This window comes from Sporosarcina sp. E16_3 (assembly GCF_017347125.1).
In the GTDB taxonomy this organism is placed as follows: domain Bacteria; phylum Bacillota; class Bacilli; order Bacillales_A; family Planococcaceae; genus Sporosarcina.
Map to the genome: position 1 here is coordinate 57,672 of NZ_JADPRX010000008.1, position 50,648 is coordinate 108,319.

47 protein-coding genes and 1 other annotated feature (1 of these 48 only partly in view) are annotated in these 50,648 nt (G+C 42.9%); of the genes, 13 read left to right on the plus strand and 34 right to left on the minus strand.

Annotated elements, in window-relative coordinates; genetic code table 11:
* Positions 1 to 256, plus strand: the 3' portion of a protein-coding gene (locus I2483_RS07340) for a CotY/CotZ family spore coat protein (protein ID WP_207174909.1). The gene continues 266 nt to the left of window position 1, outside the view; 256 of the gene's 522 nt are visible here — the last part of the coding sequence; the start codon falls outside the window, past its left edge; the stop codon is at positions 254 to 256.
* A 111-nt stretch (positions 257 to 367) separates the two neighbouring features.
* On the opposite strand, the gene I2483_RS07345 is transcribed toward I2483_RS07340, so the two are convergent.
* On the minus strand, positions 368 to 649 hold the full coding sequence (locus I2483_RS07345; protein ID WP_186669315.1) for a hypothetical protein: 282 nt from the start codon (positions 647 to 649) through the stop codon (positions 368 to 370).
* A 198-nt stretch (positions 650 to 847) separates the two neighbouring features.
* A complete protein-coding gene (gene mgtE, locus I2483_RS07350) occupies positions 848 to 2,215 on the minus strand; it encodes a magnesium transporter (RefSeq protein WP_186669646.1) in 1,368 nt (455 codons plus the stop codon).
* A 99-nt stretch (positions 2,216 to 2,314) separates the two neighbouring features.
* On the opposite strand from mgtE, the gene prpE reads away from it, so the two are divergent.
* Positions 2,315 to 3,055, plus strand: a complete 741-nt coding sequence (gene prpE / locus I2483_RS07355; RefSeq protein WP_207174911.1) for a bis(5'-nucleosyl)-tetraphosphatase PrpE — start codon at positions 2,315 to 2,317, stop codon at positions 3,053 to 3,055.
* On the opposite strand, the gene I2483_RS07360 is transcribed toward prpE, so the two are convergent.
* From I2483_RS07360 to I2483_RS07375, 4 genes are read right to left on the minus strand one after another with little or no spacing between them, the layout of a single operon-like run.
* On the minus strand, positions 3,039 to 3,995 hold the full coding sequence (locus I2483_RS07360; RefSeq protein ID WP_207174913.1) for an RluA family pseudouridine synthase: 957 nt from the start codon (positions 3,993 to 3,995) through the stop codon (positions 3,039 to 3,041). The two genes, prpE and I2483_RS07360, sit on opposite strands and share 17 nt — an antisense overlap.
* Complete coding sequence (locus I2483_RS07365; RefSeq protein ID WP_207174966.1) at positions 3,967 to 4,767, minus strand: NAD kinase; 801 nt, start codon at positions 4,765 to 4,767, stop codon at positions 3,967 to 3,969. Before I2483_RS07365 ends, I2483_RS07360 begins: the two co-directional genes overlap by 29 nt.
* Entirely contained in the window at positions 4,767 to 5,441 is a 675-nt protein-coding gene (yjbM, locus tag I2483_RS07370; protein ID WP_207174915.1) for a GTP diphosphokinase, read from the minus strand. The genes I2483_RS07365 and yjbM overlap by 1 nt, the downstream gene beginning before the upstream one ends.
* 19 nt (positions 5,442 to 5,460) lie before the next feature.
* Complete coding sequence (locus I2483_RS07375; protein WP_186669308.1) at positions 5,461 to 5,850, minus strand: UPF0738 family protein; 390 nt, start codon at positions 5,848 to 5,850, stop codon at positions 5,461 to 5,463.
* Between the two features lie 153 nt (positions 5,851 to 6,003).
* Between I2483_RS07375 and I2483_RS07380 the strand changes: the two genes are divergently transcribed.
* The 3 genes from I2483_RS07380 (at position 6,004) to I2483_RS07390 (ending at position 7,997) form a co-directional block, all read left to right on the plus strand.
* Entirely contained in the window at positions 6,004 to 6,696 is a 693-nt protein-coding gene (locus I2483_RS07380; protein ID WP_481886323.1) for a lytic transglycosylase domain-containing protein, read from the plus strand.
* Between the two features lie 105 nt (positions 6,697 to 6,801).
* On the plus strand, positions 6,802 to 7,194 hold the full coding sequence (locus I2483_RS07385) for a globin domain-containing protein (protein WP_067211850.1): 393 nt from the start codon (positions 6,802 to 6,804) through the stop codon (positions 7,192 to 7,194).
* A complete protein-coding gene (locus tag I2483_RS07390; protein ID WP_186669305.1) occupies positions 7,191 to 7,997 on the plus strand; it encodes a DsbA family protein in 807 nt (268 codons plus the stop codon). The genes I2483_RS07385 and I2483_RS07390 overlap by 4 nt, the downstream gene beginning before the upstream one ends.
* Positions 7,998 to 8,702: 705 nt before the next feature.
* Here I2483_RS07390 and I2483_RS07395 read toward each other — a convergent pair.
* The 10 genes from I2483_RS07395 to I2483_RS07440 all read right to left on the minus strand — a co-directional run bounded on the left by I2483_RS07395 (position 8,703) and on the right by I2483_RS07440 (position 21,046).
* Complete coding sequence (locus I2483_RS07395) at positions 8,703 to 9,620, minus strand: nuclease-related domain-containing protein (RefSeq protein ID WP_207174917.1); 918 nt, start codon at positions 9,618 to 9,620, stop codon at positions 8,703 to 8,705.
* Between the two features lie 527 nt (positions 9,621 to 10,147).
* Positions 10,148 to 11,965 carry an oligoendopeptidase F gene (gene pepF, locus I2483_RS07400; protein WP_207174970.1) on the minus strand — a complete coding sequence of 606 codons (1,818 nt, stop codon included), beginning with the start codon at positions 11,963 to 11,965 and terminating at the stop codon, positions 10,148 to 10,150.
* 54 nt (positions 11,966 to 12,019) lie between these two features.
* Positions 12,020 to 13,165 (minus strand): competence protein CoiA family protein, encoded by a 1,146-nt coding sequence (locus tag I2483_RS07405; protein WP_207174972.1) that lies wholly within the window; start codon positions 13,163 to 13,165, stop codon positions 12,020 to 12,022.
* Positions 13,166 to 13,262: 97 nt separating this feature from the next.
* Positions 13,263 to 13,925, minus strand: coding sequence for an adaptor protein MecA (mecA, locus tag I2483_RS07410; protein ID WP_207174919.1), 663 nt, complete (start codon positions 13,923 to 13,925; stop codon positions 13,263 to 13,265).
* A gap of 251 nt (positions 13,926 to 14,176) precedes the next feature.
* On the minus strand, positions 14,177 to 14,572 hold the full coding sequence (spxA, locus tag I2483_RS07415; protein ID WP_186669618.1) for a transcriptional regulator SpxA: 396 nt from the start codon (positions 14,570 to 14,572) through the stop codon (positions 14,177 to 14,179).
* A gap of 546 nt (positions 14,573 to 15,118) precedes the next feature.
* Positions 15,119 to 16,042, minus strand: coding sequence for an ABC transporter ATP-binding protein (locus tag I2483_RS07420; protein ID WP_207174921.1), 924 nt, complete (start codon positions 16,040 to 16,042; stop codon positions 15,119 to 15,121).
* Positions 16,042 to 17,106 (minus strand): ABC transporter ATP-binding protein, encoded by a 1,065-nt coding sequence (locus I2483_RS07425; RefSeq protein ID WP_207174923.1) that lies wholly within the window; start codon positions 17,104 to 17,106, stop codon positions 16,042 to 16,044. Before I2483_RS07425 ends, I2483_RS07420 begins: the two co-directional genes overlap by 1 nt.
* A 14-nt stretch (positions 17,107 to 17,120) precedes the next feature.
* Positions 17,121 to 18,140, minus strand: coding sequence for an oligopeptide ABC transporter permease (gene opp3C / locus I2483_RS07430; protein WP_275955992.1), 1,020 nt, complete (start codon positions 18,138 to 18,140; stop codon positions 17,121 to 17,123).
* Positions 18,140 to 19,069, minus strand: a complete 930-nt coding sequence (gene opp3b, locus I2483_RS07435; protein WP_207174925.1) for an oligopeptide ABC transporter permease — start codon at positions 19,067 to 19,069, stop codon at positions 18,140 to 18,142. The genes opp3C and opp3b overlap by 1 nt, the downstream gene beginning before the upstream one ends.
* Before the next feature lie 264 nt (positions 19,070 to 19,333).
* Positions 19,334 to 21,046, minus strand: coding sequence for a peptide ABC transporter substrate-binding protein (locus tag I2483_RS07440; RefSeq protein ID WP_186669295.1), 1,713 nt, complete (start codon positions 21,044 to 21,046; stop codon positions 19,334 to 19,336).
* 240 nt (positions 21,047 to 21,286) lie between these two features.
* On the opposite strand from I2483_RS07440, the gene I2483_RS07445 reads away from it, so the two are divergent.
* Entirely contained in the window at positions 21,287 to 21,631 is a 345-nt protein-coding gene (locus tag I2483_RS07445) for a DUF3899 domain-containing protein (protein WP_207174927.1), read from the plus strand.
* Positions 21,632 to 21,690: 59 nt separating this feature from the next.
* Positions 21,691 to 21,945 (plus strand) — a binding site (T-box leader).
* 242 nt (positions 21,946 to 22,187) lie between these two features.
* Positions 22,188 to 23,174: a tryptophan--tRNA ligase gene (gene trpS / locus I2483_RS07450; RefSeq protein ID WP_207174929.1), complete on the plus strand. Its 987-nt coding sequence runs from the start codon at positions 22,188 to 22,190 to the stop codon at positions 23,172 to 23,174.
* Here the strand turns inward: trpS and I2483_RS19740 are convergent.
* From I2483_RS19740 to I2483_RS07460, 3 genes are all read right to left on the minus strand, one after another.
* On the minus strand, positions 23,125 to 23,355 hold the full coding sequence (locus tag I2483_RS19740; RefSeq protein ID WP_481886324.1) for a YuzI family membrane protein: 231 nt from the start codon (positions 23,353 to 23,355) through the stop codon (positions 23,125 to 23,127). The genes trpS and I2483_RS19740 overlap by 50 nt on opposite strands.
* A gap of 581 nt (positions 23,356 to 23,936) precedes the next feature.
* Entirely contained in the window at positions 23,937 to 25,172 is a 1,236-nt protein-coding gene (gene fabF / locus I2483_RS07455; RefSeq protein ID WP_207174931.1) for a beta-ketoacyl-ACP synthase II, read from the minus strand.
* An 81-nt stretch (positions 25,173 to 25,253) separates the two neighbouring features.
* Positions 25,254 to 26,186 (minus strand): beta-ketoacyl-ACP synthase III, encoded by a 933-nt coding sequence (locus I2483_RS07460; protein WP_207174933.1) that lies wholly within the window; start codon positions 26,184 to 26,186, stop codon positions 25,254 to 25,256.
* 186 nt (positions 26,187 to 26,372) lie between these two features.
* On the opposite strand from I2483_RS07460, the gene I2483_RS07465 reads away from it, so the two are divergent.
* Positions 26,373 to 26,558 carry a YjzD family protein gene (locus I2483_RS07465; protein WP_186669272.1) on the plus strand — a complete coding sequence of 62 codons (186 nt, stop codon included), beginning with the start codon at positions 26,373 to 26,375 and terminating at the stop codon, positions 26,556 to 26,558.
* 807 nt (positions 26,559 to 27,365) lie between these two features.
* On the opposite strand, the gene I2483_RS07470 is transcribed toward I2483_RS07465, so the two are convergent.
* The 4 genes from I2483_RS07470 to I2483_RS07485 all read right to left on the minus strand — a co-directional run bounded on the left by I2483_RS07470 (position 27,366) and on the right by I2483_RS07485 (position 31,527).
* Positions 27,366 to 29,501, minus strand: a complete 2,136-nt coding sequence (locus I2483_RS07470) for an ATP-dependent Clp protease ATP-binding subunit (RefSeq protein ID WP_207174935.1) — start codon at positions 29,499 to 29,501, stop codon at positions 27,366 to 27,368.
* Positions 29,502 to 29,676: 175 nt separating this feature from the next.
* On the minus strand, positions 29,677 to 30,159 hold the full coding sequence (rraA, locus tag I2483_RS07475; protein WP_207174937.1) for a ribonuclease E activity regulator RraA: 483 nt from the start codon (positions 30,157 to 30,159) through the stop codon (positions 29,677 to 29,679).
* A 237-nt stretch (positions 30,160 to 30,396) separates the two neighbouring features.
* Complete coding sequence (locus tag I2483_RS07480) at positions 30,397 to 30,705, minus strand: metal-sulfur cluster assembly factor (protein ID WP_067211901.1); 309 nt, start codon at positions 30,703 to 30,705, stop codon at positions 30,397 to 30,399.
* A 54-nt stretch (positions 30,706 to 30,759) separates the two neighbouring features.
* A complete protein-coding gene (locus I2483_RS07485; protein WP_207174939.1) occupies positions 30,760 to 31,527 on the minus strand; it encodes a dienelactone hydrolase family protein in 768 nt (255 codons plus the stop codon).
* Between the two features lie 136 nt (positions 31,528 to 31,663).
* Between I2483_RS07485 and I2483_RS07490 the strand changes: the two genes are divergently transcribed.
* The 3 genes from I2483_RS07490 (at position 31,664) to I2483_RS07500 (ending at position 34,921) form a co-directional block, all read left to right on the plus strand.
* Positions 31,664 to 32,473 carry a Cof-type HAD-IIB family hydrolase gene (locus I2483_RS07490; protein WP_186669252.1) on the plus strand — a complete coding sequence of 270 codons (810 nt, stop codon included), beginning with the start codon at positions 31,664 to 31,666 and terminating at the stop codon, positions 32,471 to 32,473.
* A 27-nt stretch (positions 32,474 to 32,500) separates the two neighbouring features.
* The gene (locus tag I2483_RS07495) at positions 32,501 to 33,409 is read left to right on the plus strand and encodes a DegV family protein (RefSeq protein WP_207174941.1); all 909 of its coding nucleotides are present in this window, start codon (positions 32,501 to 32,503) and stop codon (positions 33,407 to 33,409) included.
* Positions 33,410 to 33,595: 186 nt separating this feature from the next.
* A complete protein-coding gene (locus tag I2483_RS07500; RefSeq protein ID WP_346267706.1) occupies positions 33,596 to 34,921 on the plus strand; it encodes a CoA-disulfide reductase in 1,326 nt (441 codons plus the stop codon).
* 36 nt (positions 34,922 to 34,957) lie between these two features.
* On the opposite strand, the gene I2483_RS07505 is transcribed toward I2483_RS07500, so the two are convergent.
* The 8 genes from I2483_RS07505 to I2483_RS07535 form a co-directional block, all read right to left on the minus strand.
* A complete protein-coding gene (locus I2483_RS07505; protein WP_207174945.1) occupies positions 34,958 to 36,418 on the minus strand; it encodes an alpha-amylase family glycosyl hydrolase in 1,461 nt (486 codons plus the stop codon).
* Between the two features lie 368 nt (positions 36,419 to 36,786).
* Positions 36,787 to 36,918 (minus strand): hypothetical protein, encoded by a 132-nt coding sequence (locus tag I2483_RS19365; RefSeq protein WP_255550328.1) that lies wholly within the window; start codon positions 36,916 to 36,918, stop codon positions 36,787 to 36,789.
* 22 nt (positions 36,919 to 36,940) lie between these two features.
* A complete protein-coding gene (locus I2483_RS07510; protein WP_207174947.1) occupies positions 36,941 to 37,315 on the minus strand; it encodes a YisL family protein in 375 nt (124 codons plus the stop codon).
* Between the two features lie 73 nt (positions 37,316 to 37,388).
* Complete coding sequence (locus I2483_RS07515) at positions 37,389 to 38,288, minus strand: fumarylacetoacetate hydrolase family protein (RefSeq protein ID WP_207174949.1); 900 nt, start codon at positions 38,286 to 38,288, stop codon at positions 37,389 to 37,391.
* Positions 38,289 to 38,330: 42 nt separating this feature from the next.
* Complete coding sequence (locus I2483_RS07520; protein WP_255550329.1) at positions 38,331 to 39,527, minus strand: DUF418 domain-containing protein; 1,197 nt, start codon at positions 39,525 to 39,527, stop codon at positions 38,331 to 38,333.
* The gene (gene addA, locus I2483_RS07525; protein ID WP_207174978.1) at positions 39,524 to 43,237 is read right to left on the minus strand and encodes a helicase-exonuclease AddAB subunit AddA; all 3,714 of its coding nucleotides are present in this window, start codon (positions 43,235 to 43,237) and stop codon (positions 39,524 to 39,526) included. The genes I2483_RS07520 and addA overlap by 4 nt, the downstream gene beginning before the upstream one ends.
* Entirely contained in the window at positions 43,215 to 46,712 is a 3,498-nt protein-coding gene (gene addB, locus I2483_RS07530; protein ID WP_207174950.1) for a helicase-exonuclease AddAB subunit AddB, read from the minus strand. Before addB ends, addA begins: the two co-directional genes overlap by 23 nt.
* A gap of 125 nt (positions 46,713 to 46,837) precedes the next feature.
* Positions 46,838 to 47,461 carry a TVP38/TMEM64 family protein gene (locus I2483_RS07535; protein ID WP_207174952.1) on the minus strand — a complete coding sequence of 208 codons (624 nt, stop codon included), beginning with the start codon at positions 47,459 to 47,461 and terminating at the stop codon, positions 46,838 to 46,840.
* A 155-nt stretch (positions 47,462 to 47,616) separates the two neighbouring features.
* On the opposite strand from I2483_RS07535, the gene I2483_RS07540 reads away from it, so the two are divergent.
* Both I2483_RS07540 and I2483_RS07545 read left to right on the plus strand, forming a co-directional pair.
* Complete coding sequence (locus I2483_RS07540; RefSeq protein ID WP_207174954.1) at positions 47,617 to 48,342, plus strand: AzlC family ABC transporter permease; 726 nt, start codon at positions 47,617 to 47,619, stop codon at positions 48,340 to 48,342.
* Positions 48,342 to 48,650, plus strand: coding sequence for an AzlD domain-containing protein (locus tag I2483_RS07545; RefSeq protein ID WP_186669235.1), 309 nt, complete (start codon positions 48,342 to 48,344; stop codon positions 48,648 to 48,650). Before I2483_RS07540 ends, I2483_RS07545 begins: the two co-directional genes overlap by 1 nt.
* A 236-nt stretch (positions 48,651 to 48,886) precedes the next feature.
* Here the strand turns inward: I2483_RS07545 and I2483_RS07550 are convergent, their stop codons facing one another.
* The 3 genes from I2483_RS07550 to I2483_RS07560 form a co-directional block, all read right to left on the minus strand.
* The gene (locus I2483_RS07550; RefSeq protein WP_207174956.1) at positions 48,887 to 49,138 is read right to left on the minus strand and encodes a CsbA family protein; all 252 of its coding nucleotides are present in this window, start codon (positions 49,136 to 49,138) and stop codon (positions 48,887 to 48,889) included.
* 38 nt (positions 49,139 to 49,176) lie between these two features.
* On the minus strand, positions 49,177 to 50,346 hold the full coding sequence (locus I2483_RS19655) for a PDZ domain-containing protein (protein ID WP_207174958.1): 1,170 nt from the start codon (positions 50,344 to 50,346) through the stop codon (positions 49,177 to 49,179).
* Positions 50,347 to 50,386: 40 nt separating this feature from the next.
* Positions 50,387 to 50,648, minus strand: a 262-nt coding sequence (locus tag I2483_RS07560) for a hypothetical protein (RefSeq protein WP_207174960.1), incomplete at its 5' end; no start/stop codon positions are given.

Sequence of the window (50,648 nt, forward strand, 5' to 3'; positions counted from 1 at the left end):
TCACAATTGCTTCTCTACTTTTTTCAGAGTCCAAAACGTCTTTGACGGCTGCTGCGCAACATTGCAAGTACTAGCGCCATTAGACATTCACAATAATCCGGTGGACATAATTAAACATGGTAAGTTGGATCTTGAAGAACTCTGTAAAGTTGAAAAATTTGGTGCGACAGATTCATGTATCACAGTCGACTTGACTTGTTTCTGTGGAATCCAATGTATTAAAGATACGTATATCGATTTTTGTGACGTAGATTAATTAATGCCCTGCAATGCCCAAACAACCCAACCGATTTAGATCGGTTGGGTTGTTTTAACTTTTCACTATCATTGTAAAAAGGCAGGACGGAGAGGTTCCCGTCCTGCCTTTTCATTTAGTTTCATCAAATGGCTTACCGCGCCATAACACTTCTTCAATTTTGCCCATTTCTACAGCAATTATTTCGTGATTGGCACCTTCCAGATCAATCCACACTGTTTCTTCTTCAACTTTCTCAATCGTTCCTGATAGTGTTTCTTCCTCTAGAATAAATTGAAGTGGCTGATAAGCTTGGCGGCGGAATGAATTGCTCAAATAAATAATTTTACGTTGTATATCTGGATTCACCGGCAAGGCTTCGGTAGCAATTACCTCTTCTTCATTTTCTAACATAGACTGCTCCTCGTTGTTCAGTAAAAATACTGACGTGCTTTCCTCCACAATAATCGCAACTTTTATAAAGACAGGTGGCCCGTCAACGAACAATAATGGTTTATTTCGAAAAATGGTAAGCACATCCTTTTTAATACAGTATATGCGCCCACTTTTCGGACGTTACCCCTGTTATAAAAAACGGTTCACACCAATGATCTAAAGATCACTGATGAAAACCGTTGCAAGGCCAAGATAAATAATAACACTAATAACGTCATTTAATGTTGTGATAAAAGGACCGGATGCAACTGCAGGATCGATTTTCAACTTATGCATAAGCAAAGGAATGAATGATCCTGAAATCGTTGCGACAAAAATCGAGACAAAAATCGCTGCCCCCACTAAAAGTCCAATAATAAATTCATTTTTCCAAACGTAAATAAGCCCAACTACAAATAGTGCACAGATAAATCCTGTCATCAATCCTGTTCCAGCTTCCCGGATAAGCAACTTAAATTTACTTTCGTCCTCTACATCACCTGTCGCAATACCGCGCACCGCGACCGCAAGCGCTTGCGTTCCGCTATTCCCTGCAGTACCCGCAATTAGGGGAATGAACGCGGCTAGAAGTGCCACTTTTGAAATTGTTTCTGTGAACAAATCTATCAAATTAGCAGTAAGCATTCCGAGCACTAATAGAATAAGCAACCAGGGAAGTCTTTTTTTCATAGCTGAGAAAGAGTTTTTATCAAATGTATCCATACTGGAAACCCCGGCAAGTTTGGAGTAGTCATCTGATGCTTCTTCATCGAGTACATCGATAATATCGTCGACTGTAATAATACCAAGTATATGCTGTTGGAAGTCGACGACCGGGACGGCAAGGAAATTATAGTCCTTGATCATTTTTGCAACGTCTTCTTGATCTTCTGAAACGAGAACGCTTACGACTCGTTCACTCATAATTGAACTAATCAACGTATCTTCATGTGCAATGATCAAATCGCGTAGCGATATAACGCCTGTTAGACGATTATTGTCGTCAACGACAAATATATAATAAATTGTTTCTGCTTTCGGTGCTTCATTGCGCAAAATTGTCATGGCAGAACGAACTGTCGAATTCTGTGGAATTGTAACATATTCCGTTGTCATGATTGACCCTGCCGTATACTCCTCATAATGAAGTAAGGCTTTGATCTCAGCAGCGGCTTCTTTATTCATGAGTGTCAAATAGCTGACAACTTGTGATTTGTCAAGTTCATTCAGGACATCTACCGCGTTATCGACAAACATAAACGATATCATGTCTGCTGCATACGTCGTGTCCATCTCCTGAAGGAACTGTTTATATTCATCATCGCTGATTTCACTAGTCTCAAATATTTCCGCAAGTTCTTTTGGCGATAAGTATTGGTAGATAATCCCACGAAGCTCCGGTTCTATTTTCTCGTAAAATATCGCTCGGTCATATGGATGAAGGCGTAGATATTCATCTCGGAAGGATTTTATGTCGTGCTGGATTAAAGTCTCTTTCAGCTTCTCTTCATCGAAAACAACTTCTTCTTTATGCTCATCTATTATGCTCACAGCTACACCTTCCTTTCTATTTCTACCGTGGATTATTAATGTGATTAAGGGTATTCTATACGAATACATATTGTGAAAAAGGGTGATGAAAATATGAAGTTCGATATTGTCGGTGATATTCACGGTTGTTACGATGAATTCATGCATTTGATTGACAAATTAGGATACCTGATGGATACAGGTATTCCCTTACATCCTGATGGCAGAAATCTTGTATTTGTCGGTGATACGATGGATAGAGGGCCCCATTCGATTAAGATGTTAAATCTACTTTTCAACGTCCAAGATGAGCACTTACTCTATTATTCCCCGGGAAATCATTGCAATAAATTATATCGATTTGCTAAGGGTAACCAGGTTCAGCCCACACATGGTCTTGAAACGACAATAGCTGAACTTGATGCATTATCAAGTGATGCGCGTAAACGCTTCTTGGCCAGATACCGTCAGTTTTACGAAGCGCTACCGTTATACCATACCCTTAATGATGGTAATCTCATCATTGCACACGCTGGTATCCGTGAAGAAATGATTGCTGCACCCTATTCTGAAAAGATACGGGTATTCGTTCTCTATGGTGATATCACGGGTAAAAAATTACCCGATGGCAGACCCCTAAGGCGTGATTGGGCTAAACACTATAAAGGGGCTCCCTTCATAGTCTATGGTCATACGCCTGTAAAGGAAGCACGTTTTGTAAATAACACCGCAAATATTGATACAGGATGCGTATTCGGCGGTAAACTTACAGCGCTACGCTACCCTGAAATGGAAATTGTATCAGTACCTTCCCAACAGCCATTTGTACCAGAGAAATTTACTGCGTTTGATTGATTTCCGTGTTGGTTAGGCGCTTCATATCTAGCGGAATAGCGCATCTAAATTCAACTTTCCCACCTGTAAGCGGATGCGTAAACCCAATCATCTCACAGTGTAAAGCCTGCCGACCAATCAGCCCATGGGAACCGCCATATAAATCATCACCATGTAACGGATGGCCTGCCCACCTCATATGGACACGTATTTGATGCGTCCTGCCTGTATAAAGGGTTAGTGCAATTTTTGTTAACGGATGACCTTTTATATCCGTACGGCCCAGTACTTCTACCTCAGTTCGAGCGAATTGGCCGTCTTCACGCACGATTCGCTCGATAATGCTACCGTCTTTTCTGCCAATTGGTTGCACAATACTGATTTGGTCCTTTTCCACATGTCCTTCAACCAGTGCGACATACTGTCGATTGAAACCGGAATTTGTCATCTGTTCACTAAGCAGGTGATGAATATGCCGGTTTTTTGCAATACAAATCAAACCCGATGTATCCTTATCGAGGCGTGTGACGACGTGAACTGTTGCCGGAAGTCGTTCCTTAGCAAATTTTCCGGCAACGGCATTCGCTATCGTGCCGACAGGATGGTCGCGCGACGGTATCGTACTTTGTCCAGCAGGTTTATTAACAATGATTAGCGCCTCATCCTCATAAACGATTGTTAAATCACCAATCTCTGGAAGTAAACCTGGGCTTGGTTCTTCCGGTGGGAAAATAATGAGTACTTCGTCGCCAACTTGTAATGGATATCGTACATTACGTTCAAAGCCATTCACACGGATATCTCCACCATCGTATTTAGTTGCAGTTAGCGTTCTTTTCGATATCCCTTTTGCGTGCAAGTATTCGCGTAGCAGTATGCCACCTTCATCCACTTTAAATACGAGACGAAATCTGCGATCCAACTGATCCCCCTTAGACATCGCTGTCAATGAATGAATCATGCACACGTCTCCAAAACGGAAACGGCCTGAACCTTCCGAAACGTACTTTCTCCTTTGACACTTGGTATTCAATTGACTTCACATCTTTATGAAGAAGTTGCAAATGGTCGACTGTTACCATGAAATCTGGTCCTTTTACAGGTGTTAGTACACATTTATGATGCGCGGGTAGCACTAGCGGCGCACCAACTGTACGGAATACCCTGTTGTTAATAGACGCCATTTCTGTCAATTGCATGGATGGTAAAGAAGGATGGATAATTGCTCCGCCCAGTGCCTTATTGTATGCAGTTGACCCGGAAGGCGTTGACATACACAACCCATCGCCACGGAAACGTTCAAAATGATTACCATTTAGCTCAACATCCATGACGAGTGTCACATCAGGAGATTTCACCGTCGACTCGTTCAGTGCAAGGTATAGGGCACTATCCTTCTCATTTCGGTAGTTAATCTTGACATCAAGAAGCGGGTATTCGAAAACTTCGAATTCTTTCCGAGCAATAGAAATGACAAGCTTCTCAATTTCAGCCGGCTTCCAGTCTGCGTAGAATCCTAGATGGCCTGTATGGATTCCAACAAATGCGGTGTCTTTCAAGCGGTATTTATATTTATGAAAGGCGTGGAGTAATGTACCATCTCCCCCAATTGACAAAACAATATCGGGTTCTTCTTCATCGAAAACAAGCCCGAAATCTGTCAAATATTCTTTCGCTTCATCCATAAGCTTATTCGACAACGCATCGTTTCTTGTCTGGATTGCAAATTTCATCATTTCTCTCCTCCTTTCCCATTCGTCTCACCATAGCGTCTTGTCGCTGTTTCCTTGAATGCACTGAAATATTGTTGCGCATCCTGAATTTCATTACGAATCTGCGACATTTCTTCATCTAGCTGGAAGGCGGCTTCTGCTGCACGTTCTAAACGATGCCTGATTTCATCTGGCATTTCGCCATCATATTTATAATTCAATGAGTGTTCAATTGACGCCCAGAAATTCATTGCTAACGTACGGATTTGAATCTCAGCGAAAATTGTCTTCTCCCCATGAATCGTCTGAACAGGGTATTTGATAATTAAATGGTAAGACCTGTATCCACTTGGTTTATTATGTGCAATATAATCGCGCTCTTCAATCACTTCGAGGTCCTTCCGCTGCCGTAATGTTTCTACGACAGTACTAATATCATCGACAAACTGGCACATCAGACGAAGACCCGCAATATCAGGCAGTTCGGCAGCAAGTTCAGCCGACGGTTCGAACGGAATCCCCTTTTCAAGTGTCTTGTCATAGATACTGGCGAGCGGCTTAACCCTGCCTGTCACAAATTCAACAGGCGTATGTACATCTTCCAATTCATACTGGGCTCGCAAGCCTTTCAATTTCACTTTCAGTTCATCTACCGCTTGTTTATAAGGTTCAAGAAATTGACTCCACTGCCTCATTCGGACCCCTCCCAGCTAGTTATTCCATATGTTGAAGTATCGAGCTGAATGCTTGCTCCACCGCCGAGGAGAATGCTTCCCCATAATTATCATTACCCTCAATATTATAAATAAGCATTGTCAGCTCATCTTTGAATCCAGGAAGCGAAATTAGTTCATCCTTCCACGAAAGAACCGGATCTAAATTCGTTGCTAATACATCGACCATAAGCGGCCATACTGCCTGTGTTAAATGAAGGTGCTCGTACCCTTCATCTACTTCTAAAAGATAGACAAACGACAAGTTGTCTGAATCTGTAATCATCTTTCCAGATGGGATACCACGAGGCTTTTCTGCTTGTTCTGCTACTAAAAAGAGGATTTGTTCATCATTTCGAAATCCACTATCAATTCGATTTTTAATGTTCACAATTTCTTCTTCCCTTCATGCGTCATTACGTTTATTCTATCATATGCTGCGCGGCCTTGCAGTCTAGAAAATGCGTTTACACACAATAATTGGTATACTAAAGTTAAGTTATTATTTCGCAAGCCCGCAGCTTAACGTTAGAAGGGATAGATCATGATGGATACGCGCACAATTCGTACATTAATGGAAATAAATACACTGCAGACTCTCGGAGCTGTTCAAACACAAACTGAACAAAATAGCACATCTCCATCCGTTTTTAACACACTGTTAGAGGAGATGTTAGGTAGTACATCCGTAACAGATTCCTTATCTTCCGATTCATCTACACTACTCGATAATCTAACTAATGTAGAGACCTTGCGCTATGACGGAAAAAACAGTGTATTTGAACCTTCTTCTCTCAGTGGGATCCTTTCCGCGACGCAACAAAATTCAGCTGTTCCCATCAAAAATACATCCATTGGCAAGGACAGCTATCGCGATATTATCAACCAAGCTGCAAACAAATATAACTTGCCCGATAAACTGATTTCAGCCGTTATCAAACAAGAATCGAACTTCAACAATCGCGTTGTTAGCCACGCAGGTGCACAAGGTCTTATGCAGCTGATGCCCGGAACAGCGAAGTTCCTAGGCGTCAAAGATAGTTTCGACCCAGTCCAGAACGTGATGGGCGGAGCCAAATACTTAAGACAAATGCTAAATCAATTTGGCGGTAATATTGAACTTGCACTGGCTGCCTATAATGCCGGTCCCGGAAACGTAAAAAAACATGACGGGGTTCCACCTTTCAAAGAGACACAGCAATACGTAAAAAAAGTGCTCGGCTATTTCAATGCATAAGATTGATAATCTAGACTTCCGCTTCACTAACAATGCGATTTATTTGTGAAAAGAGTGTAGGGTTGATAGAATATTAATACAGTCAGAGCAAAGGAGAATGAGATAATGATGCGAAAACCTTTGATCCCTTATGAGGAGATCGGTGCAACAAAGTTGTCGGAACTCATCGACCTATTTTACGCAAAAGTGGCCGTACATCCGGACCTATACCCGATTTTCCCGGATGACCTGACAGAAACAGTACGCAAACAAAAGCAATTTCAAACACAATATTTAGGCGGTCCCAATTTATATACTGAAGAACATGGTCATCCGATGATGAAAGCTCGTCATATGCCATTCCCGATTACTCCAGTTCAAGCGGAAGCATGGCTAGCATGCATGGCAGAAGCAATGGACGAAGTCGAACTTGAAGGAAATATACGTGATATCTATTATAAGCGCCTCGTCTTGACCGCCAATCATATGGTGAACAGGGCTGGGGAGGAAAAGACGTGAATCGACAAACATTACTGGAGAACCCAGTCATTCCTTCTACATGCATAAGGCCAATCGAACTATATGTTTTCATCGATCCCTTATGCGGAGATTGTTTGTCGCTCCCGCCTTTACTCCGAAAATTACAAGTTGAATATGATCGTTATTTCACACTGCGCATTGCACTGCGCACATCATTACCTAAGATGAATCTTCAATGTCTGCATAATGATGCGGATGAGCTAGCTTGTGAACAAACACATCCAGCGTTTCCGAGTATTGCTGTTAAAACTGCAGAGTTTCAAGGCAAACGCGCTGGGTTTCGATTTTTATCAAAAATGCTTGAATATTCATTTTTGAAGTCTAGGAATGTATCGTCTTTTTCCGTACTCGTCGAAATCGCAAAAAAACTAAATCTTGATGTAGACGAATTCATCCGAGACTTTTCTTCCAAAAACGTCTTGCGCTCTTTACAAGTCGATTTGTACATGGCAAAAGAAATGGAAGTCGACAAAGCACCTACTTTCGTCTTTTTCAATGAAAACATTGAAGATGAAGGATTAAAAGTAAGTGGCATATACGACTACGATGTCTACGTACAAATTTTAGAGGAGTTGGTCGGCGGACCGATTCTGCCGGACATCCCTCCTCTCCTTGACGATTTGTTCCAACGTTTCGATACACTTTCCACAACAGAGATTGCTAGTATCTATAACATCTCCGAAAAGTCCGCAGAACGCGAACTCAAAAAACGCCTTCTTCAACAGCATGTTGAACGGATTCATTTCCAGGACATGACATTGTGGCGTAAAAAGTTGATATGAATTAAAAGAGTTGCTTCATTACCTGCTGATACCAGGCAATGGGGTGGCTTTTTTTGTTGGGTGGATGATTAATTGGCAAGGGCCATGACTTTATTCGGCCACGCCATGACTAGCTGTCTCCTTGTCATGAAGTCGACGACGGGCCATGACTTTATTACGCAGCGCCATGACTAACCGTCTCTTTGCCATGAAGTCACCCGCGGGCCATGACTTTATTCGGCCGCGCCATGACTAACTGTCTCTTCGCCATGAAGTCACCCGCGGGTCATGACTAACCGTCTCTTTGCAATGAAGTCAACTCCGGGCCATGACTAACTGTCTCCTCGCCATGAAGTCAACCGCGGGTCATGACTTTATCCGGCCGGGCCATGACTATCCGTCTCCTTGCCATGAAGTCGACGACAGGCCATGACTTTATTCAGCCGCGCCATGACTAACTGTCTCCTCGCCATGAAATCAACGACAGGCCATGACTTTATTCGGCCACGCCATGACTTACCGTCTCCTTGCCATGAAGTCAACAGCGGGCCATGACTTTATTCGGCCACGCCATAACTAGCTGTCTTCTTGCCATGAAGTCAACAGCGGGCCATGACTTTATTCGGCCGCGACATGACTTTCTTAGACCATGCCCTGTTCACCATAGCAACAATATGCCTCATAAGAAAAAAGTCTCTCTAAAGTAGAAAGACTTTTTTCTAACTATCAATAATGGGTTTTCTTAATACCTTTAATGTAAAATGTCCCGGTAGACTTCCCCTTCTTCACAAGTAACGACGAAGACAATACATACCGTGCTGCATTGGAATCTTTCAAGTCTAAAAACTTACGGCATTCTTCGTTCGTAATGGAATTCTTCACTAGCATAAACCAATCATTGATACCATTTTCGTATGGATTTTTGATGTTTTTTTCGCAACCACTACAGCGCCATGTCCTCAAACTCTTTCGTTGAAGCAGCTGATTACAATAATGACATATAAATCCTGTCCGCAAATTTTGATGGTCAATTTGAAAATAAGAACATAATGGAAAAGGGTTAAATTCCTGTTGTTCTTTATCTATTTCCCTTGAAATCTCATTAATTTGGGCAGACGAAAGAACCTTTTCGAACGGTCTAAAACTTTGTAAATAGTAAGCAATTTGCTTCTTATAGATAATAGGAAAACCTTCGGGCACATCTTTCACTTTTGTGTTTGGATTTGCGAGAACAACTAATCCAAGTGTTTTCAGATCAATACCTCGCTGTAGGAACCATTCATCTAAATTCAATTTATTCGATTCAACTTGATAAACTGGACAATCGATGACTGCTTCATCACCAGTTTCTAGCATTTGTTCGAGATGTGGAGGATTTTGGACAAATCGAATTGTGCCTTTAATATTTTTCACTTCGACGATTAAGACATACCGTTCTGTGATAATCAAAGTGTCTATCTGAAATGTTAACTTAGGGGAAACGCGTAATTGAAGATCAGTAAACACTTGGGTACTTTCTGGAAATCGAGTACTTTCGATGTATGAATCGACGTTACACTCTCCTGAATAGCCTGCACCAATCCGGTAAAGTTGTTCTTTTAAATGCTGAACTTTCCAATGATCAGGGGGTATGCGGGCAATCAAACGTGGTATTCCTTTGAGCAGAGCAGGGGTACTCCTTTTAATGGGAATTAGTATTTTATTCACCCCTCGCAAGTATAACTGACAATTCTAATTAATTATACGAGATGCTCGTTGATATGGCAATAGTACGCCGTAAATCCACTTTTTATCATAATTCATATAATAGATATTTTGTCATAAATATTCAAACTGTCCATGACAATCTACCCGTCGCTGTACCTTATTAACCAAAAGAAAAGAGCATTCGCTCCTGGGGGGGAGGGAATGCTCTTATTCAAAGGGAATGGGAGAAATGTTCACGTTCAAACAAAAGGGGTGTATGTTTGGTATGTGATTTATTTCACATCCTTACCTTATCACAAAATAATAGTAGCATCAAGAATTCACAATGTTTTTCACAAGACTGTCACAATGATGATTTTACCGATACGCCTTCCTTTATATCTATATAGCAATATGCATATACGAAAAAGCCCTATCGCAACCATAAATGTGGCGGATAGGGCTTTTCACAAAATCAATTCACTTTATTTTTTCAAGAGAAGTGATTCAAGCTCGTTCAACTTTTCTTCGAAGACGCGGCATGCTTCTTCGATTGGGGCGGCACTTGTCATGTCGACACCTGCTTTTTTTAGAACCTCGATTGGATAATCGGAAGAACCGGCTTTCAAGAAGTTATTTACATAGCGTTCAACAGCCGGCTCTCCTTCTGTCAAGATTTGATTGCTCAGCGCGACTGCGGCACTATAACCCGTCGCATACTGATAAACATAATAATTATAGTAGAAATGAGGAATTCTTGCCCATTCCACGCCAATTTCCTCGTCGACAACAAGATCTTCGCCGAAGTATTTCTTATTAAGTGCATAATACTCTTCCGTCAGTTTTTCAGCTGTCAATGCAACACCTTGCTGATCAAGCTGATGAATAAGGTGTTCGAACTCAGCGAACATCGTCTGACGGAAAACAGTACCACGGAAGCCGTCAAGCCAGTAGTTTAGCAAGTAAATTCGTTTCTGTTCATCATCAATCGTTTTCAATAAATGATCATTCAAAAGCGCTTCGTTCACTGTCGACGCAACTTCTGCTACGAAAATAGAATAACCGCTATAGACGAAGGGCTGATTTTTACGTGAATAATAACTATGGACACTATGGCCGAATTCGTGCGCGAGTGTGAATAAGTTACTGACGTTATCTTGCCAGTTCATTAAGACATATGGATTTGTTCCATAAGAGCCCGAAGAGTAAGCTCCAGAGCGTTTCCCTTTGTTCTCCCGAACGTCTACCCAGCGATTCTCAAGTCCCTCTTTAACGATTGATACATACTCTTCACCAAGTGGGTGGAAACTGTCTAGCATCGTTTTGGTAGCTTCGTCATATGGAATTTCCATATTTGCATCTTTTACAAGTGGTGCATACAGATCCCACATATGAAGTTCTTCTAGCCCAAACACTTTTTTGCGAAGCGCAACATAGCGCTGCAACAAGTGAACGTTTTTATTGATTGTCGAAACAAGATTTTCATAAACCTGTTCCGGGATATGATTATTCGCCATCGCCGCCTCACGTGCAGATGAATAATTGCGAATGCGGGCATTGACGTTATCACCTTTTACATTACCTGAAAGTGTCGAGGCAAATGTGTTTTGAAATTCGCTGTACTTCGAATACATCGCTTTGAATGCGTCCTCACGAACACGCGAATCATCACTTTCCAAAAATCCTACGTAGCGGCCATGTGATAATTCGACTTCTTCCCCTTTTTCATCTTTCACCATTGGGAAAGTCAAATCGGCATTATTCAGCATACTGAAAGTTTCTGAAGAGCTACCCGTCACTTCTGACAGTTGTGCTAGCAAAGCTTCTTGTTCAGCAGGCAGTACATGTGGTCGCTGCGTGTTGATTTCTTCAAATTCTTGCTTATAAAGAGCCAGTCCTTCATGTTCAGTAACCAGCTTGTCCAATTCTACTTCATCGATAGACAGAAGCTCAGGTAAGAAGAATGATAACGCAGTTGCTACTTTCACATAAAGTGATTTCACACGGCTATCCATCGCCTGATAGAAGCTATTTGTCGTATCCTGGTCAGTCTTTAAGTGCGCATACGTGTAAAGCCTGCGCAGTCTTTCAGAGAGTGCGTCACGGTATGCCAACGCAGTGTAAAGTGCATCCCCGCCACCCGAGAGTGTCCCTTTGTAAGAATCTGCTTTGCCGGAGAATTCCTCAACTTCAGCGAATTCTTTTTCCCAAGCTTCATCAGTTGCGAAGATGTCTTCGAGACGCCAAGTCTCCTCTACCTTTACTTCATCACGCGTCAATACTTTATTCTTAGTTTCGGCCATCATCAATTATCCCCCTTCTCCCATTACTTCGGGAAGCGAACCAACCCCATTTTCTCAATTTTCATAACGCTTTGCAAGTAATCTTTCTGTAATTAGTTGAATTATTTTTTCTTCGTCAATAACTGTTCCATTTTGACAGGAATCCACACTCGCAGAAACAAGGAAATCACGGTATGCTATGCATGCTTTAACCTTTTCTTCCGATGGTTCTTCTAACCGAGAGACATATTTTCTAACCTGACTGCTGGATACAGTTCTAAAACTAATCCCATTTCTTCTCAAATAATAAAGGAATGCTAATTGCCATTCACAGTCATGCTCGCGGAATGACTCACTGAAAAGGACAGGCAATCCAATCCATTTTGGCAGATTCGCTGGTATCACGCGCAGTTCATAACACATTCTTAAAAAAGGATCTTTCACCCCCCTTTTATTCAATAAAACACGGGATTGAACAAATTGATTACGCATGGATAAATATAGGGCTACATAACGATGGATTTCTAGCTCTGATGGGGTTTTAGGCTGAGCAAAAGGGAATACTTGCATCGCTAATGGCAATGTACGATGGATGCCGATATAACGCTTCCCGGCGACATGGATAAGACTGGTGTAATAATGGAATCGTTCTGTTTTGGGGTTATATGTGAGTAATAAATAGCCTTCAGGGGATGTATACGTCAAAAAGCTTTCGTGGAATCTTGAAAAATGGAATGTACCGACACCTACAGGTAATGTACTAAACTTTGCTGGGGTTTGCAAAATCCAGATGGGTTTCATTCCTATACTACGATAACCGGCGGATCTAGACTCGATGTCAGCAACGGGTATCGAACTGCACTGAAATTCGATGGGTATCGACTCAGATTGTGTCGTTACAAGGATATCAGGACGCTGAGATACCAATTTCAAAAATGGTTCAAGGTCGACAAGCTCAGCATGTTTTTGAAAAAAAGCATACAATTGTTGCTTTCCTAGAAGATGGCTCTGTGATTCACCTTCTGAGAATAAAGTCAGACAGGCAGAATCCTTCAAATGTGCAAAATGCGGGATTGTAATATCTCCAACTTTCAACTGGACCCGAAAGTTACATAGGGGGCAAAAGAACAATCTTAACTTCCGCCATTTGCGCAAGCGTTCTCTTTCTAACTCTGGTGTAAGTACAATAAGTTTTCCTTGCTCTGTTTTTGCTGTAAGAATACTATTCTACTCCTTCCTTGTTTAATAATACAAATATTCAGTCAGTAAAGCAAGTAAAAAAACAGCTATCAGTTAAGATAACTGTTTCCATTGTCTTTTATTTAGCCCCGAAGTATTGATGAATTGTCGAGAATACATCTGCATCGATAATAAGTTTGCCATACTCCTCCAGTCGATGAATCGTCATGTTTGACGGTCCGCCGAATTCCGAAAGTACACTGAACAAATCTGTCTTACGAGAATCATCCATTACTTCGTCGTCATATAACAAATGTAAATAATAGTTATTTTCAAACGAATATAAAGATGTATTTACTTCATACTCTTTCGTCTTCCCCGCTAACGGAATAAGATCATCAAATTCGGAAAAGATAAACATATTGTCAAGCCATTCAAATGCTGGATCCCCTATACCTTGCATAGTATCATCATCATCATGATCATACATTTTGCCATGCTGGAACAACTTTCTTGGATCATCACTAGTAAACGGTGATTCCAGTGGCTCGCCATCGTCAGACATTTGTGCACGCGTGACTGTCACTTCAATGCCACCGCTCATCGCATGTACTTGAATCCACAATGGTCCTTCGACTTCGAACTCAGACTCATCACTGACTTCGTCCATCATCTCCCAGAAGAGTTCCTCGCTCTTGTCGCGATTATACCAAACTTCCTCACGGGTAAAGCCACGCTCTTCAATATCAATATATGAAAGAAAAAACTTAACTGTATTTTCATTAATACGCTCTATTTCCATCCCTTTTCTCTCCCTTCCTATGGAACAGGATTTGTCCGGTTCCCTTCAATGTGTGAAAAAATCCTGCAATGCTTATACTTACTATATGACCGTCCTCTACGTTTTGAAAGGGTTCCGCCTTAGGACGTATAATTTTGATAGTAATAGCATTGTAGAGAACATCCACCCGGAAAGCAAGAGAAACACAAAAAGCCGATAGGTGTACGGCATTTTGCAATGTCAACCCCTATCAGCTTCACACTATTTTTCGACTAGTTCACCATGCGCCGCGCTTCAAGCAGCTGATAGGCTCTTACTTTTCTAGGTAGGAATCGACGAATTTCATCTTCATTGTATCCCACTTGAAGTCTTTTCTCATCAAGAATAATCGGTCTTCTTAACAGACCCGGATGTTCTTGTATTAACTCATATAGGCGTTGTAATGGAAGACTTTCCACATCAACGTTTAATTTTTGGAATATCTTAGAACGAGTTGAAATAATTTCATCTGTTCCATCTTCAGTCATACGAAGAATTTCTTTTATTTCATCAATATTCAATGGTTCTGAAAAAATGTTACGTTCAGTATACGGAATCTCGTGTTCCTCTAACCATGCTTTCGCTTTTCTGCATGATGTACAGCTAGGTGAAGTAAATAATGTGACCATCATATGCTGACACTCCCTTTCAGTCGGCTCGAATGTTTTGATTTATATTTTTACGTTTAGATTAGAATTAGTTTAAACTGTCTGCTTCTAATCCCTATTATACACATTTTCATTACTGATTAATACACTTTTCAAGAAATATTAGTTATCCCATCCACAATTGTCACAGTTCCGCAACATAAGCGACTTTAACAAGTATGTGCATGTTCTCTACACTGTTATACCCGGTTCAAGAATTAATTAAACATCTGCTTTGTCAAATAAAAAACTTTCTCATTTAGGTAGTTGCTAATTGACAATAAATTAATGTCTACACTATATAGTACGTTTAAATGTGGGCAAAGGTTTCATATTAATTTAAAAAAATTCAGAAACGTAAAAACGCGTCTCTGAATTCCTCAACCATTTGGGTTTATAAGTAACATTTGGGGAACTACTATTACCTGAATCCATGTATTTCATCGCATTCTTACCATATACTTTATTGAAACATGCAAAAGGACCGGTTCTCTTGTCGAAAACCAGCCCAGTTGCTTCTATTTAAAGTTACTTTTTAAAAGCATCAAATTCGCGCTGTGAGCAAAGGACAAAATGTCCTGGTGTCACTTCACGCATGATTACTTCTTCATCCTCAAGATACTTATGTGATGTTGGATCGTAACTTTTGCGTACACGGCTACGCTCATAAGCTGGATCTGGCAACGGAATCGCAGAAAGTAGCGATTGTGTATAAGGATGGAAAGGCGCCGTATAGATTGTTTCGGCTGGTCCGATCTCGACAAGTTTCCCGAAATGCATAACACCAATTCGATCCGAGATATATTTTACCATTGACAAGTCATGCGCTATGAATAGATAGGTTAGTCCTCTTTCTTCTTGAAGCTCTTTCAACAAGTTGACGACTTGCGCTTGAATAGATACGTCCAAAGCTGAAATCGGCTCATCTGCGATAATGAATTCTGGTTCAACAGCTAGCGCACGTGCAATTCCAAGACGCTGACGCTGACCGCCAGAAAACTCATGCGGATAACGATTGGCATGCTCACGATTCAATCCTACCGTCTCAAGAAGTTCATGGACACGTGCAGTACGTTCCTTCGAGTTCTTCACAAGACCATGAATATCGAGGCCTTCAGCAATGATATCAAGCACTTTCATACGCGGATTTAAGGATGCATATGGATCTTGGAAGATCATCTGCATTTTCCGGTTGAAAGCTTTCAGTTCTTTTTTCGATTTTTTTGCATGGACGTCGATGCCATCATAGATGACTTCCCCGCCTGTTGCATCGTAAAGACGAATGATTGTACGACCGGTTGTTGATTTACCGCAACCGGATTCACCGACAATACCAAGCGTCTCCCCTTTATAGATGTCGAATGTAATATCGTCAACAGCACGCACTTCATTCTTTGTTCCGACATTGAAATACTGTTTCAAGTTTTTGATTTCAAGTAATTTTTCAGCCATTATTGAACACCTCCTGCATTGCCTTCATAATATCGGCTGCCAGGGAATCTCTTCATACGCTCGATGACCGCTCCTGGTGGATCCACTTGAGGTGCATCGGGATGGAGCAACCACGTCGCCGCATAATGTGTCTCACTCACTTTAAAGAGAGGCGGAACTTGCTCCATATCAATCTTCATCGCATATTCACTACGCAGTGCAAATGCATCTCCTTTCGGAGGATCCAATAAATCGGGTGGCGTGCCTGGAATCGCATATAATTTATCTTCAGTTGCATCAAGTGACGGCATTGAACTTAGAAGTCCCCATGTATACGGATGCTGCGGGTTGTAAAAGACTTCATCAACTGTTCCCACTTCGACGATTCGGCCGCCATACATGACAGCTACACGGTCTGCTACGTTAGCTACGACTCCGAGATCATGTGTGATGAAAATGATAGACGTATCGATTTTCTTTTGTAAGTCTTTCATCAATTCTAGGATTTGCGCTTGAATCGTAACATCCAAAGCTGTCGTCGGCTCATCTGCAATAAGAAGCTTCGGATTACATGCCAAGGCAACAGCAATGACGATACGTTGGCGCTGCCCACCAGAAAATTGGTGCGGGTATTGCTTCATACGCATTTCTGGCTTTGGCATTCCGACTAGGGTTAACAACTCAATAGACTTTTTTCGAGCATCCGTTTTACTTAGTTTCTGATGCTTTAGTAAAGGCTCCATAATCTGATTACCAATTGTCATTGTCGGATTTAGTGATGTCATCGGATCTTGGAAAATCATCGAAATGTCTTTTCCTCTTACTTTTTGCATTTCTTTTTCGGAAATTTTCAGTAAGTCTTTTCCTCCAAATAAAATCTCGCCATTTTTGTACTCAGTACTGGATTTCGGAAGGAGTCGCATAATCGATTTCGTCGTTACAGATTTACCTGAACCCGACTCACCGACGATAGCCAGTGTCTCCCCTTTATAAACTTCAAAATTAACGCCCTGAATCGCTTTCACTTCTCCTGCAAATGTATGGAAGGAAAGCTCCAGGTTTTTCACTTCAACAATTTTCTCCATTTCGCTTTCCTCCTTTAATCTTTCATTTTCGGATCAAGTGCATCACGCAGTCCGTCCCCAATTAAGTTGAACGCAATCATAAGTAAACTTATGATGACCGCTGGGAAGAACAGAATATGCGGCTGATATTCAATGAATTTATAACCATCATTAATTAGTGTTCCAAGAGACGCTTTCGGCGCTTGAAGCCCTAGTCCGATAAAGCTTAAGAATGCCTCGAAGAAAATTGCAGTCGGAATTGTAAACATCATATTAATGACAATAATCGCCATAATATTTGGTAGTAAGTGTTTACTAATAATTCGTGTATCGCTGGCACCAAGGGTTTTAGCTGCCAAGACGAATTCTTGAGTTTTATATTTCAGAACTTGTCCACGTACAATACGGGACATGCCTATCCATCCGGTTATCGAAATGGCTATGATAATGGACCAGATACCTGGCTTCATGATCATAATCATCAGAATGACGATGACCAGCGTCGGAACTCCAATTAGTACTTCGACAATCCGTTGCATAACGTCATCAGTTCGACCTCCATAATAACCGGAAATCCCCCCGTATATAACACCGATTACGACATCAATGACAGCAGCTACAAATGCGATGATGAGAGAAATCTGTGTTCCTTTCCAAAGACGGGAGAACAAGTCGCGTCCAAGGCTATCCGTACCGAACCAGTAGTTAACTTCTACTTTTTTTAATTCATAAAGATTTACTGTTTTAGATCCCAGTTTACCTACACCATCGAAAATACCTAACTTTTCAAGTCCAGGAATTTTTGGGGGTAAGCTTGCATGGGCAACCTTTACATCTTCAGGATCATGTTCAACCATGAAAGGGCCAACAAATGCCATAAATACTATAAATACCAAGATGAACATACTAACGATAGCCGCTTTGTTTTTACGGATACGTAGCCATGCATCTTGCCAAAAACTTAAACTCGGTTTCGAAATCCTTTCAGCATGTGAACTATCGATTGTAATTCGCTCAAATGAATCTTTTGGTAGTTTTTTCATGTTAGTAGTCATTACTTGGAACCTCCAGACAAACGGATACGTGGATCAATGACCCCATAAAGAATATCCACAATTAAAATAATCACAATAAGGAATACTGAGAAGAACATTGTTGTGCCCATGATGACAGCAAAGTCGTTCGAGCTAATTGATTTAACGAACTGTTCACCAATACCTGGGATTGCGAAAATCTGTTCAACGACTAGTGATCCTGTCAATAGCCCTGCTGCAACTGGTCCAAGTACAGTGATTAGCGGAATTAGCGCATTACGGAATGCGTGTTTGAAAGCGATTTCAAACCAATTCGCGCCTTTCGCTTTTGCCAACAAAATATAGTCCGAACTTAACACTTCTATCATTTCCGTTCTGATGAACCTTGCCGCTATTGCAATAGGTCCCATTGCTAGTGCAATTGATGGCAGTATACTGGACTTCCATCCTTCCCATAGTCCGACAGGTAACCACCCAAGCCAAACTGAAAAGACATATTGCAACAATACTGCAAAAACAAAGGATGGTATCGAGATACCAAGAATTGCGATTATGGTACTCCCATAATCCCATACTGTATTTTGCTTCAATGCAGCAATCATTCCAAGAATAATTCCAATTAGGGTACCGAATACGAGTGCCTGGGCGCCTAAAATTGCCGAGTATTTCAATTTTTTCACAATAAGGGTTGTAACGTCTGCATTTTTATATTGGAACGATACACCAAAGTCACCCTTTGCAAGGTTCCCCATATAACGAGCGTACTGTACGGGAATAGGATCGTTCAAGCCATATTTCTCGTAAACGACTTCCCTTTCCTCAATGGATAATTTTGCTGCGGAAGCTAGCGGGGACCCTGGAAGCAGTTTCATAAGAACAAATGTAAATGATGCAATTAGAAATAACGATAGGAACATATAAATAACACGCTTTGTTATATACTTTGCCATTTTAGCACCTCCTGAAATTCATAGATAAAGCGAATGGTGATCAGATGGGCGATTCCTTATCACTCACTGATTGTTAGTCTAGCCATTAAGGGGATTTACCGCCTAGTCATGCAGTATACACTTCATAAAAAACTTTTAATTTAGCTAAGTGCCACTACAATGAATTTTTAGTTTTTTCCTCTTCATTGAAAAAGAGAGTACATGGTCAATTACGCCCATATACTCTCTAATCTATAAGATTTTAAGCTTTCAAAAATACAATTCTTATTTCTCGACTGCTTCCATATACGTCCACTTGTAGCTATAATCTCCGCCAAATGGGTGTGTTGCAAGGCCTTTAACTGCCGGATTCATAAGAACCATTCTTCCGCGTTGATAGTTTGGAGCGATAGCTACGTCATCTTCAAGTAGCATTTTCTCAGCTTCTGCAAACACTTCAAAGCGCTTGATTGGATCATTTGCGTATGTTGTTTTTGTAGATTCAATAAGTTTGTCATACGCTGGGTTAGAATAATTCATTTTGTTTTGTGGGCTTGTAGTTACGAACAATTCCATGAACGAGATTGGATCCTGGAAGTCAGGGCCCCATCCTGCAGATTGGATGTCGTAATCACTAGTATCATCAAGTTCAAGACGGACTGCGAAAGGAACTTCTTTCAGGCTGATTGTTAAACCTGGTAGGTTTCTTTCAAGTTCTGATTTGAACCATTCTTGTTGTTTCTTAGCATTTTCAGTATCTCCGCCAAGAATTTCAAGTGTTACTTTGTCAGTTCCAAGTGCTTTTAGGCCTTTTGCCCAAGACTCTTGCGCTTCTTCAACATTATAAACTGAGAATTCCTTGCTGTAGTCACGGAAATCTTTACCGTCTTCATCAAATGTGAATTCTGTTGGTACTAGGAAGTTAGCAGCAATAGATCCATTAGCAAGGACTGCATCTGCAAGTTCTTCTTTGTTGTACCCTTTTGCGATTGCTTTACGAATGTCAGCATTTGCAAGCGGTGTTGGTTTACCATCACGTACTTGGTTCATTTTGAAATAGAATACAGCTGTTTCAAGCTCATTGATGATAGTTGGATCATCAGCATACTGCATTGCATACTCGGCAGAAAGTGTTACACGGTCTTTCTTGCCTTGTTCATACAATTTTACAGCTGTTGAAGTTTCTTTAACTACATCAACAATGATTTCATCAAGTTTTACAGTATCAGCATCCCAATACTTGTCGTTTTTAACATATTTCCAGTTACCAGTACCATCCCAATCAGCTAATGAGAATGGACCGTTGTAAATCATTGCTTCAGAGTTAGTTGCATATTTATCTCCCTGAGCAGTTACAAATTCTTCGTTAAGTGGTAAGAACGTACCGAAAGACATAAGTGATAGGAAGTAAGCAACTGGACGTTCAAGCTCAATGATAAGCGTTTTATCATCTTCAGCTTTAATGCCTAGATCAGCAATTTCTGCTTTTCCTTCGCCGATTTCAGTTGCGTTTTTAACCATTCCTGCCATCAAATACGGTCCATAAGGTGAAGCCGTATCAGGGTTTATCGCACGCTGCCAAGCATATACAAAGTCATGCGCAGTTACAGGTGTTCCATTAGACCACTCCGCATCACGGATTTTGAATGTATAAGTCAATCCATCTTCACTGATTTCTGGATCTCCTTCTGCCATTGCAGGTACTGGAAGACTCTCTTGGTCAAGACGGTAAAGTCCTTCCATGATGTTGTTCAGAACATTGAAACCTACAGCATCTTCTGAAGATGATGAGTCAATAGAAGGAATCTCTGCTGCTTCAATCAAATTCAAAACTTGTGGTACTTCTTTAGCTGGTTCTTCTGTAGTTCCTTTGTCTTCTTCTTTGTCTTTTACCGGTTCAGTAGTGCCCGCGTCTTCTTTTTTGTCGCCGCACGCTGCTAGGAACACGCTAAGTACAAGCATGATACTAATAAGCCACATAAATTTGTGGTTCTTCAAATCGATGACCCCCTCTAAATTGTCTGAAAACTAGGTACATTTATATTATACAATGATTCTCACAGTTGTACATACCTTTTTGAAATTTCATATAGCACTAGAACATCTTTTTATAGACAAACCCTGTATTGGCAACGCTTACATCAACTATTTTAATCAAGACTTTTTTTTAGATATACCTTTGTTATATTGATTTTTCCATCCTAATACTTTACTATTACTTTGGAACGGGGTGGAAATATGAAGAAGTTAGTTAGGAATTTTCTGATTGCGCACGTTGTGATCATTCTGCTTATTGTCCTTTATTTTAAAGAGCTGACTTTACTCTCTTATATAAACGCGTCTTTCATCGTTGGAGGCGTACTAACATTTCTTGGTCTGGTCTCTTTCGTCTTTTCAACCGGTTTTTTCGATGTATTTACAGTTAGCATGAGAAAAGTAGTTACATCTAAACGCCGGATGGAAGATGTTATGGCGATGCGTAGGCCTTCAGAGATATTTTCTGGAAACGTAAGTCCTATGCTCGGAAGCGGTGCTCTCATCCTTGTTATCATGGGAATTGGACTTCTAATTTTTTATATTTGAGGAGCAAGCCTATTGCATTTTTCAAGTATAAGATTTATAATTATTAGAAACATTTAGAGCGAATGGCAATGACGGAGAAAAGTATTTCAGTATCAGTCTTTCAGAGAGCCTGTGGATGGTGCAAACAGGTAGGCTGAACCGAAAGAATGGGATCCCGAGCTTGATAAGCGAACCTTTTGAATTAATTCGAAGTATATGGACTTTTTGAATTAACCCAATAGAAGCTTGTCACGTCCCCCGCGTTATGGGAATCAGAGTGGCCTTCGGGCAATTCGGGTGGTACCACGGTTGATTAAACATCAGTCGTCCCTTTTTTACGGGGACGACTGATGTTTTTTTGTCTACAAGGATGTAGATGTGCGCCTACAGGATGTAGGTGTGCAACCATTGCCGGGGTCAGCAGGATGCTGATCATGTAGTCGTTGCGACAGGACGTCGCGTTCTTAGACTACCTTCCGTTATCGGCGAACTTTGGTTGCCTTCCATCGGAGCTTTTGCATCATCAAGCTAGCCTGAACTATTTACTTTATCCATCAAACAGGAGGAGATTTTTAAGATGAAAACCATTTTTTCAGGCGTTCAGCCAACAGGAACAGTACATCTTGGCAACTATATCGGTGCCTTCCGTCAATTTACAGAGTTACAAAACGACTATAAATGTCTGTTTTGTATCGTTGACCAGCATGCCATTACCGTCCAACAGGATCCAGTGGAGCTCGCAAAAGCAATCCGTTCTCTCGCGGCAATCTATATTGCAAGTGGGATTAATCCAGAGAAAGCGATTTTGTTTATCCAATCAGAAGTACCTGCACACGCGCAAGCAGGCTGGATGATGCAATGTATTTCGTATATCGGTGAACTCGAGCGAATGACGCAGTTCAAAGATAAATCAGATGGAAAAGAAGGCGTTTCTTCTGCACTTTTAACTTACCCACCATTAATGGCTGCCGATATTCTTCTATATAACACTGATATTGTCCCGGTTGGCGATGATCAAAAGCAGCACCTTGAATTGACGCGTGATCTAGCAGAGCGTTTCAATAAAAGATTCGGCGATATATTGACGATTCCAGAAGTCCGAATTCCGAAGAACGGTGCCCGTATTAAATCACTTCAGGATCCGTTAAAGAAAATGAGTAAATCTGATCCCAATAAAAAAGGAATTATTACACTCCTAGATACACCTAAGGAAATCGAGAAAAAAATTAAAAGTGCAGTAACAGATTCTGATGGCATCGTGAAATTCGACGTGGAAAATAAACCAGGCGTATCGAATTTATTAACAATCGAATCAGCGCTAAGTGGTGTTTCCATCGATGATCTAGTCGCCAAGTATGATGGACTTGGGTATGGCGCATTTAAAGCGGGCGTAGCCGAAGCCGTCATCAATCACCTATCACCTATCCAAGAGAAATATTACGAGCTTCTAGATTCGCCTGTCCTAGATGAAATTCTAGATGTAGGCGCAGTAAAAGCAAATGCGATTGCATCTGTCACTGTCGGGAAGATGGAAGCCGCGATGGGACTCGGGCGTAGACGGTAAGAATAAGCATGATTGTGGATACGACGAATAGCGTAAAATCAGCCGTATGTATAATAAAATAAATGATTTGACTCCATTCGTAACCGAGTGATCTGTAATTAAAATAAAAAATCATATGTGAAACAGTAACAACAATTAGTCCGTAACTGATAAGAAATAAGAATATACGTGTCATTGGCATCGTCCTTTTGATTTTCTTTGATTATATGACGGCATGGCCCCCTTTTAGACGAAGGGGGCTTTTTAATTTGAAAAGAAGGTAATGTGAATATGTGGGGATGAGTTGGCGCAATCCAAAACTGTGAGGGCAAATCTTCAAACTGGCATCGCAAACTTCAGAACTGTTTGGACAAATCACCAAACTGTCATGGCAATCCGAAAAACTGTTAGGATAACACCAAACTGGCATCGCAATCCGAAAAACTGTTAGGACAACTTCAAACTGGCATCGCAAACTACAGATCTGTAAGGGCAAATCTTCAAACTGTCATGGCAATCCGGTAAACTGTTAGGACAACTTCAAACTGGCATCGCAAATTACATAACTGTGAGGGCAAATCACCAAACTGTCATGGCAATCCGTCAAACTGTAAGGACAACTTCAAACTGGCATCGCAAATTACAGAACTGTGAGGGCAAATCACCAAACTGGCATCGCAAACTCCAGAACTGTAAGGGCAACTTCAAACTGGCATCGCAACCCAAAAACCGCAAAAACAAAAAAAACGCCCCAGTAAACTGAGACGTCCTACTAACTTAAGCTTATATTTTTTTAAATACGAGTGATGCGTTATGTCCGCCGAAACCAAGTGAGTTGCTCATTGCGTACGTAATGTCCGCTTTGCGCGCACCTTCAGTTACGTAGTCGAGATCACATTCAGGATCTGGATTCACAAAGTTCATTGTCGGTGGCAGAATTCCTTCTTGCAATGCCTTCACCGTGAAGATTGCTTCCAGTCCACCTGCTGCTCCGAGTAAATGACCCGTCATTGATTTCGTTGAGCTCATCGTAAGTTTATAGGCATGCTCGCCGAAAACCGCTTTTGCTGCCATTGTTTCGAATTGATCGTTATATGGCGTGCTTGTTCCGTGGGCATTAATATAATCGATTTTATCTGGAGTAATACCACTTTGCTCAATCGCCTCTTGCATCGCGCGTGCGCCGCCTTCTCCCCCAGGAGCTGGAGCCGTAATATGATGCGCATCACCTGTTGCACCATAACCAGTTAGTTCAGCGTAAATTTTCGCACCTCGTGCAATTGCATGCTCGTACTCTTCAAGGATTAAAATACCTGCTCCTTCTCCAATTACAAAGCCGTCACGTTCTTTATCAAATGGACGTGATGCAGTTGCAGGATCCGGGTTTAATGACAAGGCTGTATTCGCACAGAAACCAGCAACCGCCATCGTTGTAATTGGCGCTTCTGCTCCGCCTGTAATCATAACGTCAGCATCACCGCGGCGAATAACTTCAAATGCATCCCCTATTGAGTTTGTGCCTGATGCACAAGCTGTTACTGTACAAGAGTTAATACCTTTTGCTCCGTGATAAATAGATACTTGGCCCGCTGCCATATCCGGAATCATCATTGGTACGAAAAATGGACTAACGCGACGATAGCCTTTCTCTTGGAACGTCAGAAACTGTTGCTCATGTGTTTCCATACCACCGATGCCCGATCCAATCCAGACGCCCGTACGAAGAGCTAAATCTCCTTCAAGTTCAAGATTTGCATCTTTCATTGCCATAATCGATGCAGCAAGTGCGTAATGCGTGAACCGATCCATTTTACGCGCGTCTTTCCGCGAGATATACTGTTCTATATCAAAATCTTTGACTTCAGCTGCTACTTTTACAGGGAACTTATCACTATCAAGCCTTGTTAGTGGTCCGATTCCAGATTTTCCTTCCAAGACCGCTTTCCATGACTCCTCCGCCGAATTCCCTACTGGAGAAATTGCACCAATACCTGTTACTACTACACGTTTTATTCCCATATGTGAAAACTTCCCTTCTATTCTATAAAGACTGATTCTATTTGCCACTTTTCATACACCACTAAAAAAAACATGTACTACTTATTTTCCCCACTTAATGCATAATGCGCCCCAAGTGAGACCCCCGCCGAATCCAACCATGACAATAACATCATCATCTTTTACTCTGCCTTCAGCTAAATCATCGACAAGTGAAATTGGAATGGACGCGGCAGATGTATTGCCGTATTTATGGATTGTCTTGGACATTTTTTCAACCGGTAAACCAAGTCGCTCACGGGATGAGTTCATAATTCGTATATTGGCTTGATGCGGAATTAGGAAATCGACGTCTTCCTTCGTTAGACCCGCTTTTTCGATAACACTTTCTGCGGATTCGCCCATTTGACGGACTGCAAATTTGAATACTTCGCGGCCATTCATTACGAGTTTTTCATCCTGATAAAGGTGTTTTCCACCGTTACCATCTGCACCGAGTTCAAATGACAGGATTCCCCGTCCTTCACTTACTTTTCCTATGATAGCTGCACCCGCCCCATCTCCGAAAAGAATAGCGGTATTGCGGTCTTCCCAATTGGTAATTTTAGATAGTTTTTCAACGCCGACAACGAGTACATAATCATATGTGCCCGATTCGATAAACTGTTTCGCTGTTACAACGCCGTACATGAATCCTGCACAGGCCGCTGAAACATCCATTGCCGCTGCATTGGTTGCCCCAAGCTGTTGTTGAAGCATTGTTGACACTGATGGAAAAGGTCGATCAGGTGTTACTGTAGCTACAAGAATGAGTCCGATTTCTTCTGGTTTGATTCCTGCATTGTTGATTGCTTCTACAGCAGCGTTGTATGCCATATGGGACGTATCCGTTGACTCGTCCGCGATGCGTCTTTCTTCGATGCCTGTCATTGTACGAATCCATTCATCCGATGTATCCAAACGCTTTTCAAGATCCGCGTTCGTCAAAACGTGTGATGGTACGTATTTACCCATACCGATAAATCCAGCAATCATTCCGCTTCCCCCGCTCTTTATCATCTATTATTAGTACCTGCTCTTAATCATAAAAGAAACGGGCTCACTTTTCAACCTACTGACACTTTTTCGCCAAATAAAGTTCGGTTTGCATGGATATTTGTTTCTCCAATGTATCCTCTGTGATATGATGAAATATGAAATAGTAATGTAGAGGTGAATTCAATGAAATACGTAATGACATTTTTCTGGTCTTTCTGTTTAATTTCAATGTTGAACTACGTTTCTGGAGCAATCGCTAACGTACCTGTTTTTGACTTCATGACAGGCGCAATCGTTTCAGCCGTCGTTTCTGTAATCATAATCTTACTGGCAGAATCTTTCCCAGAAGGCGAAATTGCAGATCATTAATCAACAAGAAACCATCTCCCTCGCTGGAGATGGTTTTTATATTGGATGCATTCACGTCTATTTATTAACCATTTATTTGCATAAATCACTGGTGAGAAGGGCTTAATGACCTTCATTTTTCACTGGACTGTTTTAGGCCTGCTTACGGCTAACTATTCGTGACAGATTTACTGAGGGGGCCTAGTGTGTCTAGAAGTGACACTGTCACTTCTAGACACACTTTCTTCAGTAATCCTGTTGTGAATAGTTGCCTGTCGCGACCCTACACTGTTCCAGTGAAAAATGCAGTTGTTTTGGAAGTAAAGAGTAGATGTCTTTCTATATAGATTGTAAGTGCCCGAAGATGCAATTTCGGGCACTATTGCACGTTGTATAATGTGCTTCTTGCTTACTTTTAGCAAAGAGTGTGCCTCTAATCATGTGATACCCTATAGAAAGTGACACTTCTTTAATTAAAAAGAAAAAACTATAGAGAAAGTTTCAGCCGCCAAAATTGCATCTTTGGCGGCTTTTCTCCAGGTAGGAAGTCAGCTATTCTTTCGTCCCAAAAAGCTTCAGCACTACTTGTACTTATGCATTTGGAGAGCGACGGATGAAGGACCACCATACGATTAACGGAAAAAGTGTGTAGGATGCGACAAAGTCGCATCCCTACACATCCAGATATCTCGGTAACCGTAATAGAAGTCATTCAATCCAAAGCAACCCAAATGCAACTATACACGTAGCACTCAGGATGTGATCAAGCTATTTGCTAGTTACTAAAAGAAGCCGCAGGAAGTTCAAACTTCCTGCTGCTTCCCTATATTAATCTGTTTGAATACCTAATTTTCCGTCTTCCATAGCTAAAATGAGCTTATCATTTGGCTTACGTTCACCTTTAATGATTTCTTTTGCAACCATTGTTTCAACATGGCGTTGGATAAAGCGTTTCAATGGCCGTGCACCGAAATCAGCATCTGTGCCTTCATTTACAATCCAATCAAGCACGTCTTCACTATACTCCATAACGATTTCTTGTCCGCGTAATCGTTTGACGAGGTCTTCAATCATTTTCCGTGCGATCCTCCGGAATGATTTGCCCGTAAGTGAATGGAAAATAATGATGTCATCCATCCGATTTAATAGCTCGGGTTTGAAATGATTTTTTAATTCGGCCATGACTAAATCTTCGGCTGCATGATTTTCTGTAGCATCGAGCCCATGCAGCAAGTACGCCGAGCCGATATTCGAGGTCATGATGACGACGGTGTTCGTAAAGTTGACAAGTCTACCTTGGCTATCTGTGATTCGGCCGTCATCTAATACTTGCAGCAAGATATTTGCGACGTCCGGATGCGCTTTCTCGATTTCATCTAACAGAACCACTGAATATGGATTACGTCGTACTGCTTCCGTTAATTGGCCGCCTTCTTCGTAACCGATATAGCCCGGAGGTGCGCCGACTAGTCGCGATACACTATGTTTTTCCATATATTCCGACATGTCGATGCGGATGAAATGATCTTCCGAATCAAACAGGGTCGCGGCGAGCGTTTTCGCAAGCTCTGTTTTCCCAACGCCAGTTGGTCCCAAAAATAGGAATGAGCCGATTGGTTTGTCTGGGTCTTTAATGCCCGCACGTGCGCGCCACACGGCTTCCGTCACTAGTTGCACAGCGTCGTCCTGTCCGATTACACGCTCTTCAAGTGTTTCACGCAGACGGAGCAGTTTTTCACGTTCACCTTCAACAAGTTTCGTCACCGGTATACCCGTCCAACGCCCAACAATCATCGCAATTTCTTCTTCCGTCACTTCTTCACGGAGCAAACGGTTTTCCTGCCCCTCTACAAGTACAGACTCAAGGTCATGCAATTCACTTTCGAGCGTCGGGATTTTCCCATAAGTGAGTTCCGCAGCTTTATTCAAATCAAAACGATTTTCAGCTTCTGCAAGTTCACGTCTGTAGCGGTCGAGCTTCTCACGCTTATCCTGGATTCCACGTAAAGTTTCTTTTTCAGAATCCCATTGCGCACGCATACCTGACGACGAATCTTTCAGCTCTTTCAATTCGTCACGAAGCACTTCAAGACGATTTTTACTGACTGCGTCTTTTTCTTTGCGTAACGCTTGCTCTTCAATTTCAAGCTGCATAATCCGGCGTGTCACTGCATCCAGCTCGGATGGCATGGAATCGATTTCTGTCCGAATCATCGCACTCGCTTCATCTATTAAGTCGATTGCTTTATCCGGCAAGAAACGCTCTGTTAAATAACGGTCTGATAATGTTGCTGCTGCAACAATCGCCCGGTCATGAATGCGCACACCATGGTGAAGTTCATAGCGTTCTTTCAGCCCCCGTAAAATCGACACGGTATCTTCAACAGACGGTTCACGAACGAGTACTTGCTGGAAACGACGTTCAAGCGCTGGATCTTTTTCGATATACATCCGGTACTCGTCAAGTGTCGTTGCGCCGATACAGTACAATTCACCGCGTGCAAGCATCGGTTTTAGCATATTGCCCGCGTCCATTGCGCCTTCCGTTTTTCCTGCGCCGACAATTGTATGGATTTCATCGATGAAAAGAATGATCTCCCCAGCGCTATCTTTCACCTGTTTCAGTACACCTTTTAAGCGCTCTTCAAATTCACCGCGGTATTTTGCGCCCGCGATAAGTGAACTCATATCAAGTTCAAAAATTTGGCGATCTTTCAATCCTTCCGGCACGTCACCTTTCACAATTCGTTGCGCAAGTCCTTCTACGATTGCTGTCTTCCCGACACCAGGTTCTCCAATTAGTACAGGATTATTTTTAGTCTTTCTCGATAAAATCCGAATAACATTGCGAATTTCCTCATCACGTCCGATAACCGGATCCATTTTCCCTTTTTTAACTTCTTCTACAAGATTCCGTCCAAATTGTTCAAGAGGTGTACGCTGGTCTTCTTGTTGTCCATCCATTCGCATATACATCCACCTTTCTATATGTCTCATCTGACTTTGACTATCTTTGATTAATTAAATTATAGAATGGATTTGATTGAAAGTAAAGCGATTTGCACAGTGCTTAATTAATGAATAAATGGTCATAAAAAAAACTCCAAAAAGGTATTCTTACCCTTTCGGAATTTCATAGTTAATTGTACAGATTACGGGTGGCCACTATAACACCGTCTTCATCTGCATAAACATAGTGGTTGGGGATCCAGTCTACGTCTCCGAAATTTAGTTTACTACCCTTTTCCCCGTTCCCCTCTTTTTTACTCTTCATCGGGTTGCTATCAAGTGCTAACACCCCAATATTTTGTTCAATCAATTCTGCCGTATCGCGGACACATCCGTAAATGATGACACCAGCAAGCTTGCGGGTTTCTGCAATATCTCCTAAATTGTCACCCATTAATGCACACTTTTTAGAACCGCCGCCATCGACAACAAGGACACTTCCTTCTGGAATCGTTTGCAGCGCCTCTTTTACTAATACGTTATCCTCAAATACTTTCACGGTAGATATTGGGCCAGAGAATCTTTTGTTTTTGCCATACGATTTAAATTCCGTTGAACAAACTTGCAATTCATTTGAATAATCATCACATACATCGGCAGTTTTTATCGACATTTGAACACACTCCCCTTTTTAAAGTTATTTCCTATATTTATAGAATTCGACAATATTTCTTTATTCCTTTTTTAATGTGAAATAAAATAGGATTGTAGACCTAACAAGGGAAGATCTGAATTGTGGGATTACGCACGTTTTCCAATGTTTACCCGCGGTTTCAACGATTTATCCGCCCCCCCACAAAAAAAAGGCCGCGCGACTTATCTCTAAGTCGCACGGCCTTCCTATTTTCTATTATCTTACGCCTAATGCTATTTTTGCATAACGAGACATATTATCTCTTGACCATGGTGGACTCCAAATGATGTTAACATCTACGTTTTTCACTTCTGGAAGTTCCATCAGTTCTTGTGTAACGTTGGCAACGATTTGCGGTCCCATTGGACAGCCCATCGATGTTAGTGTCATTGTCACTTTTGACGTACCTTCTTCGTCCAACTCTACATCATATACAAGACCTAAGTTGACGATATCGACTCCAAGTTCCGGGTCAATTACGTTTTCAAGTGCCCCCATCATGCTATCTTTCATATCCTGGCTCATCTTCATCCCTCATTTCGTGTTTTTACTATCTCAATCATAGCAGAGTTCAGCTCTTCATTTCAAATGCCAAGCAAGCCAATCTGCGGCTTGAAGCATTCCCGCCCTAGAAACCGCATGGCCCGCAGTTTCATTTGAAACAAATTCAATTCGTTCCGGCGCAGCCGCATACTCCTTTTTGATTGCCTTATAAAAGTTGTGCGTCGGTTCATAGGGCACAACTGTATCCTGCTCGCCATGCCAAAAGTAGATAGGCCTGTTGTTCAATGCGGATGGGTGTTTTGTTAAATCAAACGTAGATAATGTGGCTAATAATTTCTTTTTTTCTTCATCAGTGATGGGTAATTTAAAACCACGACGTTCAAACCCAGACATTTGTGCTTTCGCTAACTGGACAAAGCCAGGCGCCCCCATCATAACGGCGGCGGCATCGACCCAATCATAGACAGCGAGGCAGCCAAGCGTCGTAATACCGCCCATCGATGTGCCCCCCAAACCAATTTTCCCTGTTGAATGAAGCCCGCGTTGCACCAGCTCTTCACGAATGAAACTCACTTCTTCAATTGACGTCAAAACGATTTCCCAAAACCGCAAACTTAGTTGAACTTCATCCAGATTATCTTCCCGGGCACCATGTAGATGCGCGTCAGGTAAGAGAACTCGTATACCCTGCTTTGCCATATTGTAGGCATAATGCAAATTATGCTCTTTAGCACTCGTAAATCCGTGAATAAAAATGACGACTGGAACTTGTTTGTCTTTAAACTCATCTTCAACTATATGCAATAAGGGGATATCGCCCCATAACTCTTCGGTTACATTCATCGAAATCACACCTTTTCCTTTTCACTTGAGCGTACCAAAGTTTTTCTAAAAAAACAAAAAGCACGATTTCATGAAGAGATTTTTTGACTTGAATCCTATGTTAACGATAGACTACTTAATAGAAGGAGGCGTTTTTTTGAAGCCACATTTAATCGTCCTCGATCTTGACGGGACATTACTGACAGACGAAAAAGTAATTTCAGATAAAACCAAGCTTACACTGAAAAAAGCAGAAGAAAAAGGCCATCACATTATGATTGCGACTGGAAGACCGTACCGCGCGAGTGAAGTGTATTACCGTCAGCTTGGACTTAAAACACCGATTGTCAATTTCAACGGTGCATTCGTTCACCATCCTTATGATCAATCTTGGAAAACGATTCATGAAACAATCTCACTACCTGTAGTGAAAGACGTCATTGATGCGATGCAGCAATTTACATTCCATAATATTGTTGCCGAAGTGATGGATGATGTATACATGCATCATCACGATGAAAAACTGCTTGATATTTTTGGATTTGGTGATCCTAAAATAACGCAAGGAGACATTCGGAACTTTTTGCAAGTCGATCCTACAAGTTTACTGATCCATGCACCTGACGATAAAGTCGATGCAATTAGACGCCATCTCGGCGATGTACACGCAGAAGTCATTGATCATCGTCAATGGGGAGCTCCGTGGAAAGTCATTGAAATCGTACGGCATGGCTTGAATAAAGCTGTCGGACTTTCACATGTCTCGAAGTGGATGGATATTCCCAGAGAGCGGATTATCGCTTTTGGTGATGAAGACAATGACCTTGAAATGATTGACTATGCTGGAGTCGGGGTTGCAATGGGCAATGGCATTGATCGCCTGAAATCGATTGCAGATGAAGTAACAGACACGAATAATGAGGATGGCATTGCACGGGTGCTCCGCGAAAGGTTACACTTGGAATAACTATAATTATCCAATGGAGGGAAATACATGAGAATATTTGCGGACAGTGCAAGTGATTTACCAAAGTCATTTTTCGAAGACAATGATGTAACACTCTTCCCATTACGCGTCCTCATCGATGACCAAGAGTACGACGATATAATGACAATTGATTCTAAAGAAGTCTACCAAGCCATTCGTGATGGTAAACAGCCTAAAACGTCACAAGTATCACCTGAACTGTTCCTTCGGAAGTGGAAGGAACTCGCCTCATCAGGTGAAAGTGGGATTTACATCGCTTTTTCTTCCGTGTTATCCGGGACATACGACACCGCAATCATGACTGGAGATCAAGCGAAAGAAACGAATCCGAATATGAACCTTATTATTATCGATTCAAGATGTGCTTCGCTTGGTTACGGACTTCTAGTAAAAGAAGCAGTTCGGCTACGCGATGCGGGAGAAGACGATGTGCGTACGATAGAGAGAAAAATCCGATACATGGCGGCACATATGGAGCATCTCTTCACCGTGCAAGACCTTGATTATATGGCGCGCGGTGGTCGCGTATCTAAAACAAGTGCATTCATTGGCGGGCTGCTGAATATTAAACCCCTGCTCCACGTCGAAGGCGGTAAACTTGTTCCGATTGAAAAACACCGTGGACGCAAAAAAGTATTGCGCCGTATGACTGAGCTCATGGCAGAGCGCGGCGATCAGCTTGCTGAACAGACGATTGCAATTTGCCATAGTGACGACGAAGGCATAGCACTCGAATTGAAAGCCATAATAGAAGAACAATTCCATCCAAAAAGTATTGAAATTCAAATGATTGGATCTGTTATCGGTGCTCATGTGGGTCCTGGTACAGTAGGCGTCTTTTTCTTGAATAAAGTTAATCTTCAATCAGAGGGGGGTTCTTCATCCCCCACTGATTGTTTAAAGAACTTAGGCTAAGAGCGCCACGTCCTGTGGCAATGCCTAAGTAACCAACATCCTGTTGGCCCTAACCATTCGGGCTTTTACGGGCAGTTGATCGCCCACTTATTCTTCTTGTGCCCTTGTAGACTTGAAGTGGGGGTCTTACTGCCCGTTAATGCAGGATAAAGTTAATCAGTAATCTGGTTCGAGGAGGATTTATTGATGAAGATTATAATTGTCGGTGCAATTGCGGGCGGTTCCACTGTCGCCGCACAAATTAGACGCGCAGTTCCAGAATCGGAAATTATATTAGTTGGACGTGATCCGGTACTTGGTTATGGTACATGCGGAATGCCATACGTCATCGGGGGATTAATTGAAGATAAGTGGCAGTTAGTTGGCTCGTCTCCCGAAAAGTTTAGCGAGCAAAGAGATATAACCGTTAAGTTAGGGCATGATGTACTTGCCATTAATCGGGAACAGAAAACGGTTGAAGTGCGTAATATGGAAACAGATCATGTCTTTACGGAATCCTACGACAAACTTATTTTATCGCCTGGTGGAATCGCCCGTACACCTGACTTAAAAGGACTCGGTGATTTACCTTTATTTACACTGAAGAACTTTAGGGAAATGGAAGAAATTATCGACTATATTGAACGTGAAAAACCGAAGGCGTGCGCTGTTATTGGAGGCGGATTCATCGGGGTTGAACTTATTGAGAACTTCATCAACAGAGGATTAAAAACAGCACTTATTGATCGCAATGAGCGCGTCATGAAAGTAATGGATCCTGAAATATCACAAGTGCTTGGCAAGGAAATGAAGGATAATAAGGTCGACTTCTACTTCGAGGATAGCATCGAACGCATTGAAGGCAAGCGCTTGATTATGAAAAATGGCATGGACTTTGAAGTTGACTTTATCGCGGCTAGCATTGGAATAGACCCTGATACGCAACTCGCGGTTGAAGCGGATTTACACATTGGACCGACGAAAGGGATTGTCGTCAACAGCTATATGCAGACAAATGATCCTGACATTTACGCAATTGGCGACGCGGCTGAATGTAAAGATTGGTTCACGGGTAAACCGAAAAGCGTGAAACTAGCTTGGCCTGCGCACAGGCAATCGTTCATCGTTGCGCGCCATCTGGCCGGTAATCCAGTCGAAATGAATGGGCTCCTGGGCACGACGATTACGAAATTGTTTGCTCTGACCGCGGCTATGACAGGTCATTCCGCGAATAGCTTAACAGACGAAGGGATCGAATTTGGCACAGCCGTCTATGAAGGCCGAACAAATGCAGGTTATTACCCCGACCACGGGCATATTTTACTGCGTGTTCATTATGACGTAAAATCCCGGCTCATCCTGGGCGCACAGGCGGTCGGTGATAAAGGAGTCGACAAACGAATAGACGTCATTGCAACCGCAATCATGGGCAAAATGACTGTCGATGACCTGGCTGCCCTTGAACTCGGCTACTCCCCACCCTATTCATCACCGAAAGATCCCGTTAATATGATTGGGTATAAAGCGCGTTAAAAAACACCAGATTGGCAAAAGCCGATCTGGTGTTTTTTAACGCGCTTGCTTTTCAGCTTTTCTATGTTGTCTACCTTGACGCCCTTTTCTCCATGCCATAAACAGGAATCCAAGGAACAGTACATAGATTAAAATCGATGCGATTAGATAAGGCGTATTGAACCCTTTGTCTTCATCAGCGATGTAAATTTCTGCAACTTCACGTTCCAATACGACGCGGTAAATTCCATCCTTACCTTCTCGTACCAAATCACCATCGAGTAAACCGCGCAATTTTTTATTGTCTCCGATTACTTCTTTCGGAATTTCCAAATTGGATGTCCCAGTCGTATTATTAAGCGCGACAATCCATGTCTCTTCATCATTTGACAGCTTATACACTGTAAATCCTTTGTCATTGTGCAACATTTCAAAGTCCCCGTTACGGAACGCTTCTGATTTGTTGCGTAACTTGTTAAGATCACCGATGTGTTCAATTAACTCCTCATCGATTTTGAAATTCATGAGCTGATGACTTTCAGGAGCCGATTGGCCATTCACAGCGATTTCGGTACCATAAGGCATAATCGGTACGCCTGGCATTGAAAATAGTGCCGTAATCGCAAGTTTCCACCTCGTCGGCGGGAACATTCTAGCTTCTACGATGTCGTATGTAAAACGCGGTCCTGTTAATTCATCGAACTGGATTAATTCCTTTTCAGTCGCATTTGAAAATATCGATAGCGGTGAAGAGTCCGCGTCATAGTTAACAAATGAATTTCTCATTGCGCTCATCTTTTCGTTATTCGGAGCAGAATCGAAGTCCGCGTCACTTTCTTCATTCGTTAGTACATATGCTTTTGGATTAACCGTTTTTACAGCCTGAATGATTTCATTCAAAAATGCTGTATCGATTTTGTCCAACTTTGTTAAACGAATTCCGTCCAATTTATTTGTTTCCACGAAATCAACGATGGCTTCCTTCAACGCTTTCTGTGTTGCTGCGTCTGTTGTATCCCAATCAATTGTTCCGTCAGCAGCAGGAAGTGCCTTGACAGTTCCCTCTTTAGCCCAAACATGATTCGCACTAACTCCTGCGAGTGGAAAATCAGCTATTACGGACATATCCTGCTTATGAATTGCTTTGATCATCGTGCTAAATTCTTCAGAAGTCCCGAAATGCGGTTCAAGCTTCGCATAATCAAGTACTTTACTACCATCATACGTTTCCGTTTCAAAAACGGGTCCAAGTGAAATTAGCGTAAAGCCCATTCGTACAATGTGCTCAAGTCTCGTGCCGACTCCTGTAAAGTCGCCTCCGCTGAACGCACTCAAATCTTGCGTATTCACGTCAATGTCGTTCTTGCCATCCGCGTTATTAAACCGGTCCACAAGCAAATCATATATACTTTCATCCTCTATTGTTCTTTCCGTTTCTGCAAAAACCCCTGCTGGAGATAGGGTAGATACCAGTAATAGAAAAGTTGCAATAAGTCCAAACCATTTATTCACTTTCACAAAATTGCCTCCTCAATACGAACTGTCATCCGTCATTTTACCAAACGCCGCCACATGTCGCCATTGTTTACGCCAAAAACCTCATCCTTCCTAATGAAATAGGTCGATATTGTGAAATTAGGGACTGTACACTAGCGACGAGGCGATATTACTCATCTTCAACTTTAAATGTTGAACTTATGATTTCCTCGTAGCCTCCAGCGAAGGCGCTTACTGGGGTAGCCGAAGCGGCCAGACTGACAGTGAACTTCTGTCTGGCTTACCGCGGGAGGCATCCCCAAGCGCCGAGCGTTGTTAGTGAGATACTTTAGTTCAACATATATAGCAAAGTAAAAAAACACCCGCCAGCACAATCGCCAGCGAGTGTTTCATTCATCAAATAGATCATCATCTTCAACAGATGACCGCTTTTTTCGGGCAAACAGGAAGATGGAAACGGCAAACAAGACCATCAACATCAAAACAACGATAAGTAAAATCGGTCCGATACTAGATTCCATCTTCACACCCCGTTACTAAAAATTAAGCGAACCAGCTAATACCAATCGGCAATTTAAATCCGAGGAACATTGTCGCCAATACGAAGACGAAAAACAGGATCCATACTACTTTGACACTCTTGTTCTTTGCAGAACGAACGAGCACCATTTCCATCATACCTATTGTCAGGAAGCCCAATAAGAATTTGACGCCATATAACGCGCCATCAAGTGATGAGTATTCGAAGAATAACAATGCGCCTGAAATTAAAATTAGCACGTAGAATAGGCGTGCAATCATATGAAGAATCTTTCTGCCTTTTGACTCTGTATCCATACTTGCAGCAACTAGGAATAAAATAATTCCAACAACCCATGTAAAAATATGAAGATGTGTAGTGTTTGATAATACGTCCAAATTAGTCACCTCATTTAGTTAGTAATACTAAATAATCGTATCACAATTGACTAAATCACAAAAGGGAAACTACTCAAACAAACTTATTTACAAGAGTTCCAATGCTTTCAATGGACACTTTTACAGTATCGCCTTGTTTTAAAAATGTTGGAGGCGTCATGCCTTTGCCGACACCAGCAGGTGTACCCGTCAAAATGACATCACCTGGTTCAAGCGTCACATAACGTGATATTTCGGCAATCAGTTCATCGATTTTGAAAATCATCGACGCTGTGTTGCCATTTTGTCGCACTTCATCATTCACTTTTGTCACAACTGATAAATTTTGTGGATTTGGTATTTCATTTTTGGTCACGATATATGGCCCCATTGGACACGATCCATCGAGACTTTTTCCTAAGAAGAACTGGCCATGTGCCGCTTGTACGTCACGCGCTGTCACATCATTTGCAATGGTGTAACCAAAAATATAATCATAGGCCAATTGTTTCGGGATATTACGGCCGCCCTTGCTAATAACAACCGCAAGTTCCCCTTCGTAATCAAGGCTATCCGTCACATCGGCATGGACTGAAACGTCTTGCTCATCCGCTGCAATAGCGGTTGGTGATTTCGTGAAGATCATCAGTTTTTCAGGCGGTGCATCTGCACCCATTTCCGCTGCATGATCTGCGTAGTTCTTGCCTACACACAGGATATTTTTAGGCGTTCTCGGAATTGGAGAAAGCCATTCAATAGCAGTGAATGCATATTTAAATCGCGCCGAATCTTCATCCACTCGCGCCTGTTCTGCAAGTTTCCGTACCTTTTCAACGAAATCCAGACCAGATGCGATACCTTCCGTGATTGTTTGTGGAAAATCAGTATCCTCAAACGCTTCTGCAATAGCTAACATATCCCATACTGCATCTTCCTTCTTCACTTTAGGTCCAAATAACGTCCTGCCGTCGTAACGGAACGATAATAATTTCATCTGTCAGCCCATCCCTTCATAATAAAACCCCTATTCTGATTACTACGACAAAGGTCGATCCTTTTCCTCTTTATTCGGCAAAACTTTTCCGTATGTTCCTTTACGCCACAACCACTCCAGTGGACCCATTCGGAATTTCGACAGCCAAAGTTCTGCAAATAGGACTTGAATAATGAACACGCCGACTGCAATACCTACTCCCGTTGCCACGTCTACTTTGCCATACATGCCGAAACCGTAGGCGTAAAAAATGAGTGTCCCCACAATCGATTGCGTAATATACGTCGTCAACGACATCCTACCCGCTTTTGAAATAGGTCGCAGTAGTGTGCGAACTAACGGCAGTTGGTAAAGTAAAAGTAGCAAACCGATATAACCAATCGCTAAAACAGGTCCACCGAATTGCGTTTGCAAAGTAATCGCATCCATTGAAGGACTACCAATAAACGGCGCAGCTTTCATCCAAATGCCCGCAACTAGTGAAACTACAGTCACAATTGCGATACCCACTTTTAATTCCCCAGCACGCTCAATTACTTTCCACTTAGACAATCCGGCCCCAATCATTATCAGCGGCAATATAACAAAGACGCCCAGTAACGATGCCGGCAATCCGTAAGTAAGCCATTCAGAAAGACGGAAGCTAAAGATTTCTCCATAACTACCATAGGCATACGCTTCAAGCGACCGCTCAATTTGATGTATATCCGCGTAACCTTCCATAAGTGCATTCGGATCAAATTTATTCAGAAAATAAGTGATTCCATACATGATTCCTGAAGGCACAATATATACGAAGGAAGCTAAAGGCAGCATCCACTTCTTCGGAATTCTAACAAACGCAATCATGATAAAGCCCATCAGCGCATATGTGAATAAAATGTCACCCATCCAGATGAGCAGCGCATGGATCAACCCGAACACGAGTAATACGCCCATACGACGTGCCATAACCGGCGCAAATGGCATCTTGTTTTCAATCGATTTCTCATATTGCATATTCAACCCGTAGCCGAACAGCATGGCGAAAATCGGGTAAAAACTCGCTTCTACAAAAATATCAATCCATTTAAATGTCGCCATATCAGCCGGTGTACTGAACCATGTATACGGGTCCATATACATATATGGCGAATGGAATACTAGCATATTCGCGATGAATATGCCGAGTAATGCAAACCCACGCAGCATATCGAGCGCTTCAATACGATTTCCAAGCGTTGTTGGTGTTAATTTCAACTTGATTCCCCCTGAATAGTTACAGTCCTCTGTCCGTCAAATAAATATAGGACCATCTCTTTTATGTCGATTTTCACAATTTCTTCAATCGCCTTCTTGTACAAATTCAACTGGATGCCATACCGGACTCGCATTTCTGAATCGACTTCTTCATCGGAACCAAAGCGTCCGCGAACTCGGTCAGTTTTATAATCCAGCAGTACCCAGCCATCTTGCTCTTCGAATAAACAATCCGCGATTCCTTGCAAGATTTGATAGTCGCCGTCTTTATCATCAAAAGCGTACGTAAACGGCAATTCCCGCTCCAGTTGCGCAGCTGTCATAAGCCGTTTCGCAATCGCCGTTTGGAAAAACTGTGCGACCTCATTCGCATCGACCGCAATCGCTTCTTCTGTGGTCAGCAACTGACGGCCCGTCAATTCCGTTAAGAGCTTCTCAACATCAGCGACGCTACTTTCTTTACGGATATCAATATGTTGCATGATCGTATGCATCGCCGTTCCTACTTCCGCCGCAGATAGTTCCCGCGATTGCATGAAGGCCGGTCGATTATGGAGATACGCCGTACTAACATCAGAATTTGTAGACACCAACAAGTCATCTTCCGCCTGCTGTTCAAGAATGGACAACCGTTTCAACTCACTGACCGTCTGTTTGGACCGTTTTGTCACCGATGAAAGATACGGGTATGTCGCGTCAAACCTACGTTTCACTTCGAGTAACATGCCCTCGTCCACCTCTTCAATCGGGACCGCGTCTAGTGATTTCACTGTTTCCTCATCGATTTCTTCAACCTTAGTGAACAATGCCGAAACAGGAAGTGCATCTATCTGCCAAACTGAGGCATCTATTACAGACTGACCGCCTGGGACACTACCAAATTTCGCAAATGCCGGATGTCTAGCGACAGCTGGACCAATCCAGTCTAAATAACCGTTTGCGCGTGACCTCGTATACTCAGGCAACATCAGGTCAGGTTCAACCAACTGGGCGTCCTGCCATTTGACAATAGACTTTTCGATATCTTTTACGGAAGCAATAATTTCAAGATGTTCTTTCGCTCGGGTCATAGCGACATATAACACACGCATTTCTTCCGCACGCATTTCAAGTTCTTTCTTTTCTTTCATTGCTAGAAATGGTAAAGACGTATAGGTAATCCGGTTGTCTGGGTCAATCGCTTTCACGGCCAGTCCAAAATGCTGGTCGAATAAATACGGTTCATTGAAATCCATTTTATTGAATTTCCGACCTGCCCCTGCGATGAAGACAACGGGAAATTCCAGTCCTTTCGATGAATGGATCGTCATAATACGGACAACATTTTCCTTTTCAGTAAGTGAACGTGCAGCACCGAGATCATCGCCCCGCTTGCGCATACGGTCAACAAAACGTAGAAAACGGAACAGCCCACGGAACGACGTTTTTTCATAGTCAATTGCCCGGTCATGCAGCGCACGAAGATTGGCTTGACGCTGTTTACCATTTGCCATTGCACCGACCATTTCATAATAATGCGTATCGGAATAGACTTGCCAAATTAGTTCGGACAATGATCCACGCCGCGCCAAGTTGCGCCAATCCTCAAACTGATTGAAAAAGCGTTGCAGTTTTTCCTGCGTCGCCACTGCAACACCTGCTCCGCCTGTTGTAACGAAACGCTTCAACGCTTCAAAGAACGGCTCACTTTTTGCCGTAAGTCGGATTTGCGCCAATTCATTTTCCGTCATGCCGATAAACGGTGAACGAAGGACAGATGCAAGCGGAATATCCTGATAGGGATTATCGATGACACGCAACGTATTCAGCATAATCATCACTTCTAACGCATCAAAATAACCGCGTTTTAGTTCAGCATAGATTGGAATTTCCGCCAGTTTGAATTCCTCTGCGATTTCACCTGACCATGTCATTGAACGCATCAAAATAACGATATCCCTATATTCAAGTGGACGCTTTTTATCGCTGAACGCATCCGTTACTTCAGCACCTGATGCAATCATATCTCGAATTTTCTTAATCATAAATCGCGCTTCCGCCTGCGAACTCTTCAAGCTTTGGCCTGCTAGTTCCGTGGCAGCGTCTAGTTCCTGTTCGTCTTCCTCTTCTTCATAGAGTAGCGTTAAACCTGCTGTTACGGCTTTTTCCGGGTAGTTTGCGCCGTATTTCAACGCTGCCGCATCATCATAATCGATTTCTCCGACACGCGCGCCCATCACTTGTGAAAAGATGAAATTTGTCGCATCGAGCACTTCTTTACGACTCCTGAAGTTGGCATTCAAATCGATTTTCAAGCCTTGATGGCCATCCGTTGCCGTAAATCGATTGTATTTGCCAAGAAACAGCATTGGTTCAGCAAGACGGAAGCGGTAAATAGACTGTTTTACATCGCCAACCATGAACAAATTGCCGTCCTCTTCCCCGCCGCGCTTGACGAGCTGGATAATCGTCTCCTGCAACATATTGACATCCTGGTATTCATCGACAAGAACTTCTGAAAATCGATTTTTGTAATCAACTGCGATATCAGATGGTACCAGTTCTCCATCCTGCACATTCGATAAAATTCGTAGCGCATAATGCTCCAAATCCGAGAAATCGACAATCCCACGGTCGATTTTCACAAGTTCAAAACGCCTGCCGAACTCAATCACTAAGTCAATAAGTGTATGCATGGTTGGCGCCATTAACCGAATTTCATCAAGTAGACGCGCTGGCGTTCTCGTGAAATAGGATTCTTTCAACGTATTAATAATTTTCTTCACCGCATCACGCAGCGCTTTCGCCCGTTTTGCAAGTTCTTCATCACACGAGTCTTTGCGAATTGTTCCCGCTTTTGCCCATTTAAGCGAGCCAAAAAATGCATACGTTTCTTCCCATGTACCATCCGTTACGCGCCGAATGGCTTCATTGATCCACAACAAATCTGCTTCAGCCGTGGCGGCAAGCGGTTCAGGTCCGTCCACCATCAACGCAATGTTTTGCATATCACCCGTTAACGCTACTGCCTCTTCAAGCGTATGACGGATGGCCGTTTTCAGTGGCTCGATGAATTCAAGATCATCTATAGAAGCTTGATCACCAATTTCATATTGCATGGGAATTTCGCGAAGCCATAGTTCCGGTACTGGGTGAACACGGGAATAATCGTACAAGCGGTCAATCAGTGTTTCGATGGACTGATCGTTGCGGTCAGACGTGAAACTGTCCGCCAGCCGGTACATCGCTTCCGGATTTTCTGCACTATAAGCATCTTCAAGTACTGCCCCAATTGTATCGTCACTTAACAGCGCGGCTTCCGTACTATCCGCAATACGGAATCCCGGGTCGATATCGATTAAATAAGCATATTGGCGAACGACGTTCATACAAAATGAGTGCAGTGTGGAAATCTGTGCTTTGTTCAATAAATTCAACTGCCTGCGCAAGTGGACGGATTCCGGCCTTGCAGCAATCGCTTCTTCCAACGCTTCCGCCATCCTGTGTCGCATTTCCGCAGCAGATGCATTGGTGAATGTCACAACGAGCAATTCATCGACATCAATTGGATTATTTTCATCCAATACTTTTTCAATCATTCGTGTGATTAACACTTTCGTTTTCCCCGAACCGGCAGCAGCGGAAACGAGAATATCTTTCCCTGTCGCCCAGATGGCTTTCCACTGCGCGTCAGTAAATGTTAGTCCCTCAGGTTTCACGGGTATGTTCATCATCCGCAACCTCCTTGCGCATTTTATCAAGCGACATTTCTGGGTCCATTTCAGCATAAGACCGATGTTCCGCTGACGGATCTGTTTGATCGAACTGACACACCGAACGATACGAACAAAATTCGCATGGCATTTTATTTTTTAATTTATAGGGATAAACACGCGTATCGCCCGCAAGCATTGCATCTCCAGCTTTTTGATGGCGTGTTCTAACAAACGACCGCATCATCTGCAGATCATCTGATGATAGTACTTTCGACGTTTTCGCAAATGTACCGTCCGTTTTAATCGAGGCTGGCACGATTGAAGATGATCTGCCGATATCAGCATCCATGCCGATGACAACTTCCTGATTATCGAGCAGATAGCCCCTCATCTTATAGGATTTCGCGATTTCCGCCTCAAGGAGTGCAGGTGTTAATTCGGAACCGGAGCGGATCATCGGGTTATGAATATGCATATACAAAATGCCTGCTGGATCCGCATGTATGCCGAGCCATTCGTCTGCGTTTTCTAGCGCTACGTCGAGATAGGTCATCATTTGCAAGGACAAGCCGTAATACACTTCCGTTAAATCAAGGCTTTTGGCGGATGATTTGTAATCGACAACACGGACATAGTTTTTACCGCCTATTTCTGTCGCATCGACACGGTCAATCCGACCACGTAGTTTCATTGAATCGCCACGGCGCAATGGAATTTCAAGCGCTGGCAATTCTTCGCCTGGTCCAAATCCTGCTTCAATAGCAATCGGTTTGAATACCGTCGATTTGGCCTGCGTACTAAGTGAAAAAATCGTTCGTTGAATAATGTGCATGAGCTTGCGTTTAATATAAACATAACGGTTCGTTGACAGTAAAATCCGGTTGAAGAAGTAAGGCGAAATATCTTCCACTGCTGCTCTCGCAAGCTTCCAACATTCTTCGCGCGTCAGTTCTGCCCACGATTTCCCGAGACGCATTGTTTCATCGGACACCCATTTAAGCGCGGCGTGAAATAAATCCCCGATTGCCGGTGCTTCCAGCGTAAATTCCGTCCGTTCACGCAAGCCAAGTCCAAACGACGCATAATGCTGGAACGGGCAGCTGTAATAGGATTCAATCCGTGACACACTGGAAACAAATGATTCCCCGTACAAGCCTTCCGTTATCTCTGGACGCAGTCGTTCCGCCCCATTCTTCGCATTCATCGGGCGTATGATATGACTAATTACAGACGACCAATAGGGATCCTCGTCGTAATACGCCATAACCGCACGCCATTCTCGTTCCAGCACACCCGACTGTTCCGCTTCTTTCAACTTCATCGACACATAAGGTAGTGCCGAACGCGGGTGGCTGATGTAATCGAATTGATTGGCTTCTAGCGGCAATTCGGACGGATCCGTTACGGCGATTTTCGTTGCTGTGCCTGTCAGCATATGCCCAATTCTCGAAATGTACAACGATGGAATAAGTGCTTTCCCTTCCTCGTCTGCCACGGGATAAGACACATATAACTTTTCGCGCGGCGCTGTAAATGCGCGGTAAGCCATAAACGTTTCATCCATCAATTTCATCTTCGACGTGGGCGCTAGTTCAAAGCCGATGTCCGAAAACCATTCACGGTCTGCATCCGACAGCAGTCCTTCATTGTCAACGCGTTTCGGCATGACGCCATCGTTGACCCCGAGGACAAATACTGCGTCAATATCCATTAAACTTGAAACTTCGACAGTCGACACCGTCACCTGGTCAAGCGACGGCGGAATGCGAGCAAATTCGAGTGAGTCGAATCCTTCATCCAAAATTCGAGCTGCTTCTACAGCATCCATTTTTTTATCCCCGAACATAAGGACAAACTGATCCAGCACATTAATCCAGCCGTTCCAAGCTTGTTCATGTTCCGTAGCGCCAAGTAATCGTCCTGCACGCTCTTCTTCCGCACGCAGATCGATGATTTTATCATAAACATGTAGGTTTTCCATGAATAAAAACAGCGCTTCCGCGACATCACGTCCCGTTTTAGATTTCTTCAAACGCTTTTCAAAGTCAGCAAGTGGATCCCGTATTTCATCGCGAATCATATGCAGTTCTTGCTCCATCGCACGCTCTTCGTCCGTTTGCACATCTGTATACAGTTCAAGGCCTCGATACTTCTTCACGCGCCAGCGGCTGTCATCGAACCAGCGCTGGCCATAAATCCCATGGGCAAGGACATAGTTTTCGAGTCTATCTGCACGATCACGCCATAATAACTTTGTTTCTCGGTGCGGGAAAAATAGATCTGTTTTGACCGCGCGGAACACTGATTCATACGACCAACCCGTTGTCACCGCTTCTAACACAGAACGTGAAAACTCGATAAGCGGATGGTGCAACATCGGTTTCTTCTGGCTAATGAACACCGGAATATCATAATGTGGGAAAATTGTTTCAATTAGTTCATCATACTTTTCAGGTTGCCTGTACAAAATCGAAATGTCTTTGTACCGCTTGCCTGCAATCATTAATTCGCGAATTGTACGTGCCACTGAATGGATTTCTGCACGACGATTCGCCGCTTCAACTAAGATAATATTGCCTGCTGACGGCTGTTGTTTCGCGGGATAATGGTCGAATTCCGCCTCAAAATGTTTTAAATCTTCATTTTGATAACGCGGCGAATCTGCCAAATGGATATCTTCCTCTACTTCCACCGATTCAGCACGCGCTAGTTCACGCAATTTGAGGGAGGTCCGTACAGGGTTGAAAAATAATTCATGGTCCGCAAAACCAGTGAGAGCGCCTTCCATTGGTAACACAACTGTCAGTCGGTTGGCGTGTTTCATCAGTTCCGTGACAATTTCGTATTCCCGCGTCGTAAAGTTTTCAAAACCGTCAATATAGATATCAGCTCCTTTTAACAGGTCTGAATGGGTAATTTGTGAGGCAAGAAGAGCCAGATGTCCTTCACTATCGACGTAAGTCGTGCCCAGCTTTTCTTCGATTTTTGTCAGCAACAAGGATAAGTCTTCCGCTTTGTCGAGCAATGTGCGCGGTGCACCTGTTGAAGCCAGCGCATCGTAGAGATTGCTCATCGTTTGGTGATCAAGACAATAGCGACTAAACTCTTTCAGCAAGTCCCCTATTTGTTCCGTGAATCCACGTTTGCTTGCCGCTTGCCGAAACAATTTGAACTGGTCCCGATTGTCTTCCAAAACACTTCGTACAAGCATCCGGTACCCGAAGCCATCTATTTCCTTGCGCGTAATGCCGCCTGTTTCCTGCAGCACACGCCACGCCAACCGTTTAAACGTTAGCACTTGTGCACGGATGATCCCTTTTAATCCGAAATTAACGGACATACTATGCTCCATCGAGAACGACATCTGGTCAGGTACAATGACAATAACAGGCGCCCCCATCGGATTTCGTTGCAGTTCGGCAGCCATTTCCCGCTCAATGAACGTCGTCTTTCCAGCGCCCGATCTACCGGTTATGAAACGCAGTGACATATGGTTTCCTCCCTTTCTATGTGTGTATGTATAATTTATTCAAATAAAAAATCCCTATCATCCTTACCTTCCATTGTACAGAAAGTTAAGGATGACAGGAACTGTTTCAACTGAATAGGGAGTGATTACTTATCATTACGAGGGGCGGCGGATGCACGGAAATCGGCTTCTACTTTTGCATTCAGTCTGCGCTCGAAATATTTGCCGACCAGCCATAGCAGAAAAATCACGCCAATTACAATTGCCGTCCGGATTGGATTGGTGAATAAAGCCCTTATATCATACCCGATATAGCTAATCATGGAAATCATCACAAATTTCCCAGCCATCAGTGTGATTAAATAATTCTTTTTCTTCATATCAGATAGGCCCGCTACAAGATTGACGAGCGCGGACGGTGTGAACGGAAAACAAATAAAGATAAACAAAGGTCCGAAACCATTTCGCTCCACCCACTTAATCAACTTTTGGATACGTGGACTTTTTGTTAGGAATTGAAGCATGCGGTTGCGCCCATATTTGCGGACGATAAGAAATACTGCATAAGAGCCAATGACAGTTCCCGCCCAGGATAGAAGAAAACCATACCAAAGGCCATAAGCTCCTGCATTCGCCAGAACAAATGCGAATAAAGGAAGAAAGGGTAAAAATGATTCTATAAATGGCAGAAACAGCCCAAGCAATGGTCCAAGTGCCTTGTAATGCTGCGCTAATTCGACGATTTTATCAGGATTCATCCACTCGTTCATCAGTAACAACCTCAATTCAAAAACTTTTTTGTCAGGCTTCTACTTTTTTATTACATAGAAATACCCCGTATTTAGAGTTTTCCTTTAAATATGAACATTTAAACCCATAAGTATAGTATAATCACTTAAATATACTTTGGGAAGATGTGAATACAATGACCAATAACCAATTTTCAGCTGGCTTAAAAGCAGGGACGAGCATTGCAATCGGATATTTCCCCGTAGCCCTCACATTTGGACTGCTCGCAAAAACGGCCGGCTTGTCCATTATTGAAGCTACAGCAATGAGTATCTTCGTCTATGCCGGTGCCGCACAATACATGTCGCTCAGCCTAATTACTTTAGGTATCGACCCGCTGTTGATCGTCATGAACACATTCGTGGTCAATATTCGACACTTTCTTATGACGGCTTCGCTCAATGAAAAGATGCAGCCCGCACGAAAATGGGTCAAAGCGATCTATGCGTTTGGTATTACGGACGAATCATTTACAGTACTCGCAACAGGGAAGAAAGGAAAGATTCCGACAGCGTTCGCATTCGGCGTTACACTGATCGCCTATGGCAGCTGGGTCATCTTCACCGTCATCGGACATATTATCGGTGCTAATCTGCCACAGTTCTTACAAGCCGCAATGTCGATTGCACTTTACGCAATGTTCATCGGATTGCTTGTTCCTTCGATGAAAGGCAACCGCAAAGTTGTCATGCTCGCTGCTCTTGGGGCGGTCATCCATTGTGTCCTGTACTTTACAGAGGCATTGTCGACGGGCTGGTCGATCCTTGTCGCAACGCTTGCGTCCTCGATTCTTGTGGAGATTGTTTATTCGCGGCGCGGGAAAACGGCTGAAACGATGTTCAAACGAGAGGAGGAAGTATAATGGGGCCAAGTTATTGGTGGATGCTTCTGGGCATGGCGCTTGTGACATACATTCCGCGTATGATTCCGCTGGCTGTTTTAGATGGTAAAGAGTTGCCGCCGGTTGTGTCAGGTGTCTTGCGTAATATTCCATATGCTGTCCTAGGTGCACTCATCTTTCCGGCGATTCTATTCGTACAGGAAGGGAATATCTTGTTTGGGGTGCTTGGAGCAGGTGCCGCATTTTTAATCGCAATTTTAGGCGGCGGGGTTATGTCCGTTGTTCTGGGTACGATTGCTGTGCTGGCTGTTTATAGTTTGTTTATGTAAGGATGTGAAGACCGCTTGGTTGCGGTCTTTTTTTGTTGGAGTGGGCTGATTGGTTGGTGGCGGGATATGATCGGTTGGCCGTGGATATGATTGGTCGGCACGACATATGATCGATTGAAAATGGATATGCTCGGTTGGCCGCGGATATGCTCGGTCCACTCCCCTATATGCTACCCCCCTATCCCTATTTCATCCCACAATAAAACCGCTCCTTTAACAGCGAGCGGCTCCATTCGTCATTCCTCTTGTTCATGCTGCCTTGCAATCTTCATCATACGTGTCGCATACCAGAATCCGACGGTGAGCGATAGCGCATCCGCTCCGTAAAGTAGCCAATTATGCGTATAACCCGCGTAAACCGATGCTGCAATCAATGCAACCGTTAAAATAAGGCCAACGACATGGTGAAATGTCACACGGGTGAATAAAATCACAAGCAGACCCGGCAAAATTAAGGCAAGTAACAGTTTAGTATCAAATGAATCCATTTTCAACATTCCTTCCAGAGTAATCGTTCACTCGATATTTACCGAACGACGAGAAGTCCAAGGCGATGATGGTCATGTCGATAAATAACCTGCTGCATAAGCCGAACTTCCCCGTTACGATCAATCACTTGCAAGCGACAATGTGCAGCATTAAGCTGAATCGCGTCATATAGTTCTTTCTCATTGCTTACCTTAAGACCATTTACAGAACGAATGTATTCACCCGGCAGAAGCCCCATTTTTTCTCCTGGAGATCCTGGCACAACTCCCGCAATAACAACCCCCGCTTCACGCGGCGCAACAACGAACCCACCTTGCCTGTCACGTACCCAAGCCGTAATGGAAATAACTGCCCGACACACTACCCCTAACAGTAAAGCTACCCACCCTAAAATCGGTAGCCATAGTGCAGCAATCCCAACGGCAACTACTATACCGCCTGTCCAAACGACAGCACGTCCAATTTTCGGGAATAAAACATCTGGATACAGCGAGCGCGCCACTTGTGAAAATCCGATTAGTACAGGAACCGGAACAAAACTGAATGCACTCTCCCCAAATGTGAACTGCGGCCAATACGGTACGAAAGCCGAAATCATATCCCCCGGCACCAAAAATACAACTGGCAACAGCCATAGCCGCTTCGTCTTGAAGGCTGCAGCTCGAAGTCCACGGTTTGTATGCACCAAGGTCGGCGACGCATACCGGATCGTATGACGTCTAATAAGAAGTCCTTCTGCAATTAAGAATAACCCCGCGATGACTGGAATCGTTACCGCTAGATCGCCAAGTAGATCCGCCTGAGCTGGCGTCCATCCGCGAAACGAGAAATCTCCCATATACTTTTCTATGAAATAAAGAGCGAAAAAAGCCGCCGACGCAAAATAAATCGGTGAAGTCACTTTATAATAAAATGTCAGCAGGGCAATTAGCGCCGACGCAGAAAATAGCACAAGCCACCCTGGATCTGCTAGCAAACCCGCCCCGGAAATCAAAACGGACAAAACAAGCGCATATGGCCATGACTCCGCCAAAAGCCGCTTCAATTCTGTTAACCCCGGCAACAAACGGACTTTGAAACTCCTACGCTCTTTTTTCACACGGAAATACCCAACACCAACTGCTGTAAAAAGAACCGCTATCAATAATGGATTCAGGAAAAACAGCGCAACCGCTTCTACTATATTAAATATCGTTTTCTCGGACACGAACCGTCACCATCCAATCTTCGTTTACACTATCATGTTTCTACATTGTAACAAAAGAATGCCGCTCTATGTGAATCGTTATTGAATTATTCATTAAATGGTAATAACCGCTTATGATTTTGGTGTGGTTTAGGCGATAGTCACGGCTATTCTCCAAACTGTAAGGGCATTCAGCCGAACTGTGAGCGCAATCTGTCAAACTGTCATGGCTATTCTCTCCGAAGTCATGGCCGTCCCCAGCGAAGTCATGGCTTCCTAAGTTAGTAAGGGCAAAATCTGACTTTGTCATGGCTACTCTCTCC

Bases quoted from the DNA above. Each gene is read 5' to 3' on its own strand.
- I2483_RS07470 (WP_207174935.1), bottom strand. From the start codon at position 29,501: ATGGATGGACAACAAGAAGACCAGCGTACACCTCTTGAACAATTTGGA.
- I2483_RS07545 (WP_186669235.1), top strand. From the start codon at position 48,342: ATGGGGCCAAGTTATTGGTGGATGCTTCTGGGCATGGCGCTTGTGACA.
- I2483_RS19740 (WP_481886324.1), bottom strand. From the start codon at position 23,355: ATGCCAATGACACGTATATTCTTATTTCTTATCAGTTACGGACTAATT.
- mecA (WP_207174919.1), bottom strand. From the start codon at position 13,925: ATGGAAATAGAGCGTATTAATGAAAATACAGTTAAGTTTTTTCTTTCA.
- addA (WP_207174978.1), bottom strand. From the start codon at position 43,237: ATGAACATACCCGTGAAACCTGAGGGACTAACATTTACTGACGCGCAG.
- spxA (WP_186669618.1), bottom strand. From the start codon at position 14,572: ATGGTCACATTATTTACTTCACCTAGCTGTACATCATGCAGAAAAGCG.
- I2483_RS07550 (WP_207174956.1), bottom strand. From the start codon at position 49,138: ATGGATTCATTTGATACTAAACTGTTACTTGCCTTAATTTTGCCGGGT.
- opp3b (WP_207174925.1), bottom strand. From the start codon at position 19,069: ATGGCAAAGTATATAACAAAGCGTGTTATTTATATGTTCCTATCGTTA.
- I2483_RS07515 (WP_207174949.1), bottom strand. From the start codon at position 38,288: ATGAAATTATTATCGTTCCGTTACGACGGCAGGACGTTATTTGGACCT.
- I2483_RS07380 (WP_481886323.1), top strand. From the start codon at position 6,004: ATGATGGATACGCGCACAATTCGTACATTAATGGAAATAAATACACTG.
- yjbM (WP_207174915.1), bottom strand. From the start codon at position 5,441: ATGAGGCAGTGGAGTCAATTTCTTGAACCTTATAAACAAGCGGTAGAT.
- I2483_RS07420 (WP_207174921.1), bottom strand. From the start codon at position 16,042: ATGGCTGAAAAATTACTTGAAATCAAAAACTTGAAACAGTATTTCAAT.
- I2483_RS07365 (WP_207174966.1), bottom strand. From the start codon at position 4,767: ATGAAATTTGCAATCCAGACAAGAAACGATGCGTTGTCGAATAAGCTT.
- I2483_RS07460 (WP_207174933.1), bottom strand. From the start codon at position 26,186: ATGATTGCTGGATTTATCGGTATGGGTAAATACGTACCATCACACGTT.
- addB (WP_207174950.1), bottom strand. From the start codon at position 46,712: ATGTCACTGCGTTTCATAACCGGTAGATCGGGCGCTGGAAAGACGACG.
- I2483_RS19365 (WP_255550328.1), bottom strand. From the start codon at position 36,918: ATGGAATCTAGTATCGGACCGATTTTACTTATCGTTGTTTTGATGTTG.
- I2483_RS07360 (WP_207174913.1), bottom strand. From the start codon at position 3,995: ATGATTCATTCATTGACAGCGATGTCTAAGGGGGATCAGTTGGATCGC.
- I2483_RS07385 (WP_067211850.1), top strand. From the start codon at position 6,802: ATGATGCGAAAACCTTTGATCCCTTATGAGGAGATCGGTGCAACAAAG.
- I2483_RS07495 (WP_207174941.1), top strand. From the start codon at position 32,501: ATGAGAATATTTGCGGACAGTGCAAGTGATTTACCAAAGTCATTTTTC.
- trpS (WP_207174929.1), top strand. From the start codon at position 22,188: ATGAAAACCATTTTTTCAGGCGTTCAGCCAACAGGAACAGTACATCTT.
- I2483_RS07535 (WP_207174952.1), bottom strand. From the start codon at position 47,461: ATGAACGAGTGGATGAATCCTGATAAAATCGTCGAATTAGCGCAGCAT.
- I2483_RS07540 (WP_207174954.1), top strand. From the start codon at position 47,617: ATGACCAATAACCAATTTTCAGCTGGCTTAAAAGCAGGGACGAGCATT.
- I2483_RS07465 (WP_186669272.1), top strand. From the start codon at position 26,373: ATGAAATACGTAATGACATTTTTCTGGTCTTTCTGTTTAATTTCAATG.
- I2483_RS07485 (WP_207174939.1), bottom strand. From the start codon at position 31,527: ATGAATGTAACCGAAGAGTTATGGGGCGATATCCCCTTATTGCATATA.
- rraA (WP_207174937.1), bottom strand. From the start codon at position 30,159: ATGTCGATAAAAACTGCCGATGTATGTGATGATTATTCAAATGAATTG.
- I2483_RS07345 (WP_186669315.1), bottom strand. From the start codon at position 649: ATGTTAGAAAATGAAGAAGAGGTAATTGCTACCGAAGCCTTGCCGGTG.
- fabF (WP_207174931.1), bottom strand. From the start codon at position 25,172: ATGGGAATAAAACGTGTAGTAGTAACAGGTATTGGTGCAATTTCTCCA.
- opp3C (WP_275955992.1), bottom strand. From the start codon at position 18,140: ATGACTACTAACATGAAAAAACTACCAAAAGATTCATTTGAGCGAATT.
- I2483_RS07480 (WP_067211901.1), bottom strand. From the start codon at position 30,705: ATGAGCCAGGATATGAAAGATAGCATGATGGGGGCACTTGAAAACGTA.
- I2483_RS07445 (WP_207174927.1), top strand. From the start codon at position 21,287: ATGAAGAAGTTAGTTAGGAATTTTCTGATTGCGCACGTTGTGATCATT.
- I2483_RS07500 (WP_346267706.1), top strand. From the start codon at position 33,596: ATGAAGATTATAATTGTCGGTGCAATTGCGGGCGGTTCCACTGTCGCC.
- I2483_RS07425 (WP_207174923.1), bottom strand. From the start codon at position 17,106: ATGGAGAAAATTGTTGAAGTGAAAAACCTGGAGCTTTCCTTCCATACA.
- pepF (WP_207174970.1), bottom strand. From the start codon at position 11,965: ATGGCCGAAACTAAGAATAAAGTATTGACGCGTGATGAAGTAAAGGTA.
- prpE (WP_207174911.1), top strand. From the start codon at position 2,315: ATGAAGTTCGATATTGTCGGTGATATTCACGGTTGTTACGATGAATTC.